This window comes from Nitrosomonas sp., assembly GCF_043753625.1.
Lineage (GTDB): Bacteria > Pseudomonadota > Gammaproteobacteria > Burkholderiales > Nitrosomonadaceae > Nitrosomonas.
In genome coordinates this window covers 1-57671 of sequence record NZ_JAYUWI010000023.1, presented here as the reverse complement: position 1 = coordinate 57671, position 57671 = coordinate 1, and the positions used below count along the sequence as shown (strand labels likewise).

Sequence of the window (57671 nt, the reverse complement as noted above, 5' to 3'; positions counted from 1 at the left end):
AATTTCGTCACAACACTTTGTTGCTCACAAAAAATGTTTCCTTACATATCAATTATATGCTGCGTCACCATTTTTTGCTCGCGCCTCGTTTTATTTAGAACTTTGAATTTTTAGAAGTGCCCTAAACGCTATTATATGCAGGGATTTTTTAGATGCCGCAAAGATCTTCGTGTTTCGTTGCCGAATCACGAAGATTTGGGATTACGATATTTTTGAAGCGGCAATCGTTGCAGGACTTACACCCAGTTTAAGTGCAATTTCATTGGCAATTTTTGCACCTAACCAAACACCACCAGTTTTACCTAACTCACTGGGGGACGAAGGAACACCAAATTCATCGCCCGTATTTGCTAAATTACGTTTCGTAATGCCATCGAACTCCCAGTGAACGCCTAAGTACACACGACTTACCGAGTTGTCAATGATTGCCTGCCACAGGCTATCATAACCAAGTGTTATGTGTTCACGCGGCTGCAGCGTTATGGGATCTTTGTTGCGACCGTCAAATTCATCCGATACGAAATCAAAGCGTACATCGTCAACTCCATTGCCACTTGGATCAAATGTTGCGACCCCTTTTTCTACCAGAAAGAGCCGCAATAGCTGAAACGCTGCGGCACCAAACGTTGCATGCCCAGAAGGATATGCCGGAAAATTTGGAGTTAAAGAGTATCCAGTTCCATTTGTGTCAGGACGGCCGAGCGGCTCCCAGTCCGGATCTGCAACACCATTCCCAGGTACTGCATTACGAATTCCTACAATTGGGCGCCACATCATATGTGTTGGTGCATATTTGTAGTGCCATGCATCTATTCCCGCATCAGCCATAGCGATGGCAATGCCTGCTATGATCGCCAACTCATCTTCAGAGTTTAACGAGCCGGGATTCTTAGCTTCAATCGCGTCTAATACCGTCAATACAACCTGAAGATATAGACGAGGTGGCGTGCCAAGCTCCATTGGGCCATCATAGCCCCATGCGATACCAGTAATTTCTTCCGGGAGAGTGCGAGTGCCGGGCATCCAGTTAGAGCCACCTTTATCGACAACTTTCGCGAAATCGGCCGCGTAATGCGCAGTAGGGTTCACTGTTGCCGCGGATACACGTCCCGGGGGAGGTGGAAAACCAGTAACCCTCGTGGCAAGTAGGGGCGTCGCCATTCCCCAGTGTCCGCCTGCATAGCCTTGCATAGATTCTTTTGGCGGTAACATATGGGAGTATGCGGCTCCAGTAGAAGTGTATTGACCAGCCGCAGCATTAACCGGATCGTTCATCCCGCTTTGATGAACTAACGTGCCAAAATCGCGCCCCGCCCGTTCAGCAAGACTGCCAGCCGAACCCAATCCAAAGTAATCGAGCCAACGGAGCCAAGCTGGTTCCAGAAGATGTGCTTGGTTCGGATATCGCAATCTGAGAACTTGTGCGCATGCGGCCGCACCTGCAGTATCCGCATCTGCTGGATTGATAGCCAGTAGAGTTGCAGGAGCGGGAATACTTAGCAACACTGGGCGGCTGAAAACATATGCTCTGGCATCGTTGAGTGCCGCCAACGCCATACCAATCGCCCGAGCGGATAAAAACGGACCTCTTTGATCCCCAGGACTTAGTGCCGATGTATGGTCTCGGCGTATACATTCCATACTCATATCGCACCAGAAGCGTAATTTACCTGTAGCAGTAGTCATTTTAAGGTACCTCCAGAAAAAATTATTAGAATTCTTCGATCACATGGATACACAAAAATGAGTATCTTCCATATGTTATGTTGTAAAGATTCTTACAATTTTATTTAAACATACTCCGACCAAACTACCTTGTGACTTTTGTCACTCTACCCATAGTTTTTCAACGGCCTGCTAGAAATAACTTACCAGAAAGGCGCAACCAAAAGTCATGATCTAGAACATGGGTTTATTGATCGTTGAATTAAAGCGCTGTATCCCGGAAAGAATTTCTGACTTTGCTGATTCAACGCCATCCCATCCCTGGATTTTTACCCATTTGCCTTCTTCCAAATCTTTATAGTGCGCGAAAAAATGAGCAATTTGAGATCGAACTAATTCTGGTAAATCTTCGCTGGAGTTGATGTCTTGATAAAGATTACATAATTTATTGATTGGCACGGCTAGCAATTTAGCATCCTCTCCGGCCTCATCGGACATCCGGAGCATCCCGAGCGGCCGGCAGCGTACGACAACACCGGTGATCAGCGGTACGGGCGATATCACCAAAACATCCACAGGGTCGCCATCGTCGGATAAAGTGTGCGGAATATACCCATAGTTGCAGGGATAATGCATACAAGTTGACATGAATCGATCAACAAACATTGCACCTGTTTCTTTATCGACCTCATATTTGATGGGGTCAGCATTCATTGGAATTTCAATGATGACATTGAAGTCATTGGGAATGTCAGATCCCGAACCAACACGATCAAGATTCATGTTACCTCCTTAAAATTAGCATTAAAGTATAGTGATAAGTATCAACTCTGTGCTGCTTTCGGAAGAAGTCCGATTTATTTGAATTCCAGATACATTATCCTAGAAGCTGCAGCATCGCGCGTATTTTATTTTTCCACAAAATAATCTGCCAGTAATTCTTTGGCCCAATCGGGTAGGGCATGTTGCAGAACATTAATCTGATCGCTACGGATAACAGCAACTTGCTGAAAAGGATCATCTGCGCGTGAATTATCCAGAATATAAACCCGATCGCATAACGGCAGTGTTTGTTTGATAAGTTTTAGCACTCTTGGAATCCGGTTAACCACTTTTTCATCCGGAACATAATGCCCGCCTTCGCTAACGCGTTGCGCTACGCGTGCCTGATTGAGTGAAACATCACTCAAGTGGATAAACACCAAAATGATTTCATAGCCGAGCGTTTTTGCTTGTGCGACAAAATCTATTTTTGAGGGATGCGAGAACACGGTTTCAAAACAAAAGCTGCGTCCTTCCCGCAATAATTGTGATCGCATCTGTCCCACCAAAATTGCCGCATCATAACTATGCGATTCCGGGGCATGCGGATAAAGCAGTTTGGCCACGATATCGGCATTAACAAACGGCATGCCCATTGGTGCCAGCCGCGTGCGATAGAAAGTGCTTTTACCCGCACCATTTCCACCGGACAGTACCCAAAGTTGTTTTTTTGTACTCAAGCTGCTGTTTCATTTATTTCGATAAATACACCACCCTGAAATTTTCCAGTTTTAATTGCGCTATCCGGATTAATTTGCTCCAGATAACCGGGGTGCGTTACTGAGGCTTGATACTTTAACGGGCTGCTTGTCACCGTTTGCGGGAGTATTCCGCTCGCACGCTCAGCTTCCAGCGACTGAAATACTTCGCCGGGATCAATCGGTTCACTATGAACGGGTTCAATCCTGATTTTCGCCAACCCTGCTGAAATCGACAGCAGGTCGTCCGGGTCCAATAGCTTGGACACATTGCACCCAATTTCCGCCCAATATTCAATTTGCTCAGCCGTGCTACGATGAAACCGTTCTCCCGTCAGTGCTGCGGCCTGCATCAAATCTTCCTGCAAGCGGATCGGAGAAGCTGACTTTGCCATGGTTTTACCTCATTGAGGAATAGTAATCGTCGTATTGTAGCAGTCTGCTACAAAATTCGCCATGATCGCTCAGTGAGAAATTCTCCAGCAATAATGAATCTTGGCATCGCGGGCGAAATCCTCCGGTATCATTTTTGCGCTGATGTCTTCAATCACCCAATCACTGAGCGCCTCCTTGTCCATTTTGAAACGGCGGAAATTGGTCGAGAAATACAAGTTTCCGCCCGGTGCCAGCAAGGTGGCGGCGTTGCGGATTAATTGCACGTGATCTTTCTGGATGTCGAAAGCTTCGTCCATTTTCTTGGAGTTCGAGAAAGTAGGCGGGTCGAGGAAGATCAAATCGAACTGCGGCTTGGGTTTTGCACCGGCTTGCTCGACCAGCCATTGCGCACAATTGGCGCGCACCAGCTTGTGATCGCCGCGGATGTCATTGAGGACGAAATTTCGTCTGGCCCAATCCAAATACGTGTTGGACATATCCACTGTGACGCTCGCCGTTGCACCGCCGATCGCCGCATGTACCGTGGCGCTTCCGGTGTAGGCGAATAAATTCAGGAAGCGCTTGCCTTTGACTTGCTGCTGGATCAGCAAACGCAACGGCCGGTGATCGAGAAACAGGCCAGTGTCCAGATAGTCTTCGAAATTTACCCAGAACTTGCAGCCGCCTTCTTCCACGACATGAAAGCGGCGGGAATCGCCTTGTTTCTCGTATTGGTCGGTGCTTTTCTGCTTGCGGCGTATTTTTAGAAAAACTTGATCGGGAGAAATTTCCAGCACTTTGGGTATCTCCGCCATGATTCCGGCCAGGCGCAGATTGGCCTTGGCGGGATCGATCGTTTTTGGCGACTCGTATTCCTGCACGTTGACCCAGGTTTGCTCGCCTTGATACACATCCACGGCCACCGCATATTCGGGCAGGTCGGCGTCGTACAGGCGGTAGCAATGAATCTGATTTTGTTTGGCCCACTTGGTCAGTTTTTTTAGATTCTTGCGCAAGCGGTTGGCGAACATTTCCGCTTGGCTGTCAACTTGCCCGGATTGCGCGCGGCGGCTGATGTGTTCGATGCGCTCCTGTTGCGATTTGGCTTTTGGCTCAAAGAAAGCTTTTTCCTCGATGGTGAAGCGCAATAATTTGCACTCCAATGCGCCATTGAACAGAGTGATCGGCTTTTGCGAACGGATGCCCAATCGGAAACCCAGTTCCGGATTGCCGATGATCATCGCCGCCTGCCAACCGGCGAAACGCTGTTTCAATACTTCACCAAACTGACGGTAGAGTAATGCGGCTTGCTCTTCATCGCCAAGCCGCTCGCCATACGGCGGATTGCAGACAATCAGCCCTTTTGCCCAGCTTCCCGCTGCGGAAGCATCGGCAATGTCACGTTTCTCGATGTGGATTTTGCCTGACAGCCCGGCGTTTTCGACATGCTGCAACGCGGCGGCGACAGTACGGCGATCCTGGTCGAAACCGACGATCACCGGCAATTTACTCAAGCCAATCTCGCGGCGCTGCTGCGCATCGCCCCAAACGCTTTGCCAGAGCGCGGCGTCGTGCTGTTTCCAGCCGAGAAAACCGAAATAATCGCGCTGCAATCCCGGCGCGATATCCCCGGCGATCAGCGCGCCTTCCACCAGCAGCGTACCGGAGCCGCACATCGGATCGAGCAGCGAGCCGCCTTGCGCGGCAATTTCCGGCCAACCGGCACGCAGTAAAATGGCCGCTGCCAAATTCTCCTTGATCGGCGCGTCAATGCTGATTTCCCGGTAACCACGCTTATGCGAACTCTCGCCGGATAAATCCAGGCTCAACTGCGCGGTGTCGTTGTGCAGGTAGACGTTGACGCGGATGCTGGGGCGCTCGGTATCGACATTGGGGCGGCTGCCAAACTTGGCGCGCATTTGATCGACGATGGCATCTTTTACTTTGAGCGCGCCGAAATGCGTGTTGTTGATCGCTGGATTATTTTTGCTGTTAAACGATACCGCCAGGCTGTCGTCAGCGTTCAGATGCTCAGACCAATCGATGCATTGAATGCCATCATAGAGATCTTGCTGGGATTTAACCTCGAAGCTGCTGAGCAATAATAGAATGCGGCTGGTAGTGCGCAACCATAAGCAGGCATGATACGCCATCGCCAGATCGCCTTGAAAAGCCACCCCGGCCATTTTTTGCTGCACGTTTTGCCCGCCGAGCGCTTGGATTTCATTGGCGAGTATGCCTTCCATCGCTTTCGGCGTGGTGGCGAAGAGTTGGTATTGCGTCATGATTCGCGGCCGTGGTTTGAATAACGGCGTAGGATACTCGAATGTGCTGCCACCGCGCTGGCTTTTTTGAATCGGATGGCTCAGGGAGTTACGGTGATTTGCTCTCGGGCATATTCCACCACTTGGCCATTGCGGATCTTGCAGGTTTTGCGCAACTCAACCTGACCGTCCACCTTGACCTTACCCTTGGCGATCACCACCTTGGCCGCGCCGCCGCTCCCGCACAGGCCGGTGATCTTCAGCAGATCATTCAATGCGATCGTGTCGTGGCCTTTAAGACTGAATTCACTCATGATTTACCTTGTTTCAATTGGATGTAGAGGGCTTCGACTTTCTCTCTGGCCCAGGGCGTCTTGCGCAGAAATTTTAAACTGGACTTGATGCTGGGATCTTGCTTGAAGCAATTGATAGCTACCCTTTTGGCTAATCCCTCCCAGCCATACTGCGCATGCAGCTCGGTCAACAGCGCTTCCAAGGTAACGCCTTGCAAGGGGTTTTTGGTTTGCGGGTGCTTGTTACTTTCGGGGCCGGGCATAGTTGCAGAGTGAATTGTTAACTGGGTTGTATTATACGTGGTGCATCCGCTCGGGTATGAAGCATTTGTTTCAATCCTCGCCCGACCGTGAGGCCGGGCGCTACCGCATAGCTCAAACCCTGCGTGAATACGATAGGCAACATCGCGTAGAAACAATCCAGCGCGTTGCTGGCGTTCATCCTCAATATAAAGACCCAAATCACCACTGCCGCTGTTCATGGCAGCCTGCACATTGCGCGATGAGACCACTGCTCCTACCTCGTTACGCCGCAAAGTAATCCATTTAATCGGCTTCAGCACCTCGATTTTGGTCACTTGCCAGCGAATAGCAGGTTTCCACAGGATAGCTTCGAACACGGCGCGGGCAGCAGATGGTGTTATTACGTCATAGCTGACACGTTCCACTTTCATTTCTGGACGAGTGAAGCAGGCGAAATCGCCGGTAACTTCCAAGCAGAATGTCTTCATTTTTTTCTTCCCTAACTCCAAACATTTCAGTTTAGTCGTTCCCGTGAAAACGAGAACCCAGTCAATTAAAGTGCTGGATTCCCGCCTTCGCGGGAATGACGGAGTTTCACAGCTTTCCTTTATACAATCAGTTCATCTGGGGCTATGTTGCTATCAATCACTACACCCAGCGATTTATCGTAAAGCTTGTTGCCCACTTGTACAAGAATGCCCGGAAGTTTCTTACATTCCTGGACATCTCCCTGATTCTCGAGTTGAGCAGATATACGCTTGGGTATATTTACCGAGTAACGTTGCAGCTCACGCATCAATTGGCGATGCGGACCTTCTATTTCCAATCTATCAAGCAATTCATGGCTGTCACCATAGCGCACCAATATGGTCTGATAAGCACTGTCATCTATCAATCTGAATTTTTCAGCGACAGTACGAAATTGAATCTGGCATTCGTGAGCGTCTTGCGTGAGTAATTCGTGAATGCCGTGCTTATCAAGCGAGGGTGCGCGTACATAGAGATGCTCGAAAAACTGCTTGGCAAGATCACGTCCTAATATATTACTTGTATTTTTCGACAGTAGACTCACTGAGATTTGTGCTGCTTGCCGCAACAAGCCGGGTGGTGCTAGTTTCGGTGGCACAAAAACTACGACTCGCCCCAAGTTATCTTGTTTGCCTTCGCGATTGCAACGTCCCGCTGCCTGAGCAATCGAATCCAATCCGGCCAGCGCGCGATATACCACTGAAAAATCCACATCTACACCGGCTTCCACCAGTTGGGTACTAATGACGCGGACGGGTTCGTTACGCTTTAAACGTGCCTTGATATCGGCAATCACTTCGCTGCGATGCTCGCCGCACATTAGTGCGGAAAGGTGCAATGTATCTTTTCCTTCCTCATTGGATGTCATTAGGCGATGCAGTTCGCGTGCGTCGTCCCGGCGGCTGACGATACATAATACAGATGGATACTGAAGCAGTTCTGCCGCGACACTTTCCCAATCGCGGGGTGTTTGTAAGTCGTTAGGTATACTGACTTCGACACGCTTCAGTTTTTGATACAGAGAATCTGGATCATCCATGATTTCGCGCACATTATCCAATCCGCGAAATGGATTGTTGCCAAAAGATTGGAACGAGCCAAGCGCAGGCTGGGTAGCGGTGGAAAGCACGAATGTCACTCCATAATGATTTGCTAATTGATTCATTACATCGACAATCGGTTGTAAAAACTCCGGCGGTAGTAACTGTGCTTCATCCAACACCACTACACTGTTGACGATATTATGTAGCTTGCGGCAACGACTGGTACGAGCAGCAAACAGGGATTCAAAAAACTGCACGTTGGTGGTAACGATGATGGGTGCATCCCAGTTCTCGGTTGCCAGACGGGAACGTGCATCTTCTTTGTTTGGATCAAGATTAGCATGATGCTCAACCACATTGTCGTCGAATATCTCGCGGAATATACCCGCTGTTTGTTCGATGATGCTGGTGTAGGGAATAACGTATATGATGCGTTGTTTTTTGTGTTGCACAGCATGCCGTAAAGCGAAAGCCATGCCAGACAAAGTTTTGCCGCCTCCAGTAGGTACGGTGAGCGAGAACAATCCGGGATCCAGCGCAGATTTTTCACTGCACTGGCGCAGAATATCGGCACGGATGACGTTGACTGGCGTAGCGGCTACGGCTACGGATTTTTTTGCCATGTATCGATCGAAGTCAGTCAGCAAACTGGTCAAATCACGATAACCACTACGGGTAGCTACTTTATCGCCATCCATGAAAGCTTCGGTATCCAAAAAATCCGCATCCACCAGGCAGGAGAACAACATGCGTAACCATAGATGCAATCCATCCGCTCCACCGCGCGGTTTGGTGGAAGGACTCGCTTGTGTCAGAATTTCCTGCGGAATGACTTGTGTTGGTATGCGATCAAGTAGGTAATTCTGTTCTGCTCCCAATCGAATCGAAAGGGCCTTACCTCCTGTTTCTGCCGAATACCAGTCAGCCAATCCGGCATGATGTCCGGCAATCAGGTATGCAAGAATGCGCCCATGCACACCGAGGTGCCGAATTGCATGAATGGCTCCGGCTGTAGAGTGATCCACTCTTCCTGGAGCCCCTTCAATATGGGCCTCAGCATCGTAACCACTGGCTTTTTTGATGTATTCCTGAAATTCAGCACTATACTTGCCTAAATCGTGCCAAAGACCGGCTATCCTTGCCCAGTCTGCGCTATCGAATGTTTCTGCAGCTTCTCCTGCGCGCCTGGCTACTTCATTTAAGTGCTCATTCAGCGCATGTTCCTCCCAGTTACCGTTTTTATCCTGACGAACGTGAGCAAGAATAGTAGTTTTGTTATCTTTCGTTTCCATATTCACAACAATTCCTTCATTTCGCACAACATCAGTAACAAACGCCAAAGCCGCAGGCATATCCATTTTGATAAAAACATGGGCCTTCCTACAACACTACCCGTTTACGCCCGCCATTGCACTTCCACCATGATTCGATCCCAAGGATTATTACTTTTTTTCAGCCCCACAATCAAAGCCGATAATTTTTCTCCACGATCCAGCAGTTGCGAAACAGCGGCATTGTCCATCCGGGGAATATAGCCGAGCTGATGGCCTTGCCAGTCTATGCGGACTGCGCGGTCATCGTAGGGATTGCCGGGTTCGCGCACGAGCGTGACAAACTGACCGGCATCCAGTTGCGGCCAAAGCGTTTCGCCCTGGTAATGCTGGAATCTGGACCCGGTGAGATTTGCAAGGTTTTCCATCTCACCGGGTCCGGCTTGGTATGTGCAATTGCGGGCAGGGAGAATCCGCTGAGCAATGCTGTGAGTGATTTCAGGAATACGCGTCGTGACATCATGCCTCCTTATAGAAACAATTTACAGGGCATCTCTAAAAATCCAAATTTCGTCACAACACTTTGTTGCTCGAAAGAAATGTTTCCTTACATATCATACCTATGCTGTGTAACCATTTTTTTCTCGTGCCTCGTTTTGATATGAATAACTACATCGCTTCTTCGAAAAATCCCTTGTGAAACCAATATTATGCGTGATCATCGTGTGAATTCATGCAATATCCGGGCTAAATTTTTACAATTAGTTTTTCTGTGATCAATCAGTTGCCTGCAACCCTAACCGCTTGCGCAGTTCGGCGAAGATGGATGGGTCAACCGGTGGATTGGAATTTAAACTTCTCAGTTCAAAATCCCGGACTAGCGCCTCGACCATTTCCCGGCCATTCTTGGTTTTTATGGCTTGTAAAGGCGTCTTGCCACCCAGGATGGGAAGTTTTTCTTTCGGCCATTGGTGGTAATGCTCCCGTATGAATTCCATGACCTGTTCCTGCATTTCCGGGCTGTTGTTCAGTTCTTCCAGTTCCTCCCTGTGCTGCCGGGAACGCGCCGTTTCGCCTTCATTCTCTGCCTGTGCGAGCATGGACTGTGGCGATTCGATCACACTGGTTTTGTAGCGCGCTTCCGGATGTAATTTTTTGATTAGTTGTTGGAATTTATGCGCGCGTTCTTCTGAATTGACTTCAACCGTAAGCTGATGATTTTTGATTTTGATTTGACCTAGTACCGTATTGTCCCAGGATTTGTGCCTTGCATTGCTCTTTTTCAACCACGGAAACTCGATGCTATAGAGTTCACCGTTCGCGTCAAACCTGGCATCTTCCAGCAATTCGTCTTCCGTGCTGTTGGTGCAGAGTGGTTTAAGCGCCGCGAAAGTTGCCTGCGGGGATGGAATGTCATAAATGAGTTTTTGAAATACCATTGGGTCGCCGTCGGTATTGCTTAATTCCGGCATGGGTGGGTTATGCAGCTCGTCGTAGACTTCGTGATAAATCGCGAGCATTTCAAATTCATATTCATTGAGCAATGCTTGTGTTGGCGGATTTTCCAGCTCATAGATCTCCTGCCGCAGCTCAAGGATGGAAAATTTCTCGATGGGCGGGAGAAAAGTCGGTGCGCTGGCTTCCAGTATCGCGACATGATCCACTTTTACCAGTTTGCCAAATACAATCTGTCCGGCTTGCGCGTGTACCGAACCGGAATGTTCGGTGACATAACATTCTGTATCCGTCAAAATATCGCGCAAAACAAACCCATCACCAGGACGCACGGAGACGATATCGTAGAAACTGAATGGCGCCACACAGCATTGCTCGATATAGCGTTTTAATAGCGGTTCGAGTTGCTTGGCATATTTATCAAGAAACGCTTGGCCCGTTGTGCGTTCATCCTGATCATTTTCATCAATGCCGGAGAATTCAGGATGCCAGTTATAGAAGAACCAGGGCATGAATAACTGCATGTGCGGTGTATGCGGATCAAATTCCTCCTCGCTCCATAAAGTGAAATCCTCCCAGGCTTCCAACACGGCTTCCGGTCCGAAATGTTTCGCAGAGAATTTGAGTAATTTCTCAGGCAATCCTTTAATTACATGGCGTAGTTGATGCCACAAGAAATCTTCAGCTTGTGGCACTTCTTGTGCCTGTAAACAACACTGTTTGTATTTTTTCCCGCTGCCACAAAGGCAGGGATCGTTGCGCCCAGGTTTCATTTTTTCCTCTTTAAAGAATCTCTAATCAACTGTCATTTTGAGCATAGCGAGAAATCTATTGTATTACCAAGATTACTCATGTTGCTCGGAATGATTAAAATGAGTTACTCAGAGTTTTCTGAGGGGGAATTTCTTTGCGAGGGATCTCTTTTGAATGCTGGCGCCAGTTTGTGCGGGTCGACTTCGTTCCGCTGATTTTTGGCGGCGGATGCCCACCAGGTAAGTTGCGTGAAGGTTCTGGAAAAATAGCTCATCCATTTTTCCGCATCGATCTGTTCGAGAGAATTTCCGTCTTCCGCGAGCACTTCATGCGCTTTGGGAATATGAATCATCGCTGAAACCGGCAAGCAACCCAGCTCCGATAGAAAAGACCGCATGCCTACCGCTGCTCTGACACCACCCCATTGCCCCGCCGAGTAAGTGACAATCGCGCTGGGTTTATACGAAAACAACGAGCTGCCGAAGTGGTTGAGCAAATGCGCCAAAGCCGGGCTCACTGAATGATTGTATTCGGGACTCACCATGACATAACCATCCGCTGCTGCGATCTTTTCCGCTAAGGATTGGAGCTGAGCGGGCGCTTTGCCTTGCGCGTAAGCAAAATGCGGTTTGAATATGGGTTCAAGATCGAAATCCAGCGGATCAATCAGTTCTGCTGAAACGTCGTCTTGATGCATTTGCGCCAAACAGGCTCTTGCGACTCTAAGGCCCAGCCGGGGAGGGTTGGAGGGTGAGCTGTCCCGCACTGTTCCAAGGAAGATTAGGAATTTCATCGATATTCTATGAAAAATTGGAATAACACCCTAGTTAACGGGTGGCAATGCGAAGCATTGATGTCCCTGTTGAACACCGAGTTAAGTGCCTCGCTCCCACATTGGCTTGAGTTCTTTGCCCATAACCAAGGTGTGAAGATTGCACATAGCCTCGTGAATCTTAGCAGTGGCTTCGAGTATGTCTTGAACTCGAACAACTTCGACTTTTGTTTTAAGTGAACCTCGGGCAGAGGCAAAGCCAATTGTTACTTCGCCTTTCTCTGGGTTCATGACCAAGCCATTGTGTGCATACTTGTTTCTCGCTTTCTGTGCGGTCTCGATACTCGCAATAACCTTCTTGTACCCGGCTAGCGCCGGGTTGCTTGGCAGAAGCTGCTCACACAACGAATTGATGATATCTATGCGCTGCTGAAAGTTTGAATGTGCGACAAGGATTACAGCTCGATAGTCAAGTGCCCCCTTGTAGCCAGCCAGCTTGCTGATCGCGATGTTCACTGCCGACTCAAGCGCCCCCCATACGCATGTCATTCGCCCTAACTCCAGCATGAAAGGGTTTGGGGAAGGCCAGTCATCGGCAAAATCGTGTCGATTTTTCATAGTTTGCGGCGTCCCGTCTCGAACGACGGGTTAGGTATTCTCACTTGGTATTGCGCCTGTAGTTTTAAGAGTGAATTCGGGTACGCGGGTGTCGTTCCATTTACGCATTAAGTGGCCACAAACTGCGCAATTAAAAAAGTCACTGTCTTTTGCAGGTAGTCGATAAATTTTCATGGAATAAACAGAACCGCAATTTTCGCATGTTGCATCAGCATCTTTCCCACTCATCCAAGTTTGAATCATTACTTTTTCCTCAAGAAATGAAAGTAATTTTAAATGCCTAACGTGATGTATACGACACGATTTGTCCAATAATACTTAGCAGGTACCGTGCGGTCATGGTTAATAATCGATATCTTGTTGTTAAAACTTATTAAAGTTTATCGTAATCAGACAAATTGTTTCAGCAAATACGTCATCACTGCCAGCTTACAGCAAAAAGATAGTAGCCAGACTCAGAAAAATAAAGAATCCGCCACTATCTGTGACCGCAGTAATCATCACGCTGGAGCCGATGGCTGGGTCGCGGCCGAATTTGCGTAGGGTCAGCGGGATCAGCACACCGAGCAGCGCTGCCAGCAGCAGATTCAGCACCAGCGCCAAGGTCATGACCAGACCGAGTTCGGCGTTCTGGTAAATGGCGAAGGTAAACAGGCCGACGATGGTTCCCCAGAGCAGGCCGTTGACGATACTGACGCCGACTTCTTTGGTGATTAATTTCCAGGCGCTGCTGGTGCTGATTTGATCCAGCGCTAGCGCGCGCACGATCATGGTGATGGTTTGATTGCCTGAGTTGCCGCCAATGCCGGCGATAATCGGCATCAGCGCGGCGAGTGCGACCAGTTTCTCGATGGAGTCTTCAAACAGGCCGATGACGCGGGAAGCGATGAAAGCGGTGACCAGGTTGACGGCCAGCCAGACCCAGCGGTTTTTAACGCTCTTTAAGATCGGCGCAAAAAGATCTTCCTCTTCGCTCAAACCGGCCAGGTTCAATGCCTCGTTTTCGGCTTTGTCGCGGATGAAATCGATGACGGTGTTGACGGTGACGCGGCCCAGCAGTTTTTCGTTTTCATCCACCACGGAAGCGGAAACCAGATCGTAACGCTCGAACGCATTGGCGGCTTGTTGCGCGACATCATCCGGTTGCAATTTGATTATTTCGTTGGTCATGACATCGGCAACCAAGGTATCCGGATCGCTGACCAGCAAGCGGTTAATCAGTAATACGCCTTTTAACTGTTCATCTCTGTCGACCACGAAGAGTTGGTCGGTATGATCCGGCATTTCGTCCCACATGCGTAAATAACGCAAAACCACTTCCAGCCGGATATCTTCACGAATCGTGATGACATCGAAATCCATTAAGGCACCGACGGAATCCTCCGGGTACGACATGGCGGAACGCAGTTGTTCGCGCTCTTCCACGGGGAGCGAGCGGAAAACATCATCCATCACTTCCTGCGGCAAATCGGGCGCAAGATCGGCGATCTCGTCGGCATCCAGATATTCCGTCGCCGCGACCAATTCCTGATTGTGCATGTCGGTGATCAGTGTGGCACGCACGGCATCGGAAGTTTCCAGCAAGACTTCTCCGTCCCGGTCCGATTTGACCATGCTCCAGATTAACAACCGGTCTTCCAGCGGCAGCGCTTCGAGGATCAGCGCGATGTCAGCGGGATGGAGCTGATCCAAAAAGGCCTGCAACTCGGACAGATTTTGTTTTTGTACCGTGGATTCAGCCAGCGATTCTTCCGGCGCATCCTGCAAATTCACCAATCCTTCGACCAGTTTGTATTTGCGCAGCAGGTAAGTTGCCTGTTGTTGGGGGGTTGGTGAATTTTCCGGGTCGTTGGTGTCGTTTTCGGTCATAACGGATTGTCGCTTGCAAGGCAGTTTGTATTAGTGAGTAAGTCCAGCGCGTTTATACGCTGAACAGTTTGCAGTTTGATGACCGGAAAGTATAACCCTCAGTACGATACCAATACCATTAAATTATCCGATGAATGGAGAAATCATTTAGGGAGTGTCTGAATAACTGTCATTTCGAGCATAGCGAGAAATCTATACTGTAAATTCCCAAAGATTCCTCACTACGTTCGGAATGACAAAGGCGGGTTATTCAGAGACTGCTTCAAGTAGTTTGATGGAATTTCTACAGAATTGCTTTTAATTGGAGAAGCATCTGCCCGTGCAAAATATATTCAGATGTGAGATTTCAGCATGGCAATCACCGGTTTTGTCTGGGGCCGGATGCCGCGCCATAAAAAGAAAGATTCTGCCGCTTGTTCCACCAGCATGCCGATACCGTCGGCTATCTGGTGCGTGCCATTTTGTTGTGCGAATTTGAGAAAGCGCGTGGGCTCCTGGCGATACATCATATCGTAGGCGAGGATAGCCTGCGCAAAAACACCGGCGGGTAATTCGGGTAGCGCATCGTGCAGGCTGGCGGAAGTGGCATTGATGATGATGTCAAAGTGCCCATCGGCAAAATGCATAAAATCGACCGCGACGCTATTGCCATAAGCACTAAACTGTTCCTGCAGTGCCGCTGCTTTTGCGGGAGTGCGGTTAGCAATTGCCAGCAGCGAGGGGTTTTGTTGCAGCAGCGGCAGGATGACGCCCCGTGCGGCGCCGCCAGCACCTAGCAGTAATATACGTTTTTCTGCGATGGGAATTCCCAGATTGCATTCGATGTCACGGACTAATCCCGCGCCATCGGTGTTATCACCGAGAATTTTATCGTTTTCGAATTTAAGTGTATTGACCGCCTGCGCGATGGTTGCCCGTTCCGTTAAACGGGTGGCCAGCCGGTAAGCTTCGAGCTTGAATGGCACAGTAACATTCATGCCTTTGCCGCCGTGCTGGCGGAAGTTTTCTACAGTTGCCTCGAAACCATCCAGTGGCGCCAGCAGTGCGTCATACTGCATGGATTGTTCTGTTTGTTGCGCAAAGGTTTTGTGGATCAGGGGTGATTTGCTATGTGAAATGGGGTTGCCAATCACGGCATAAGAATCGAGCATGGACGGAGAAGTACTTGGTTAAGTTGGAATTAAGAACCGTTTCCGGTTGCCCATGAATAACTATTGACTCAGCAGCATATCCGAAGCGGCAAAGACCCAGGTGCGGGTAATATGCAGGATATCCGTATCCTGACTGATATCCGGTGGAAAAGGGGAAAATCCATTTTGTCCGGCAAGTTTTACAATATTGATGGCGGCATCATCCAGGATTTTCTCTCCGGATGAGCGATTGATTTCAATCGACTCCACGCTGCCATCCGACCGGATACTGACGGTAAGCTGTAAGTTGCCATAGAGTTTATCTTTTCTGGCGGCTTCGGGGTAATTCAAATTGCCGATGCGCTCGACTTTCATGCGCCAATCCTCGACATAGCGTGCAAATCGGTATTCTTTGGTGCGCGCGCCGACAAATTTGCGTTTCGGGCGCTTTTGATAGCTATCATGATCTTGATCAATTTGCGCTCGGAGACGGACGATATCAAGACTACGGAGCAATAACTCAGCCGGATCTGTTGTGACTTGTTTGCTTTCGGCTTCGTTCTTGTGTTCGCTGGGTTGTTCGATTTGCGGGATATCGCTGACCGCAGCCATCAGCTTCTTGGCTTCCTGTTCCAGTTGCTTAACTTTTTGTTGCGCTACGTTGTTATTGGTCACTGGCTTGCTTTTAGGCAGTACCGGAAAGGGTGTTTTTGCCCGTCGATCGGCGTCCGTATTGCCACCACCGTCCAGATTATCTTGCGCAAGCAATTCGGTTTCTTTCGGTTTGGTCAGTGTCTTGTTGTTAACCAGAACAACTTCCAGGGATGACGCAATTTTGTCGAATTTCGGTTGCGGGAACTGAAAAGTCACTCCCAAAAGAATGATGACATGCAGTAACATGGAAGCAACCATCGCTGCAACCATGCGATTGGTTGGGGAAGATAGATAACCGCCCAGCGTTGCTGGTATGGTTTTGTGTATTTGAATAGTAACAGCCAAAGGGTTAAACCTTGAAAATTAAGTCCGACAGACTCCTAGCTCATGCAATTATATTATTTTAGGAAACAGATTCATCATAAATTTGGAGAATAGCTTATGCATCCTGTTTTTGCAGGAATTCTGCGTGCAAGTTACGCTCAAGCAGATCTACCTCAGATAATTTAAGTTTGACGTAAGTATTAGGCGCCATTTCAGGTAGCGAAGGTACTCGTGTGACGAATGGAATATGATCAAATTTCACTAAATTTTCTTTAATGACCTGTGCGTTAATGATTTGAATTTTTTCCTGTAGTAACCAGCGTAAACACCAATAACGTTCCATCGCACGCTGGAATTCGCTATAAATCCCATAGGCTGTTTCAAAGTCTCGCATCGCGATTAAAAGACTAGTGCTCTCTTTGGTATAGTGTGGTGGCTTAGCGCGCAGCATGGCAATGAGTTGCCGCTGATTAATCAGATCAACATAACGTCGCATGGGGGAGCTGCTCCATGCGTATTGCGAGACACCTAGTCCTTGGTGAGGGGCTGGAGATGTGCTCATCTTGACCTTGCCATTGGCTTGACTGCGGAAGATGCCGGTAATGCCCGCGTCGGTCAATTGTTTTCCCCACTCCGTATTGACATAAATCATCAGCTCAGACACGACTTTATCAATGGGTGATCCGCGCCGGCGTTCGCTGATTGTGATGTGGTCATTGTTGATTTCAAAACTATAATCAATTTTGTCATTATTCGTATCACTTGCTTTGCCGCGTTGATTTTCCATCTTGCAGGAAAATTTCCACAGCAGGCTCAATTCCTTGCTAAAGGTGTGTTCAAAATCGCCTTTGCTTAATGTGGCTTCATTGAAATACGGTTCGAGTGAATTGTGACGTAAATTTGCTGCAATTTTTATTTTCTCAATCCGGCTTTCTGTGCTTTTGACGGTAAAATCATCCGATACATCAAGATATAAGGAAAGCACAGGGCACAACCGGTTTTCTGCTAATGTGAAGTGATTGATGGTGACATCCGGCAGCATGGTGATTTTGTTTCCGGGCAGATAAACCGTCGATAGGCGCGATGAAGCGGCTTTATCGAGTGTTGACTCGGGAACGATTCCCAGCGCTGGCGCCGCAATATGGATACCGATGCGGAAACTGCCAAATGCTAAGGGTGTGACAGAAAAAGCATCATCAATTTCTGTTGTTGAGGCATCGTCGATACTGAATGCAGTCACATCTGCGATGGGTAAATCGGAAAAATCGTTAGATGCTTGATGCGACTCGAGTTCACCAAAGTCGATGCCTTCAGGAAAATATTCCCAGATAAATTGATTGAAATGGTAATCGTGTGAGGATGGAATGGCGCCACACTTTTCCATCAATTTCACAACGGTGAGTTTTTTTTCTGTACAGACTGTTTCGAGTGCTTTCCACTCAACCGAGTTTTTATCGGGTTTGTAGAGTAAATTAGGTGTACGCGGTTTAAATTCCTCTGGTAGCAAAAACTGATTTAATTGTTCCACATAACAGGCTTGCTGCGCTGCTTGCAGGCGTTTTTTTTCCTGACCAGCTAAAGCCGCTTTAAGTGCATCCGGTGGCGCAGCTTTGTAGCGTCCATGCCCTTTTTTATAGAAATACATCGGCGCGTTCTGCAGCAGGAGCAAAGTGGCAGCAGCTTCAATCGGGCTGGGTGTATGGCCAAAGTAATCGGCTGCCAGGGTATCGCTGGAAAACTCTGTATCCTGTGTGCAGCATTCCCAGAGAAAATCCGGATCCAATTCATCGGCTATTTTTTGCACATGATTCATGAATTCGGATAACGGCGGCGCATCAAATCGAAATAGCACTGACGTTGCTTTAATCTTTGAACGTTTGCCATGCACAGCCTCTATTTGTAACGAGGTATTGTTGTCAGCCAGTATCGTGCCTACCTTAAAGGTTCCAGTTTCTTCGTAAAAAACATTCATAAGATTGCTTTTATCATTACGGTAGGGCAATTAGAGCAGGACTGTATCGGGAGAGATTGAGCCATCATCGGAAAATTAAAGGTTTTGACATACAATTCATAAAAGTTTTTTGTAATGTATAAACCTGATCAACAATTCTGCATTATATACGAGACGCTTGCTAAAGATAAAAAGCAGTAGACAATTGTTGCCAAAAATAGTGCCAGCTTATTTCAAGGAACCGGCTGGAACTGCTGACAGGACTTCAGAGTGCTGCGGTTATTTAAAAAGAGGAAGTGATGAGATTTAATCGTTTTTGTGTTTTTTTATAAATGATTGGATAGTGTTTTTTAGCTCGGAATCAGGCAGTGTGGTGGCTAATTGACTTAAACAATCTTTTCCGGTCTGACTCAATTTTAATTTTTCCTTGGTATATCCTTTATCTGCGAGTGTTTCGGTGTTTTTCCCAAAGTTATGTGCTTGCACCAAAATTTGAATTGAAGTAACTTCCCATCCTAGTTCCTGTAGCTTGAGCAACATCGAAGGTGAAATTTGCTTTAGTTTTGAAGCAATAGCACCATTTTCAGCCATTATTGTCAGCTTGCCATTCGATGTTCGACTCAGGGTGCAATGCTGCGCTAGTTGCACGGGAACAAGTTTGGAGAAGATTAATTGATCTGCATATAATCGATGAGCTAAAGAGAATAAGTTTTCATATTCAGGTGTCTTGCCCAGAAGATTAAGATAAGAATTAACTTTATAAGAGGTCATGTGGTTATTTAAAAAATATCCAATGAATAAAAAATATGAATATTATTTTTATTTCTGATAAATCAGAACGAGCGAGAAAGATAACATTAACTAGGCTACACATTACATTATTAATAAGTGCTTTTCTATTTGTTATCGTAACTTTAGCACTGAGTTTAAACTTTGTTTCACTGCGCTACGCTGATCGGATCGATACGCCAGTTTTAAGAGCGGTATTAGTCAATCCTCAAGAGGAAAGACATCAAAAAATTCAAACCCATTTGCAAGATAATTTAAATATAATGGCCATTAAGTTGGGCCAAATGCAGGCGCAATTATTAAGTTTAGACGCACTGGGTGAGCGTTTGGCAGAATCTTCCGGTATCAAGTCGCGAGATTTCTTATTTAATGCAGTGCCGGGGCAAGGTGGCGCACGGACTGATCATTCGTCTGAAGAATTAACGTTTACTGAATTTAATCATAAGCTCCAGGAATTATCGGATATGTTGGATGAAAGGACAGATAAACTGGGTGCATTAGACTCTTTATTGCGGCATGACCGATTAACAAAATATGTTCTGCCCTCTGAAATGCCAGTTGAAACAGATTGGTATTCTTCTGGCTATGGATACCGAATTGATCCATTTACGGGAAAGAGAGCGTTTCACGAAGGCGTGGATTTTTCTGCTGAGATAGGCACGCCGATAAAAGCAGCAGCCGGTGGCGTGGTGGTCTTTTCAGATCGACATCCGGAATATGGTAATATGATTGAGATTGATCATGGAGATAATTTGGTGAGTCGTTATGCACACGCGTCGAAACGTTTGGTAGAACTGGGACAAGTCGTATTGCAGGGGCAGAAGATAGCTGAAGTGGGCAATACCGGGCGCTCTACAGGCGCGCATCTGCATTTCGAGATTAGACATAGAGACAAACCGCTTAATCCATCCAAGTTTCTGAAAAAAAATAGCTAAACCGAATTTAAGGAAATGCTGATTATTCGTGCATGAATCTTTATTGTTGAGTAATCTTCAGTTCATCGTTGCACATCTTAAATATTGAGTAGCCTTCGGCGGTGAGTTTCTTTTTATGCCAAGAGATTTTAGTTCACCCTATAAATGTTTTAAATTTAGTTGATAATTCATTAAAGTATTTCTGTGGGTGAGGTAAAATCTCACCCTTTGTTTTTTAAACTAATTGTTTAAATAGAATTTCTAGAGACATTATGCTAAGTAATCTACTTAAGAAGATTTTTGGTAGTCGTAATGACCGGATGGTTAAGCAATATTTTCAAGCCGTGCGTATTATTAACGAGCTGGAATCAGCCATCGCGGGTTTATCGGATACTGAATTACGTACAAAAACAGATGAATTCAAGAAACGCATTCATAATGGGGAATCTTTGGATGTGTTATTACCAGAAGCATTTGCCGTGGTGCGTGAAGTTGGTAAGCGGGTTCTGGAAATGCGCCATTTTGATGTGCAGCTCATTGGCGGCATGGTATTGCATGAGGGCAAGATTTCTGAGATGCGTACTGGTGAGGGTAAAACCCTCATGGCAACTTTACCCGCATATCTGAATGCGCTGGCGGGTAAGGGTGTGCATATCGTCACTGTGAATGATTATTTGGCAAAGCGTGATGCGGATTGGATGGGGAAGATCTATCAGTTTCTCGGAATGAGCGTGGGTGTGATTTATGCACAAATGCCGCATAGTGATAAGCAGGCTGCTTATGCTGCAGATATTACTTATGGCACTAACAACGAATATGGCTTTGATTATTTGCGTGACAATATGGTGACGCATGAGTATGAGCGTGTGCAACGTTTGCTCAATTTTGCAATTGTGGATGAAGTGGATTCCATCTTGATTGATGAAGCGCGCACGCCATTAATTATTTCGGGGCAGGCAGAAGGCGATACAGAAATATATGTGCGTATTAATGTCCTGATTCCTAAGCTGACGCGCCAGGAAACAGAAGAAAGTCCAGGCGATTATAGTGTGGATGAAAAAACTCACCAGGTTACGCTTAGCGAAGCTGGTTTTGAACATTCCGAGCGACTGCTGGCAACAGCTGGTTTACTAAAGTCAGGCAGCAGTCTTTATGATCCAGCTAATATCAATTTAATTCATCATCTGAATGCGGGCTTACGTGCACATAACTTATATTTTCTCGATCAAAATTATGTCGTGCAGAATGGTGAAGTAATTATCGTCGATGAGTTTACTGGACGTCTGATGGCTGGTCGCCGCTGGTCTGATGGGTTGCATCAGGCTGTGGAAGCGAAAGAAGGTGTTGCAATTCAGAAAGAGAATCAGACGCTGGCTTCAATAACTTTCCAGAATTATTTTCGCATGTATCAGAAATTATCCGGTATGACCGGTACTGCCGATACCGAGGCTGCTGAGTTCCAGCAAATCTATGGGTTGGAGACGGTTATCATTCCGACGCATCGTCCGATGATTCGTGATGATCGTATGGATCAGGTATTTCGTACAACAAAAGAAAAAAATGAAGCAATTATTCAAGGAATCAAGGAATGTTATGAGCATGGACAACCAGTTCTGGTGGGTACAACATCCATTGAGAATAATGAGTTGTTGTCCAAGCTACTGGAACGGGAAAAACTGCCGCATCAGGTTTTGAATGCCAAACAGCATGCGAGTGAAGCAGGTATTGTTGTGCAAGCTGGTCGGCCTAAAATGATTACCATAGCAACGAATATGGCAGGTCGTGGTACGGATATTGTGTTGGGTGGTAATCCGGAGCCGGAAATAGAACGGATACGGCATGATGAGAAATTAAGTGAAGAGGAAAAAGAAAAATATATCAATGAAGCTTATGCGAGGTGGAAGGTAGCTCATGAAGATGTTTTGAGTAAAGGTGGTTTGCACATTATTGGTACTGAGCGACATGAGTCTCGCCGCGTGGATAATCAGTTGCGTGGGCGTTCAGGCAGGCAAGGGGATCCAGGGTCCAGTCGTTTTTATCTTTCGCTTGAGGATCCTTTGCTACGTATATTTGCGTCAGATCGTGTTGCCAACATCATGACACGTCTCAAAATGCCCGAGGGAGAAGCTATTGAACATCCGTGGGTTACTCGTGCTATTGAAAATGCTCAGCGTAAAGTAGAAGCGAGAAATTTTGATATGCGCAAACAACTACTGGAGTTCGATGATGTGGCTAATGATCAGCGTAATGTGATTTATCAACAGCGCAATGGATTATTAGAAGAAGATCATGGTATATCAGAAACAATCACGGCAATACGTGAGAATGTTTTAAGTAATTTGTTCAGCTTATATATTTCCCCCCAAAGTGTTGAAGAGCAATGGGATGTGCTGGGTTTGGAAAAAGCGCTTGCAGCGGAATATCAGTTACATTTTCCTTTGCAGGAATGGCTCGAGAAAGAGCCAGAGTTACATGAAGAAAATTTGTATGAGCGTATTGTTGAGCTTGCTAATGAGCAATATCAAGCAAAAGTGGAAACGGTGGGTGCTGAGCCAATGCACCATTATGAGCGTGCTGTAATGTTGCAAAGTTTGGATTCGCATTGGCGGGAACATCTGGCGGCATTGGATCATTTGCGCCAAGGTATACACTTGCGTGGTTATGCGCAGAAGAATCCAAAGCAAGAATATAAACGTGAAGCTTTTGAGCTTTTTACCAATATGCTCGAAGAGATCAAGCACGAGGTTTCGAAAATACTTTTAACTGTGCAAATTAAGAATGAGCAGCAGGTAGAAGCCGTGTCGGAATCGCTAAGATCACCAGAAAATATACAATTTCATCATGATTCCTATGAGGAATCCCTGGTCGAGGAAACTGAGTACGAGAGAGCTCAAGATGAGAAAGTGCAACCTTTTGTACGCCAAAACGAAAAAGTTGGCCGCAACCAATTGTGTCCTTGTGGTTCCGGTAAAAAATATAAGCAGTGCCATGGAAAGGTTAAATAATTACTCAATAAAGCAATCTGTTATGTGTGTGTTTTGTTGGTCCTGCTCCATTGAAATACTTTTAAGTCCTCTATAATCCTTAATATGGTTATGGTATACTGCGCGCTTTTGTAGTTTATAGTTTGTAAATTTGCTCGTGAAAGTGGTGGGAAGTAGGTAAATTTTCCTTTTTATCGATAGCCTTACATGAAAATATAACTGATGGAATAGTCGAATATGGCTGATAGTTTTAGCATCCCTGATCAAATGAGCGGCAGAAGAAAATTCTTGGTCGCAGTAACATCCGTAGCAGGCGGTATTGCGGGAGTTGCAATTGCAACCCCCTTTGTGATGAGTATGATGCCTAGTGAAAGGGCTAAAGCGGCTGGGGCGCCAGTAGAGGTTGATATATCAAAGCTTGAGCCTGGCATGCTTCTGATGGTCGAATGGCGCGGAAAAGTCGTATGGGTTTTAAACCGTACTCCGGAAATGCTTGAGACGCTTGTGAAAGTAGAAGATGAGCTAGCCGACCCGAATTCAGAAAAACCGCAGCAACCGGAATATGCTCAAAATCGTACGCGATCAATCAAACCGGAAATTCTCGTTACTGAAGGTGTGTGCACACACTTAGGGTGTTCTCCTGTATTTAGGAAGGAGATTGCTCCTGCGGATTTGGGTCCAGATTGGTTAGGCGGATTTTTCTGTCCTTGTCATGGATCAAAATTTGATTTGGCTGGCCGCGTGTATAAAAGTGTACCGGCTCCAACTAATATGGTTGTTCCTCCTCATGTATATTTGAGCGATAGCCGTCTTTTAATTGGAGCTACAAGCGAGGGATCTGTGTAAATGAATAAGATAATTGAATGGATCGATAAACGATTTCCATTAACGTCAAATTGGAAAGCACATCTTTCCGAATATTATGCCCCTAAGAACTTTAATTTCTGGTATTTTTTTGGCTCATTAGCCTTGTTGGTTCTGGTTAACCAGATACTTACCGGAATTTTCCTCACTATGAATTATAAGCCGGATGCCGGTATGGCATTTGCTTCTGTTGAATATATCATGCGTGATGTGGATTATGGTTGGTTAATTCGCTATATGCATTCAACAGGTGCTTCCATGTTTTTTGTCGTGGTTTATCTGCATATGTTTCGCGGAATGATGTACGGTTCTTACCAGAAACCACGGGAGCTCTTGTGGCTAGTTGGTATGGCAATATTCCTTGTGTTGATGAGTTTAGCTTTTACTGGATATATCTTACCTTGGGGACAAATGTCTTACTGGGGTGCACAAGTGATTGTGAGTATGTTTGGAGCAATTCCAACTATTGGAGAATCTCTCCAGCAATGGGTGCTGGGTGATTTTACACTTTCGGATGTTGCGCTGAATCGTTTCTTTGCGTATCACGTTGTAACATTGCCTTTGATAATGTTAGTTCTAGTGTTCGCACATATTCTAGCGTTGCATGAAGTTGGATCAAATAATCCAGATGGCATTGAAATAAAAGCAAATAAAAACCCAAAAACGGGTGTTCCTGTCGATGGAATACCATTTCATCCTTATTACTCTGTAAAGGATATAGTCGGTGTTGTGGTGTTTTTAATGGTATTTTGTGGAATTGTCTTCTTTGCTCCGGAAATGGGCGGGTATTTCTTAGAATACAATAATTTTATACCTGCAAACACATTGCAAACGCCAGATCATATAGCGCCGGTATGGTATTTTACACCTTATTACTCCATGCTTAGGGCAGTGACTGTCAATTTTCTATGGGTAGATGCAAAGTTGTGGGGTGTGATATTGATGGCTGCTTCTGTGGTTATCTTTGCTTTCTTACCTTGGCTAGATAGAAGTCCAGTTAAATCGATACGCTATAAAGGTAAATATTTCAAGACAGCCTTAACGCTTTTTGTGATTAGCTTTTTCGTATTGGGTTGGCTCGGAACAAAATCTCCGACTCCTTTATATACTTTATTAGCGCAAATCTTTACAGTCATCTATTTTGCTTTCTTTATTTTAATGCCGTGGTATAGCAAGATAGATAAAACGAAACCTGAGCCCAAAAGAGTAAAAGAGTAAAAAAAATGAAGAAAATAACAATTGTTATATTTATCTTATACATGGCTCCATTTAGTGGATTGTTCGCTGCTGAGTCTGGTATGGTGTTAGATAGTGCTCCAGTCAGTACAACGGACAATGATTCGTTACAACGTGGTGCAGAGAGTTTTGTTAACTATTGCCTAACTTGTCATGGCGCAAGCTATATGCGCTATAACCGTCACCGTGATATTGGATTCACTAATGAAGAAATACTTGCCAAGCTGGTATTTACAGGTCAGAAAGTCGGCGGTCTGATGGAATCTGCAATGCGGAAGAAAGAAGGTGAGGTATGGTTTGGTGTTGCGCCACCTGACTTATCAGTAATAGCTCGCTCGCGAGGAGCAGATTGGTTATATACTTATCTACGGGCTTTTTATCGTGACGACTCCACTGCGACTGGATGGAACAATCTTGTTTTTGATCGTGCAGCGATGCCGCATATTTTTTATCAATTGCAGGGTGAGCAGAAATTGATTGTTAAAACAAGTGATAAAGGTGAGCAAAAAGCCCTGGTACTTGATAAACAAGGTGAAATGACTAAGGCAGAGTTTGATAGCTTTGTCGGTGATTTGGTTAACTATCTGGTTTATTTAGGTGAGCCTCACGCAAATGCCCGTAAGGAATTAGGGCTGACAGTCATGGCTTTTCTTTTAGGTATGCTGATTTTATCCTATGCGCTAAAAAGAGAGTATTGGAAAGATATTCATTGACATCAAACTTGCTGAATATATTGTAACGAAGTCTGGGAATAGAAGTTATGATGACACTATATTCAACAATTACATGCCCATACAGCCATCGTTGCCGGATTGTTCTGCACGAGAAGGATATGGATTTTCAGGTAATTGACGTCGATCCAAATAATAAATCAGAAGACTTAGCTGTAATGAGTCCCTATGGAAAAGCGCCGGTACTTGTGGAACGCGATCTTGTGTTATATGAATCAAATATCATTAATGAATATATCGATGATCGTTTTCCACACCCGCAATTAATGCCAGCAGATCCCGTAATGCGAGCTCGTGCACGCTTATTATTGTTCCGTTTTGAACAAGAATTATTTTGTTATATCGATACGTTTGATGGTTCAGATCAAAAAGCAATTGATAAAGCTCGTACTGTGATAGCAGATAATCTGACGATTATATCTCCAATCTTTGAAAAACAGAGATTTATGCTTGGTGATGAATTTTCAATGCTTGATGTTGCGATAGCGCCTCTGCTATGGCGACTGGAACATTTTGGAATTCGCCTCCCTAAACAAGCGGCACCGTTACTAAAGTATTCGGAAAGATTGTTTAGTCGGCCGTTGTTTATTGACGCCTTATCAGCTTCAGAAAAGATAATGCGGAAATGAGCACTAATTCAACGAAACCCTATTTAATTCGCTCAATTTATGATTGGTGCATTGACAGTAGTTTTACACCATATGTATCTGTAAAAACCTATCTGGATTTAGATATTCCAATAGAGTATATAAATAATGGCGAGATAGTTTTTAATATAAGTGCAAAGGCCGTGCATGAGCTTATAATTAATAATGATTCTATTAGCTTTATTGCACGATTCAATGGTGTATCAAGAAAGCTGGAAATACCGCTTGCCGCGGTTAAGGGAATTTTTGCGAAAGAAGTAAATCAAGGAATAGCATTCTCCTCTGATAATAAAGAAGTGGAGAATCAAAGAACGCCAGATAACGAACAACAGAATAGTACGATCCAAAATTCTTTAACTTATCAAACAAAAAAATCACTCAGATCCAATCTTCGCATAATCAAATGACTTTAGCATTTGGTTTGGTCATATTAAGTTGCCGACATAGCTCAGATGGTAGAGCAGCTGATTTGTAATCAGAAGGTCCCGAGTTCGATTCTTGGTGTCGGCACCATAAAAACAATAAGTTAGCAAAAGAATATCCTAGTAGTATCAAATATTGGGGCAGCAGTGGGGCACTTATAAATAACAAAGTGCAATACTGGTGCCCAATTTTTATTTTTATCTTTCTTGCGAAACCCACCACAAAAACCACAAAAGTACCCTATTTTATTTTTAACTGACCCATAAATGCCCCGTTAATGAAATAATCAAAATTAACTTGATGTATATCAAGAATGTATATCTAATATTCTTATGAATGTATATCAGATGTTGTAATTTATTGCCCTATGTTGTAATCTACTTACAGTGATTAATCACTTGAAGAGGAAAATATGGCAAATATTGAAAAACGTGTTTCCAATGATGGGAAAAACAGTTATCGGGTAAAAATAAGATTAAAAGGATTTCCTTCCCAATCTGCGACATTTGAGCGCCTGACCGATGCCAAGAAATGGGCGCAGCAAACAGAATCAGCTATTCGTGAAGGCCGTCACTTCAAAACAACGGAAGCTAAACGCCATACCCTGGCCGATTTGATAGATCGATATTGCCGGGACGTATTGCCAGCCAAAAAGAGTGCAAAAGACCAAGCGCAACAATTAACATGGTGGAAAGCTGAAATAGGAAGCTATGCCCTTGCTGATGTAACACCCTCACTATTGGCAGAATGCAGAGATAAACTAGGCCGTGAAATCACTGTACGCAATAAACCCCGCTCACCTGCAAGCGTAGTGCGATATATAGCCGCACTATCTCATGCTTTCACTATCGCTGTAAAAGAATGGGGCTGGTTAGAAGATAGCCCAATGCGTAAAGTAACTAAGCCAAAAGAATCACGCGGGCGCGTTCGTTTCTTGTCCGATGAAGAACGTATACGCTTATTAAAAGTCTGCAAAGAATCAAGCAACCCTTATTTATATACCGTTGTTGTGTTGGCATTGTCTACCGGAATGCGTCAAGGCGAAATCATGGGCTTGACTTGGGACGTAGTAGATTTAAACCAAGGCCGCGCAATACTACATGAAACCAAAAACGGCGAACGCCGCGCCGTGGCGATTACTGGCCATGCTTTAGAACTACTAAAAGAACTTTCCAAAGTACGCCGGATTGATAGCAATTTACTTTTTCCAGCTAAGGAAAACGCACCACAAAAGCCACAGAAGCCTATGGATTTACGCACGCCATGGGAGACCGCGGTTAAAAAAGCAGAGCTTCAAGATTTCAAATTCCATGATTTACGTCATAGTGCTGCAAGCTACTTGGCTATGAATGGCGCAAGCCTAGCCGAAATTGCCGAAGTGCTGGGGCATAAGACTTTGCAAATGGTGAAGCGTTACGCGCACCTAAGCGAAGGGCATACCGCCCGCGTTGTTCAATCCATGAATGATAAGATTTTTGGGGGCGCGTAATATGCTATTAGCTTGGAATACATTAACCGAGAGTGTGAATTATCTTTCGAGCAATACTGGTAGAAAATGGAATGAGCGCGAAGTAATACAAGCTAGTCTGGATTTTGGAATATTCCTGCATGCGCAAATAAATACAGATCGGGATGATGTGCCGAAATGGATGAAAGAAAATGAAATAGTCGAGCTTCCATTTAATATTGATCTTTTACGTTTCTTGGGTGGCGAAGGATTGATACAAATTGTACGGTATAAGGATAATTTGTATAAATTTGAACCAGGTATTAAAGCCGAACTTGAGAATCTAAGGATGTCTAAAAACGCATTATGTGAATTATTAGAGAGATTTGAAGCAAAGAACAAGGAGCATAATTCTTTAAAGCTTGAAGAATTAGTGGTAGCAAATATTAATACACGAGAATCAAAGCAATTAGAGCCAGAAATACATACCTTGTTTGATCCAATGCACAAAAAAGCAATAACACTTCTGTTTGATAGAGTTACTGAATTAAGGTGGAAGGAATTCTTTAATAGAGCTAAACGCAACGGATTGAAGGACATTCGAGAAACTAATGGCAAGTACAATCCGGCAAAAATTGCAGAATGGCTTGTCAATAAAGGGGCTTACACGAAGGAACAAGTTGATCGTAAATTAGCAAACAATCTGCCAGAGCGCAGTAAGGATAAAAAATATCTTATAACAGGAGATTTTGATTAATTCCGCCATTTCTTCACCATGATTTATGACTTAGTCTTACTTAACAACTCAGCATGGGCTTCTTTATTTTGTTCCAGCAATACTTCGTTTAAGGTGTGCATCATCAATACCGGATCATCCTGTGACAGAACAATGCCGTGCTCTGTCGCTATTCTTTCAATGAGTGCATCTAATTTGTCATTGCTCATGTTAAAACCGCAGCTACATTTTCAATGTTGGCGAAGAGCTGCCTGCGGATAATCGTTAATCGTTGACGTACCATCACCGGCAAAACACTATTTTTAAGCGCTTCATCAAAGGTAAATTTTGATTGCAGGATTTCACTTAAATCCTTGCCAAAAGTCTCAGGCTTGTAGTGTGGAATTCGGATAATGGCGGATACTCGCGCTTTGTTATCCACATAAGCTTTCATTTCCTCAAACTGTTTGCTATTCATGCTGATTTCTCCCCAGTAGGGATTTAACCAGACAACAAACAGTGCTTCTTTCGGAAACTGTTTAATCAGATGTACAAAACCGTTCAATGTGTCCAACAAAGCCTGACTGCCGGTGATGACAGTATGCACAACCAGTTCATGCTCCATATCCAGGAGCAAGGCGGGTATCTGATTGCTGATGAGATATGTGACATCGGCACAAAGGTGCTGGCACCGAGAAGAGAAATTACGAAAGTATGGTTGCCATGGCTTGTGGATATTTGTGGTTATCCATGTGAAATGTCAACAGGCCCTAGAGTTTTGCGCGACATCGTCGGCAAAACTCTAGCAAGAGGATACTGTTCTTGAATGAAACTAATCGAAGTGGTGCACAACTTAAAACCCAAGGCTCGCAAGCAAGTCATCAACCTGGTCTTGGTCGCATACAACATCGGTTCTTTTCTCTGGGTTAGTGACCGGTCCATTGAGAAGTCCTTCATCTACAGCAATGTTTTTCTTGGAGGGCACATTTGCAAGTAATAAATCAAGGAGATCCTTCTCTAGACTCTGTACCATGTGCGTAACCTTTTTGATTACCTGGCCTGTCAGATCTTGAAAGTCTTGTGCCATCATGATTTCTAGCAATTGCGTATTCGTTGCATTTGTTTGTTCCGGAACCTTATCGAGGTACTGAAGTGTATCGATTAGTAATGTTTTGAATTTTTCTGTATCCGGATTAGATTGATGCATCTCAAGAGCTTGTTTCCATTGTTCAGATAAATTAATTGCACCTGCAGAGAGTTTTTCTTGGATCGGCATTGCAATCTCGGTAGCATTAAGCGTGCGCTCAGCCGCTTGTTCAGTTTTGGTGGCAATATAGGATAGCTTATCTTGTGCTTCGGGTGCTTCAGCTGCAAACAATTCCAGGCGTTTGTCATACCCCAGTTCACGTAAACTGTCGTGTAAATTTCGGGTCATTTGCCCGATCTGATCAATAACTTTCTTATCAGTTGTTATTAATTTATTTTCATCAATCGCTTGCATAGAGGGTGTGGGTGATGTATCAGCTAATTGTATAGATTTTTTAGATTTTGAATTGATTGTTTCTGGAGAAGTATCATCAGCTTTTGTTTTCATAAAACGTTTTGTATTCATCTTGGATTCGGTAGTTTGTAATGAGAAGAGATCATGTACATTTAAACAGATGCTTTACTTTCCATATTCTGGATAATTTTATTTAATTTCTCTTCAAGTGTCGCTGCGGTGAAAGGCTTTACGATATAGCCACTTGCTCCAGCTTGAGCTGCAGCTACGATATTCTCTCTTTTTGCTTCGGCAGTTACCATGAGTACGGGAATCTTTTTCAATGCTTCATTGGCGCGTATATTCTGAAGCATGGTTAATCCGTCCATATTGGGCATATTCCAATCCGATACAATAAAGTCAAAATTACCATCTTGCAGCTTACGAAGTGCAACTGCGCCATCTTCAGCTTCATCGACATTGACAAAACCAAGTTCTTTTAGAAGGTTGCGAACGATTCTACGCATAGTAGAGAAATCATCCACTACCAAGATTTTCATATTTTTGTCAGCCATTCTTTTCTCCGTATAAACTATATTTTTTTGTATTACCAGGATTGCTTTAATTTATGATTTGATAATCAATTTTCTTGTATGGTTTTTATCTTGCTGTTGTTTTTACGACAGACGATCATGAAAGTTTAGATTTAATCTTGAAAATATTTCAATAATATGAGGCATGTAACTTTGCGATTAAGTTAATATTTTTTATTGCGATTGGTCTTTCCTGTGTTACGGGAAGTTAGAATTTATTAAGAAAATTTTATAAATATTGATTTAATATTTATAAAGAAATTTATCCCATCTTTAATACTCATCAAAAAACGTTCTTATGGGTTATCGTACTTTGAATCTCTGAAGTGGTACCGCAAAACTGGGCCGGTTGTTAATGAATCGCCCCGGATTTTCCGGAGACATATTTTCTTGAGTCAAGCTGCACCAGCTGACTCTCCCTGTTGGCGATATTACGCCTTTTCAAATTCTGCCGGTGGGACATATCCGATTGCATCCAGCAGTCTTCGATTGTTGAACCAATCCACCCATTCCAATGTAGCAAATTCCACTTCTTCGATACTGCGCCAAGGACCGCGATGCCGTATGACTTCGGTCTTGTACAAACCATTGATGGTCTCGGCCATGGCATTGTCATATGGTATTTTTCCGCACAGTTCGCAACATCGCAATGGAATGACTTTCCAAAGTACCGTAGTTTCAGCCGGAGCTCAGGAGCAACCTGATAAGAATGCATGGTATGTTGGCGCAGGCTTTGACTTTAATCTAACCAAAGATGCTTGGGGGCTTGCGCCAAAGACCAATGTTTTTGCTGAATTAATGTTCGAATACAAACAATTCGGCTCTCACGTGCAAGGCAATGCACTTGCCAATGTGCCCACGCAATTGGTTGGTGGTGCATTAAATCCTCAGAATATAATAGTAAGCCAGTTATCTATCTCAGCAGCGCCGAAAATCAAATTCATGGAAGGCTCTCGCCTCAGACCTTGGGTTATCCCAGGGGTGGTATTTGGTGGTGGTGTCGATTATAGAATATGGAAAGACTTTTATGTAGGTCTTGATGCACGTTACCATGTGACTGGTGGAAAGAAAGACGGTGTTAATGTTGACGGTCTGACAGCCGGTGGCTATGTTGGTATAGGATTCTAAGATTCTGAATATAAGCTTGATCCTGCCATTGAGTCGTCGCTCCTGAACGAGGTATTTTTTCAACTACAAGTTCGTGGACTTGGCGTGTTGATAACTATCAGTTGATAGGGATTGCATTCAAAACGAGCAAAGGAACCACCAGTGGTGTAGGTTAATTGTATGACTTGCACCACATCACGTCACAAAGAAAGAGTATTCAAGGCATTGTCTTAATCTCTGCCATCATGATACGCATAAATCATGATGGCAATTTATTGCCTAGAAACGCGGATAATTTAATTGCTACAATTGCTGCTTTCACAAAGAGATGATTATCGCTTGACGAAGGTAATATGTCTGACTACTATAAAGAAGAGGACAACAGATGATATTACTGTTTTCTTTGCATTTCTTTAACTATTTTAAGGGCTTATTTTATGTTACAGTTTAAAAAAACGTTATTAGGTGGTATTGCACCAGTACTGTTATCCATTGTTCTGGCAAGCCCCGTAATTGCTTCCGACGCACATCATGCACATGGCAAAGATCATAATTTTGGCCATTTCACTAAAGACAATTTGTTGCTTACTCCAAAAGATTACCGCGAATGGATTTTTGTAGGAGCACCCGTTACACCAAAAGATATGAATGATGGAAAACCTGCATTTCCTGAGTTTCATAATGTGTACATCGATCCAACGAGTTGGAATCATTGGAAAAAAACAGGTGAATTCCGTGATGGGACTGTTATCGTTAAAGAATTAACTAGCGTGGGTTCAAAAGAAGCCGCCAGTGGGAATGGATATTTCCCAGGTGAATTTAACGGGATTGCTGCGATGGTGAAAGATTCCAAACGTTTTACTGATAAGCCTGGAAATTGGGCATTTTTTGGTTTTGAATCTTATGATGCTAAACAAGGCATACTCCAAGCTGATGACGCATGCGCAGCTTGTCACAAAGCAAATGCTGCGCAAGATATGGTCTTTACCCAATATTACCCAGTGTTACGTGCTGCTAAACCAAGTAAAAAATAGATGGTTAATGGCTTAATTTGCCAGTAGTAAGCTTTCTGAAATCGGGCAATTTGGCGTACTAATTATCAATCTGAGTGCGCCGAATTGCTTGCCGCACACACAAAGAGTTTTTGTCGCTATTGACTCAGAAAATTTCCTTTGCAGCCTCCTGTCCCAAATATCAACAAAATTTACTTCAAGTTTATTTCGAACTTTCTTTCAGAAGTTATTCTTCCATTCACGTAATACTGTGAAAACCTCTGTAGGGTCTGGAAGTGATTTTCCAGAATAATTTTGTGCGCTATTAATAATCTCCTGTTGCTCACAACGTATAAAAGGATTAATCTTTCTTTCTAGAGTAAGCGTTGTAGGGATGGTTGGAACGTTACGGCTGCGTAATTCCAGTGCCGAAATTTCAAAATCGATGAGCCTTGCATTCTCCGGGTCGACAGTTCTTGCAAACTGAATATTTCCTAAAGTGTATTCATGGGTACAGAAAATTAATGTATCGCTAGGTAGTTGAGAGAGTTTTTGTAACGATTGATACATTTGGTGTGCTGTTCCTTCAAATACTCGTCCACAGCCACAAGCAAAAAGTGTATCACCGCAAAATACCATATTGAATGGATTGGACCCATAATAGGCGACATGTCCATGAGTGTGTCCGGGGGTGTCTAATACCGCGAGATTAAGCGACATTTCTTTTAGATTGACTTGATCTCCCTCACGTAAGGGGTGTGATACTGTTGCAATTGATTCATTGTGAGGTCCGTATACGGGAACATCGAATGATTGAAGCAACTCAGCATTACCCCCGGTATGATCATGATGATGGTGGGTAATTAGAATTGCACTTAATTGCAATTTTTTAGACTGAAGATACTCAATAACAGGAGATGCGATACCGGGATCAATCACAGCAGCATGAGTCTGATTGTGAATTACCCAGATATAATTATCGCTAAAAGCGTGAATCGGATGAACGTTCAGCATGCAATTTCCATGTGTTATATTTTATGAAGTTGATGTGCCTATTGCTTCGGAGCGAATTATTCATAATTCTGTGTGTTTTCTATATACATACAGAACAAGTGGTTACCTGCAAAAAGATTCATGGATAAATCGTTCCTGATCTATAAGCGATTGAGAAAGTAAGCTATAAATTCAGGTGAGAATAATTAGATAATGATATCTGAGCAAAATGTTCAACAATGGTTTGATTCATCTCTCGGTCAATATTTGATAGAACACGAGCAACGTTATTTTGATCAAGTGGTTGTAAATATTTTTGGCTATAATGCTGTGCAGATAGGCTGGCCTCAATTTAATTTTTTACGTCTGAATAGAATGCCTTTGCATTTCTCTGTGGGACTTGAGAGTCAGGTTTCCTTGCGTGCTGCTGCTGATTATCTTCCGATTCAAAGTAATAGTATGGATCTTGTGATTTTGCCACATATTCTTGAGTTTAATACCAATCCCCATCAAATTCTACGTGAAGTACACCGAATATTAATTCCTGAGGGCCATATTGTTATATCAGGTTTTAATCCCTTAAGCTTATGGGGAGCCTGTCATTATTTAAAATCAACACGTCATGAGTTTCCCTGGAATGGAAGTTTTATTGGGTTATCAAGACTTAAGGATTGGTTGAAATTACTTGATTTCGAGATGGCGAGTGGCCGATTAAGTTGTTACGCACCGCCATTTAAGCAAGAAAGATGGCGCCGGAGATTTGGTTTTATGGAAGCAGCAGGGGATCGCTGGTGGCCAATCTCAGGGGGGGTGTATTTCTTGCATGCGATTAAGCATATGCACGGTATGCGGATTATCAAACCTGGCTGGAAAAATTGTCTTGATGCCAAGAAAAGAATGGTCCCGGCTACCCAAAAAATTAAAGAAATCTCTAACGATGAGCGACCACCAAACAACCTGAATCAGATCGATGATTTAAATCAGCGATAAGATGATGATGGCAGATTCAAAAGTTGTTGAGATTTATACGGATGGTGCGTGCAAAGGAAATCCTGGCGTTGGAGGCTGGGGAGCTTTGCTGAGATACGCCGGTCATGAACGTGAAATTTTTGGTGGAGAAAGATTAACTACCAATAATCGTATGGAATTGCTCGCTGCGATACGCGCTTTAGAATCTTTAAAACGCCCTTGTAAAGTACATTTGCATACGGATTCGCAATATGTTCAGAAAGGCATCAGTCAATGGTTGGATTCGTGGAAAATGCGGAGCTGGCGTACATTGGGTAGAAAGCCTGTTAAAAATGAGGATCTTTGGAGATTGCTTGATTCCTTAGCGCAACAACATGAGATAGAGTGGTGTTGGGTGCGCGGTCACTCGGGTCATGTTGACAATGAGCGAGCTGATCAACTGGCTAACCGTGGAGTCGAAATGATTGCTTCCGAAAAATTACAGACTAGTTAGAGACTTTAATATGCGTCAAATTGTGTTGGATACCGAAACAACGGGGTTGGAACATAAACTTGGGCATCGTATTGTAGAAATAGCGGCAGTTGAGTTATGTAACAGGCAATTCACTGGTAATCATTTTCACCATTACCTTAATCCCGAACGGGCGAGTGATGAAGGAGCCTTGCAAGTACATGGTCTAACGACAGAATTTCTTAAAGATAAGCCGAGATTCCATGAAATATCCAAAGAATTATTGAATTTTATTAGTGATGCCGAGCTTATTATCCATAATGCACCCTTCGATGTCGGGTTTCTCAATCATGAATTAGGTTTGGTCAATTTAGAAAAACTGGATAACTACTGTTTTTCGATAACCGATACATTGAAATTAGCGAAGGAATTTCATCCCGGTAAACGGAATAACCTAGATGCATTGTGTGAACGTTACAATATAGACAATTCAAAACGCACGCTGCATGGTGCATTGCTGGATGCAGAATTATTAGCTGAAGTTTATCTGGCTATGACGCGCGGGCAAGAAAGTTTACTTATCGAATTGGAATATGTTGAACCGATTCAGCTGGCTCTGAGCAAATTGGAAAATGTCAACATAAGAATCATTGAAGCAACGGCTGAGGAATACGTACAACACCTGATGATATTAGAAAATATTTCTCGTGAGAGTAATGATAATTGTTTGTGGAGTAGATCTGAAACAGAAAATCCTATTGATGCTAAGTCAAAGTATGGAGGAAATTAAAATTTTACTTTCAATTCAACAATTGATTGCTACAAAACCAAAATAAACTAGCCGATTCAGATCACCCATCAATCAATACTTGAATAATGCAGATTGTATTTTGATTTGAATACTGCATAATTACCATATCTAATTCTGAATAATATGGGACAAAGCATTGAAATTACATCCTGCAAGTTTTGCTCATCAATATATTTTCACCGGCTATGGGGACGGATACATTTCGATTAATCAGATTCGTTACGAAAAGAACCTGATCGTTATGCCCGACCGCTTAATCGAAGACTGGTCAGCATTGGCAGTTTCACAACTGGAAGTTCGGCATTTCGAAATGCTGATACCCTATAAGCCAGAGATTATAATTCTCGGCACAGGCATTACACATAAATTCCCTAGTCAATCCGTTTTAAGCCAGTTAACCAAAATGGGAATTGGAATCGAAGTAATGGATACAAAAGCCTGCTGCCGTACTTATAATATTCTGGTTGAAGAAGGACGGCGTATTGCTGCAGCGTTGTTGATCTAGTTCTCTAGCAATATAAAAGAAACTCAGGCTTTATTTCGTTGTATTGTCTAAACTAAACAGATCCGTCGTAAATAATGCAATAATTCGCTTCAATTAAATTACAAATTTAAAAAAAGAAATGGCCATGACAATTATGATTGTGATAAATTCATGGTTGGAAAGTCAGGTATAGTAGAATTGGCTTCCTTCATAATATTAATATAGGAGTTAAAAATGAATAAATTTCTTATCGCTGCAATCGGTTTAGTCTTTTTATTGGGTTCTTCTGCCACTATGGCCAGTGGAAACAAAGAATCCGCACTGCCTCCAATGGCTGCACAGGATATTTTGAATCAAATGGCATGTGACGGAAAAAAAGCCGGCGATAAAATCAAAGATCGTGTTGACGGTGAAATGGTTACTTGCCCAGCTAAGATTAAACAACCTAATTTTGGCAAATAATAGTAATTACACGCAAGTGGATTGATAGGTCAAGTGAGGTAGGTTAAGGCTATTTTCTTCTTCCGCTCAAAGTTGGTTTTAATGAATTGAGTAGTAGAAGTAAATATTTCGATGCTATCGGCTTGGCCTATTTTTCTGCTGTGAACCCAAAGAATAAATCTAAAGAATGGAGCGCTTGCTCCATTTTTCTTGAGAAATAAGCTGAATGATTCTCTAGCCTTTAGAATGTTAAAAACCTTTTCATAGCGTCATCTCCCTCACGCCGGCATAGTATTTTCTGTTTTGAATGCTGTAGCAATCTTTATGTTGCATCACCGCAACCGGCAGGAAATAATAAATTACCATTTATTATTAGTATATTACTTATAGTCTCCTGATACTAAATCTTAGAAAGACTCTTTAACTTTATACAAATAAAGAATTATTATTTAGCTATATAAAAATAGTTACAAAGATATAGTACAATACGCACCAAATAATATTCAGGTATGCAATCTGTTTCTTTTGAATTATTTTTAATTTAAAAAATTAAATACCGGCAAGTTAAGATTATTTATTTGAAATACTAAAAATAATCACACATAGATTAAATACTCTTAACTGACACTTTCCTCGCTCATAACGAAAATATTTAAGTAGATTAAAAATGATTTGCAATTTCGGTCAATTGGAGAGAAGAAAGAATGAAACAGGTATTTTTATTATTTTGCGTCATATTTTTTTTTACCAGTAACACCCAAGCACAGAAAAACAACCTAGATATTAAGTCTCAAGCTGCGCTGGTTTTTAATGCTCAAAATGAGCATGTCATTTATGATAAGAATGCAGACAAGGTAATGCCTATTGCTTCTATCACTAAACTAATGACCGCCATGGTCACACTTGATGCGCGTTTGTCCCCGAATGAGAAAATCACGATTACGAATGCAGATGTCGACAAACTGAAGCACTCATCTTCTCGATTGCCCGTTGGCAGCAGCTATCCTCGCAATGAATTATTACGTTTAGCACTGATGTCATCGGAAAATCGCGCCGCAGCAGCGCTGGCTCGTACCTATCCCGGTGGCGCGAAAGCGTTCGTACATGCCATGAATCTAAAGGCTAAGAAAATTGGCATGACCAACAGTCGCTTTGTCGACTCTACCGGTTTGAATAGCAGCAATGTAGCGACAGCACGTGACCTAGCAAAACTGGTTTCCGCCTCAAATAATTATGCCGCTATCCGTGAATTTTCAACTACATCACAGCATTCTGTATCGCCAGGCAATAAGCGTGCTCATTTACAGTATGTCAATTCCAATAGTCTGGTACGCAATCAAGGTTGGGATATCGGTGTTTCTAAAACCGGCTATCTCAGTGATGCGGGCCGCTGTTTGGTGATGCAAGCAAAAATTTCAGGCCAACCCGTTGTGATTGTTCTGCTGAACTCCTGGGGCAAAAACACCCGTATTGGCGACGCAAATCGCGTAAAAAAATGGATAGAGAGTAACCAGGGCCGCAGACAAGTATAACAATGCCAGATTCTAGGTCAGGTTATAAACTTCGCTGTACTTGCGCTTGAGATAATCAACGAAATAATCCGGATTCAAAGCTTCACCGGTAACGCGCTGAACAAGTTCTTGTGGCGAGTACAGTCTGCCCTGACTGTGAATCTTCTCATTGAGCCAGCTCTTAATCGGTACAAAATTACCTTTAGCAATATTTCGCTCAATATCGGATTGTTCGCGCAGTAGCGTTTGGTAAAACTGACACGCATACATCGCACCCAGTGTATACGAAGGAAAATACCCAAACGCTCCCCCGCTCCAATGTGAATCCTGCAATACGCCGAGCGCATCGGTAGGCGGCTGAATTCCCAGATACTTCTGCATCAGTTTATTCCAGATGTGCGGCAAATCATCAACCTGTATCGAACCATCAAACAGCCCTTTCTCGATTTCATAGCGCAAAATAATATGCAACGGATAAGTTACCTCATCCGCCTCTACCCGGATAAAATCCGGCTTACACGTATTAATCGCCCGATAAAACGAATCGACGGTAGCTGATTTCAGGTTATCCGGAAATGCCGCACGGATCGTCTCGAAATAATGCAGGCAAAACGGTTTACTCTGCGCGATCATGCGTTCCCAGAATAACGACTGGGATTCATGGATTCCCATCGTCAAGGATTCCGAAGCCGGCAAATCGCCCAGCTCATGCGGGCGGCCTTGCTCGTAGAGCGCATGGCCGGTTTCATGGATCACCGCATACAGCGATTCGACAAAATTACTGTCCTTGTAACGCGTCGTAATGCGCACATCGGTCGGATGACTACCGCCGCAAAAGGGATGCACCGACACATCCATACGGCCTTGCTCGAAATTAAAGCCAATATCCTGACTGATTTTGCGCGCCAAAGCTTCCTGCTTATCCAGCGCAAACCTACCCTGCAAAAAAGCAGTATCCGGCTGATAAGAATGTGCTTGAATGGCGTGAATCAGCGGGATCAATTCCTGCTTCAAGCGCTCGAATATCGGCGTGATCATGTCCATTGTCGTGCCGCGCTCAAACAGATCAATGTTCGCATCATAGGGTTTCAAATCCGGCGACACACACTGCGCCCATTCTTGCTTAAGCTCCAAAAAACGTTTCAGCACCGGCGCAAAATCAGAAAATTTATTCTCCTGGCGTGCCATCACCCAAATGCCATGCCCGCGCGAGCTTAACTCCGCCAGCTCCTGCACCAGCCGCTTCGATACTTTGGTTTCTAACTCATAACTATGCAGCGCTTCACGGATATTGCAGCGCTCCAGCTCACTCAAAGCATTAAAATCCTTTTCCTTTAATTCGCTCAGACACTCCCCCAGCGCAGGATCAGTCATGCGCTCATGAATAACGCCAGCCAATGCCGCAATCTGCTTGGCACGCGCCTCACCGGCACCTGCCGGCATCATCACTTCCTGATCCCATCCCAACGTACTCATCACACCGCTTAAATGGGTGATTTCTTCCAATTTCTGGACTAAATTTTGATAATGCTGATTCATAATCATCCCGTTATTTAATCGAAACAAAGCCCTGCTCACGATCCGCCTGATTCTAGGGGATAGCGCTAAAATCACAAGCCCAGTATCATACCAACTTTAACACCAACCATTCACACTGCCATGCTCTGGATAAAATCACTGCACATCATTTTTATGGTCACTTGGTTCGCGGGGCTATTCTACCTGCCGCGTCTGTTTGTCTATCACGCCCAATGCGACGATCAACCCGGCAAGGAGCGCTTCAAAATCATGGAGCGCAAACTCTATTATGGCATCATGACCCCAGGCGCGGTGCTAACGGTGGTTTTCGGCGTGTGGCTGTGGCTGGGTTACGGTTTTTCTGGAAGTTGGTTACATGCCAAACTGGCTTTGGTTTTGATATTGATTTACTACCATTATTATTGTGGAAAATTTGTTAAAGCATTCAAAAACGACGCCAATCAGCATGGCCATGTATTTTACCGCTGGTTTAATGAATTTCCGGTGCTGGTTTTGTTTGCGGTTGTGATATTGGTGGTAGTTAAACCGGATTTGGTTGCGGTGGTTTCTGAGTTAATTGAATAGTGGCATAAGCTAGCCTTTAGCCAATACTCGCCTCCATTGTTGGTAAATCTAATGAAACGATGGTATGAATAAAATTTTTACTTCTAAATCACATTCCACTCAGAATTGATGGTGGATGGCGCACGCTTATCCACCCTACCGCGCTGCATTCATACCTGGATTACAAAAGCCCAAACCAATATGAAGCAGAAGCAGCAAAATCAATAAAAGCAGCTTAACTGGGGTGTCCGGTTTTACTTGACCAGGTCAGCCTTCGTCGGCGGAGACAGCCGAGTTGCTAAATATATGTATTCAGCAATAGACAACTGGCTATAGTCCCCATCGTGATACCCTAATTTCTTGGCTTCCTCTGAGAGCTTGAGCAGAAACTCGTTGTATGCATCCCAGATACGATTATGGGATGCCAAGCCAAAAACGCCATTCTCAGCAAACCAAGACCGAACGGCGCGCACCAGTGAGAGCGGCTCATTCTCATGCGCCTTGATGTCATTCCCAGCTATGTCGGAGAGGACTTTCTGGTAACGGTGGCGCTCCTTCTCAAGGACCAAGCAGATCTTAGTCTTGAGATCGTCCGGACCGTGCTCGCGGCACCCGATATCTATGCCAAGTTCAAATGGCATATTGAATCGAGGCAATGCACCTTCAGCAAGCGGCTCAATGCGGGAGATGTCATGAATGCTGTACTTGCATTGGCCAATGATTCCGGAAATTTTCTTGATCCTTACCTCTCCGCTGTCAGACCGCTCCGTGGCGATTCTAGGCCTGAATCCGCACTGTATCACCGTGAATATCAAGACACGAAGCAACGGCAAGTAGTCCTCGTCAAAAGGGCAGTTAATGAAGACGCATTTGTCAAAGTCAGTCGTCGGAAGCGGCATGAGACTCCTCCGACTTGATGACTTCTCGTGATGCTATCGTCCCATCCTCTCGGTGGATCACCAATTCCGATAGCCGGTGCTTGCCGGCGATTCTTCTAGCTGCGGCAATCGCCTCTTCCTGGGTCTTATGAACGCTTGTGGCGCGCGAAGCCCCGGCACGCTTAACAGACCATCCCGACTCGCGCATGATGACATGGTAGTTCTCATGCTCCTGCGTCTTTGAAGGCCGCGGAAGAGATTGCAGGCGCTCCTCTACCAGAGCCGCAACGTCGTCGGCGTTTGTCTCTGACCAGTTAAGGGAGGCGAGGTTGCCGAGAAGGCCGGTGCTTGCTGCGCCGACGATGATGGGGAGTATGGCAAAGGAGTCTCGCAATCGAGAGTGCGCCACGAGATTGCGAAGCTCGGATGACGCCCACTGGCTGTGCGTGTAGCTTTCTGAGACTATGACGATGCAGAGCTTAGATTCCTCGTATATTTTGGTTAGGTAATCGTAGAGATTGCGTCCCCACAGCTCTGACTGCGCGTACTCATCAAAGAAGACATGGATCCCTCTCTTCCGGAGGGATTCGGCGATCTGACGCGCAATCGGTCTGTCTTCGCCCGAGAAGGAAATCGCAACGTCGTAGAAATGAGGCATCTTCAGGGGTCCCTATTAGGTTTTGTTGGCATAACTAAAATTAGCCAGACAGCAAAAAAACTCAAATGCCTGCATCTATCTATTTGTGATTAGATTATTCATTTTATATCAATACACTACTATTAATACCGTCATTATCAACCCCTATTATTTCACGGATGACAATCATTCAATGATACTCGCATGAAATGCGGATCACTCTCTGTGGTTTCCGTATTTTTTAAACTAACCATCTAATCATCGATAACCACTTGCCCCGGAAACAGCACATCCGTAAATCCAAACAAACGAAAATCCTTAATCCGCATCGGATACAAAATCCCCTGCAAATGGTCGCATTCGTGCTGCACCACGCGCGCATAAAAACCGCTGACGGTGCGATCTATCGCCGCGCCATATTGATCCACACCTTGGTAGCGCAGTTGCGCGTAGCGCGGCACCATGCCGCGCATGCCGGGTACGCTGAGGCAACCTTCCCAGCCGTCTTCTTGCTCATCGGATAACGGCATCAACTGCGGATTAAGCAGAACCGTAAACGGAACTTCGTCGGCATCGGGATAGCGTTGGTTCTTTTCAAACCCAAAAATCACCACCTGCAAGCTCACGCCGATCTGCGGCGCAGCCAATCCTGCGCCGTTCAAATGCGCCATCGTGTCCTGCATGTCCTGAATCAGTGCGTGCAGTTCAGGGGTATCAAATTGATCGATGGGTTTGGCCACTTCGAGCAATATGGGCTCGCCCATTTTTAGTACCGGTTTAATCGCCATGACAACTCACCACATGTTCCAATATGTTTCTGACACCCACCATCGCTTGTTCCAACACGGCATAGATCTCCGTAAGCGGGATTGCATTGACGTTAGTGCCGCGTCCGGCGGCATAATTCGCCACCACGGCAATGGTAGCGTAATTCAATCCCAGTTCCCGTGCCAGCGCAGTTTCCGGCATGCCGGTCATGCCGACCATATCCGCTCCATCGCGTTCCAAGCGGTTGATTTCGGCTGCCGTTTCAAGCCGAGGTCCCTGTGTCGCTGCATAAACTCCTCCATCAATAATTGTTTCATTGGCATTACTCGCCGCTTTTAGCAGCAATGCCCGGGTTTTCTGGCAATACGGCAGGGTAAAGTCAATATGGGTCACGCGTTGATCCGTTCTATCAAAATAGGTAAATTTACGCCCATGGGTATAATCAATGATCTGATCCGGAACCACCAACCGGCCCGGCGTCAAATCGGCGCGGATGCCGCCCACCGAGGCCACAGCGATGACATGTGACGGTTTCAATGAGTGCAACGCCCATAGATTCGCACGATAATTGACCGCATGCGGCGGTATCGTGTGGCCATGCCCATGCCGCGCCAGAAAAACGATGTCCTCATTTTTCATCTTACCAAACGTCAATGGCCCCGAAGGTTCGCCATACGGTGTGCGTATGATTTGCCGGTGCGATATTTCGAGGCAGGATAATTGCGTCATTCCGCTGCCGCCAATAATTGCAAACATGATTCTCCCGTTTCAAACTTTTACTGCATAGATCGCAGGCAAATTCCGCCACGCGCCGTGAATATCCATGCCAAAGCCGAACACATAACGATCCGGCACCGTCAATCCGACAAAATCGGCTTTAAATGGTTTGAGTTTGCCCGTTTCTTTTTCTGTCAGTACCGCACTATAAAATGCCTTAGCACCATTTTCCAACACTTTGTCACGAATTGCGGCCAGCGTAATCCCTTCGTCGAGAATGTCATCCAGCACCAAAACCACTCGATTTTTCATCGTTTCCGTAGGTTCGGCCAACCAGTGAATTTCCCCGCCACGCATTTTTTTGTTATAGCGTGTCAGGTGCAAATAATCAAAATCCAGCGGAAATCGAAGTTGCGGCAGCAATTGTCCGGTAAACACCACAGCCCCGCCCATCACGCATAAGACCAAAGGCTGTTGCTGCGATAAAGTTTGCGTGATCGCTTCGGCCAGGTGGTGCACCGTTTGCGATACCACTTGCTCCGAGTAAATCAATTCAGCAGTATGCAGAATCTGTTGCGTTTGTTGGTAGGTCAGCATAAAAATTCCAAATGTTATTGCAGTAATTCCAGCAGTCCTGCTTCGTCGAGCACCGGAATGCCGAGACTCAACGCCTTATCATGTTTACTACCCGGATCGGCACCCACGACGACATAATCCGTTTTTTTGGAAACACTGCCGCTCACTTTACCGCCTAGCGCTTCAATTTTTTCTTTGGCTTCTTCGCGGCTCATTGTCGGCAATGTTCCGGTCAGCACAAAGGTTTTTCCACTCAGTGGCGCCGCCGCTTGGATTAATTCGGATTTTCCTTCGTGCTCGTCCCAGTGCACACCGCTGGCACGAAGCTGTTCAATCACTTCACAGTTATGTGCTTCAGCAAAAAAATCCACAAGGCTTTGCGCCACCACCGGGCCAATATCCGGAATTTGCTGTAAGCGCTCAGTATCCGCTTCTATCAACCGGTCCAGACTGCCCAAATGCGCGGCTAGATCCTTGGCAGTCGCTTCCCCGACATTGCGGATACCCAGCGCATAAATAAATCTCGCTAACGTAGTGTGTTTGCTTTTTTCAATCGCCTGCAAAATGTTATTCGCCGACTTATCCGCCATGCGTTCCAGATTCGCCAGCGCCGTTATCCCCAACTTATACAGATCCGCCGGTGTGCGCACGATGGCATTGTCCACCATTTGATCGACCAGCTTATCTCCCAACCCTTCAATATCCAACGCGCGGCGCGAAGCAAAATGCAAAATGGCCTGTTTGCGCTGCGCCGGGCAAAATAATCCGCCGGTACAGCGCGATGCTGCCTCATCCGGAAGCCGCACAGCCTTGGCGCCGCACACCGGACAATGCACCGGCATGTTGAACATTTGCGAATCAACCGGGCGTTTTTCCAGAATCACCGATACGATTTCCGGAATCACATCGCCAGCGCGGCGCACGATGACGGCATCTCCAATGCGCACATCCTTGCGTTCGATTTCATCCGCATTATGCAATGTCGCATTAGTCACCGTCACCCCACCGACAAATACCGGCTTTAAGCGCGCAACCGGCGTCAACGCGCCGGTTCTGCCGACCTGCACATCAATAGCCAGCAATTCTGTGACCGCTTCCTGTGCGGGAAACTTATGCGCAATCGCAAACCGTGGCGCGCGCGATACAAAACCCAGCTTCTCCTGCTGCGATAGAGAATTGACTTTATACACCACACCGTCGATCGCATACGGCAGATTCTCGCGCTGCGCACCAATCGCTTGATAATAATCCAGCAATCCCGGCAATCCCGTGACTACCTGGCATTCTTTGGCCACCGGAAAATGCAAACTGGAGAGATAGTTCAGTATGTTGCTGTGCGTATCGCGCGGCATGTGCGCATCTTCATATTGCCCAACGCCATAAGAAAAAAATGTAAGGCGCCGGGTCGTGGTGATAGCAGGATCGAGTTGACGCAGCGATCCTGCCGCCGCATTACGCGGATTGGCAAATTCCTTTTCACCTTTGGTCAACTGCCGTTGATTCAGTGCCAAAAAATCTGCTTTCAGCATCAGCACTTCGCCTCGTACTTCCAGCAGCGGCGGAGGACTCTTGACCGGCAGTGATAATGGAATCGATTTGATCGTCTTCAAATTCAGCGTAATGTCTTCACCGGTATTACCATCGCCGCGCGTCGCACCGGTTTTAAAAATACCATTTTCATAGCATAAGCTGACTGCCAATCCGTCAAATTTTGGCTCTACCGTATATTCCACATGATCAACCGATAATCCTTCGCAGATTCGCCGGTTAAATGCTTCGACTTCTGTATCGTCAAACGCATTATTCAATGACAGCATCGGGATACGATGCGTGATCTGCGAAAAGGCCTTGAGCGGCGCGGCACCAACGCGTTGCGTCGGGGAATCGGCGGTGATCAATTGCGGATAATCTTGTTCGACTTGCTGTAATTCGCGTAACAACTTATCGTATTCCGCATCGGGAATACTCGGATTATCCAGCACAAAATACCGGTAGTTATGTAATTCGATTTCAGCACGCAAATCCTGCACATGCTGGTTTATTTTCTCAATTTGGTCATTCATAGCTAACAAGTATAGCGAATACCGGTAAGACGCGGTTTCAGTTATTTCTGAAAAATCCTTTATACTGCGCATTCAATCAGAAAACCAAACTTTCGACATCATGATGTCTTGAAAAACGCGATATGGAAAATAATAAATTAAAAATACGCATTCAAATCCAGCAACAACCACCGCAAACCATTGATGAAATTTATCCTGACCTGCCCGAACCTGAAGTCACTTATGAAGAGGTGTTGGATTGGAGAAAAATTTCAATCGCGGCGTTGATACTTTTACCCATATTGATTCTGATCGGTTATCTCCTATTCGCTGATAAAGACAATGAAAAATCGCGGAATGAGCCACCCCCGATAGATTCAATTATTTCTGTGCCTGAAAACACAACTTCTCTGGATAAAACCGAACCGCCAACCGGTTCAAGCGATAAAGCATCAGAAACGCTTCCCGATCAATTGATAATCCAGTCGAATACGCAGGTTGATCCGGTTGGCTCTAGAGAGACTGCGGTTGCAAGCAAAGCGATTGCCACACCCATCAAAAAACCGGAGTCGGCAGCAGTCATTAATCAACCGGCTATAACCGGGATAAAAATACCTAAGACTGCACGACAGCCGAAACCCCAAAAAATATCGGACCACCCGGAGGTTGTCAGAGCACAATTAAGCCATGCCATAGAAGAACGGGAACCAGTTGATTCTATTGATGCGATACAATTACGCCCCGGAGAATCCAAATCCATTCATTTCTATCTGCATTTAAAGAATCTGCAGGGCAAGAATATCCGCATCAACTGGTATAACGACGACAAACTGGATTCCCAATTGGCGTTGCAAGTGCATAATAACAATTGGCGCACGCATGCCAGCAAACAACTGGATCATCGACGATTGGGTCCATGGCGCGTTGAATTAATCGATGCATCCGGAAATCTTCTGGCGATGAAGAATTTTACCGTCACCCAACACTGAAGCCCGTTCACACTATCGATACTGAATTTGAGGATTCACTATGAAATACTGCAGTAATTGTAGCGCCACCGTGGAATTGTTGATACCCGAAGGCGATTCTTTGCCGCGTTATGTCTGCACTACCTGTAACATTATTCATTATCAGAATCCCAAAATGGTTGTCGGGTGTATTCCGGAATGGGAAGATAAAATTTTATTGTGCCGCCGTGCCATTGAACCGCGCCAGGGCTGGTGGACTTTACCGGCTGGCTTCATGGAAAATAACGAGACATTGGAACAAGCTGCCGCGCGTGAAACTTTGGAAGAAGCCAATGCCAGAGTAGAAATCGGCGATCTGTACGCGGTTTACAGCCTCCCTTACATTAGTCAGGTTTATGTGTTATTTCGCGCACGACTGCTGGATCTTGATTTCAAACCCGGTATTGAAAGTCTGGAAGTCAAGCTATTAGCCGAGAATGAAATTCCTTGGGAAGAAATGGCTTTTCGTGTTATCCATGATCCCTTAAAGCAATACTTTAAGGAACGAAAACTGGGAAAATTGGGGTTTCATAGGGGTGTCATTGACCGGCCTCACAGCAACCCCTGAGTAATATTATTGTTTTTTCTCCTAAAAATCGAAGGTTTTAGATTCTCTAATGGCAGGATATAATGTTTATTTTTTGCAGATTCCTATGAAGCATCTATTCGTATTATTACTAATGTGCCTCGCTGTCTCGTCAGTATCTGCCCAACAACAAGACATCTCCATAGCGGCAAAAGCTTACATGCTCTCAGATTTTCAAACCGGGCAAGCATTGGCTGGTCAGAATGTACATGATCGTATAGAACCCGCATCTCTGACAAAACTGATGACTGCTTACGTGGTTTTTTCCGCTCTCAAACAGAATCAATTATCGTTGAATCAAAATATTCCCGTGTCTGAAAGCGCCTGGAAAATGATCGGTTCGCGCATGTTTATCGAGCCCACTAAACAAGTTACGGTCGATGAACTACTCCGGGGAATGATTGTTCAATCGGGAAATGATGCTTGTATTGCTCTGGCAGAAGCGGTTGCAGGCTCGGAAGCCAACTTCTCAAACTTGATGAATAAAGAAGCCGGACGTTTGGGAATGAAAAATACGCATTTTACGAACTCGACCGGATTACCCGATCCCAATCTCTATACAACGGCGCACGATTTGACTTTATTGGCAGCCGCTATCATCCGTGATTTTCCCGAGTTTTATCCGCTTTATTCACAAAAAGAATACACGTATAACAATATCACTCAGCCAAACAGAAATCGTCTTCTATGGCTAGATCCGCATGTAGACGGCATGAAAACCGGATGGACCAAAACTGCCGGTTATTGTCTGATTACATCGGCGATACGGGATAAACGCCGGCTCATATCGGTGGTAATCGGCGCCCAATCAGCCAATGCGCGCAGCATGGAAAGTCAGCGGTTACTCAATTATGGCTTCCAATTCTATGACACCCTGCATTTATACAAAAAAAACGACTCGCTCACCACCATCCATTTATGGAAAGGCACTCAGAATGAACTGAAAGCCGGATTTGATCGGGATGTTTATTTTACGTTGCCCAAAGGCCAGGCTGACAAACTGAAAGCTACCATGGAATATAAACAACCCCTGATAGCTCCGGTTCAACTGGGACAAGAGGTCGGTACGGTAAAATTCACGCTGGATGACAAAACTGTAGAAACTTACCCATTGGTTGCTTTGGAAAAAGTTGAAACAACCAATATCTTCGGTCGTGCGTGGGATAGTGTAAAATTGCTTTTTAACTAATCCTGCCTCAACACATCGCAAAAGGTTCACATGATATATCTGAACGGTAAGTTTATGCTCATTGAGGAAGCTTGTGTTCCTGTTTTGGATCGCGGTTTTATATTTGGTGATGGCATCTATGAAGTAATTCCGGTTTATTCCCGCAAACCATTCCGTCTCGCTGAACATCTCAACCGGCTGCAACATAGCCTGGATGGCATTCGTTTAAAAAATCCATTCAGTGATACGGACTGGAAAAATCTGCTGGAACAAGTCATCGCAAAAAATGAAGGCGAAGATCAATATCTTTATCTGCACATCACGCGGGGTGTAGCCAAACGGGATCATGCTTTTCCTGCTAACGTTCCGCCTACCATTTTTGTCATGAGCAATCCGCTGCTGCCACCGCCCGCAGAACTGCTGGTCAGTGGCGCATCCGCCATCACCGCCATTGATAATCGCTGGATACGCTGCGATGTCAAAGCGATTTCATTGCTACCCAATGTACTGCTGCGTCAATTGGCTGTGGATGTGCATGCGATTGAAACCATCCTGATCAGAGACGGGTTCCTGACCGAAGGGGCCGCCAGTAATATTTTTGTTGTTAAAGACAAAGTGCTGCTGGCACCTCCGAAGAGCCATTTGATGTTACCCGGAATCACTTATGACGTAATTCTTGAATTGGCGGCAGCAAACCAAATCGCACATGAAGTCCGTGAAATTTCAGAAATAGAAGTACGTAAGGCTGATGAGATCTTACTGACATCATCCACAAAAGAAATTATGCCGATCACATCACTGGACAACAATTCAGTGGGGAATGGAAAACCGGGAGCGATGTTTGCCCAATTGCACGCACTCTATCAACAGTATAAAGCGACGCACATGCGCGGCAATGTCTCCGTTGGTACAAGAGATTTGTAAAAAGCACACCTGAAATATTCAAGCAGTAGCCGTTGCGCACATGACAGAACAGCTTTCTTTAATCGAATATCCCTGTGACTTTCCCATCAAAATCATGGGTAAAGCACAGCAGGATTTTACGCAAGTAGCGTTGGCGATTGTCAAATACCATGCGCCTGATTTTGATACCACAACCATGGCCGTCAGAGCCAGCAAGAGCGGCACGTATTTAAGCATTACTTGCACCATTCACGCCACTTCCCGATCGCAACTGGATGCGCTGTATCAAGCATTATCGGAGCACCCCATGGTAGCCGTGGTACTGTGAATGATCATGCCGCAACAGCATTTTCACCGGTTTCTGAGCGACAGCGTTTTATCGTCAGAAAAATGGGCCTATCCGATTACCAGACGACTTGGCAGGCAATGAAAGATTTTACCAATGCCCGGACTGAACAAACCTGCGATGAAATCTGGTTATTACAACACCCGGCCGTTTTCACGCAAGGCATTGCTGGAAAACCCGAGCACCTGCTGTATAACACTGGAATTGATTTAATCAACACAGATCGCGGCGGTCAAATCACCTATCATGGACCAGGGCAAATCGTCGCTTATTTACTACTGGACATCCGTCGGTTAAAACTTGGTGTGCGTGAATTGGTCAGAAGTATGGAAAATGCCGTGATAGATGTGCTAAAAGACTATCATATAAAAGCGGTTGCGCGAGTTGATGCGCCAGGTGTCTATGTTAATCATGCAAAAATCGCTGCGCTGGGTTTAAAAATAAAGAAAAATTATTGCTACCACGGTATCGCACTCAATGTGGATATGGATTTAACGCCTTTTTCTTACATTAATCCATGCGGTTATCAAGGGCTGCAAGTGACGCAAACCAAAGACCTGGGCATAACCGATGGTTTGGAAATTCTAAGCAATAAGCTGATAAACCGATTACAAGAAAAATTTCTTAAAGGAATAAGTATTTACCACCATGACCACTGATACCCGCCAAAAGGGTGCTGACAAAACGGCACGCAATCCGATTAAAATTACCCCGCAATCCCGCAGTGATCTACTGCGCAAACCCTCCTGGATCCGTGTCCGTTCGTCCAACAGTGAAAACTTCTACGAAGTCAAACGACTGCTACGCGAACATAAATTGCATACAGTCTGTGAGGAAGCTTCTTGTCCGAACATCGGTGAATGTTTTGGCAAAGGCACCGCTACTTTTATGATTCTGGGTGATTTATGCACGCGCCGTTGCCCCTTCTGTGATGTCGCACATGGCAGACCGAAACCACCGGATGTCGATGAACCACTTCATTTGGCGCAATCCATTGCCGCCATGAAATTAAAATATGTCGTGATTACCAGCGTGGATCGTGATGATTTACGGGATGGCGGCGCGCAACACTTTGCCGATTGCATCCGTGAGATACGCACCCATTCGCCAAATACAAAAATAGAAACGCTAGTGCCGGACTTTCGTGGCCGATTGGAAATTGCTCTGGAAAAACTCGCCGCTTGTCCGCCCGATGTTCTCAACCATAATCTCGAAACCGTACCCAGATTGTATAAGCAATGCCGGCCTGGCGCGGATTACGCAAACTCATTGAAGCTCTTGAAAGACTTTAAAGCGGATTTCCCTCATATTCCGACCAAATCAGGTTTGATGCTGGGTTTGGGTGAAACGGATGAAGAAATTATGGATGTATTGCGGGATTTGCGTGAACACAATGTGGAAATGCTGACCATTGGCCAATATTTACAGCCCAGTATCGGTCATCTTCCGGTGATGCGCTATGTCACCCCCGAAGACTTCAAAGTATTCGAGGAAGCGGCGTTTGCAATGGGTTTTAGTCACGCGGCCTGCGGACCAATGGTGCGTTCCAGCTACCATGCCGACCAGCAAGCGCATGAATCCGGCTTATTATAACGATAAGCTGTCGTACGGCACGCTAGATTCAATAAAATTGAATCCACTCACTGATTGACACAATCTGAAAATATTTTAAAATTGCGGCGCGTTCTGTGGCTTACCTTCTGAAGCAGCAGTACATTAGAAATATTCTCGTGTAGTGTTAATCGTGGTTATTGAGTCGAGGTCAGATGGAAAAACTATAGTGATGATCTTTTCGATTGAAAAGATAAAGTTTGTAACAAGATTTAGAAATTTAATTTATTAACAATGGTTCTATAACTTTTTATTGGATTGGTTTTATATATATGAAAAAATTACTTTTTGTTGTTCTGGTTTCTATGATGTTTTCTAATAATCTCTATGCAAAAAAAGCTAAGAGCAGTGGATCAAAAGGCACACTTAGCTCCAAATCTACAGTTGCACCACAAAAGAAAACTGACGCACCGAATCAGGCACCCGCCGCGCAAGCGCCGGCCACCAATTCTAACGCGGCAGCTAGTGCACCAGCTCAGAATCCATCACTCCTTCAATCAGTTATGCCAGCGTTGGTCGGCGGTGCAGTTGGAAGTTATATCGGCAGCAAATTGGCCGATGATGGAGAAACTGAAAAAGCAGTAGCAGAGAAAGCAGAAAAGAAAGACGAACATCCTTTAATAGCAAAATAGAAGAAATATTATTTTTAGCAACTGAATAAATTTCCCGGATCTGTTTTTATAAGAATGCTCGGTTCTTGAGCAATTCCGGCACAGCTTCAGTGCAAAATTTCCTTATTTTGCACTGATTCGTTGGCTGTTAGCAGATCAGCACATACCATTCATCAGTATGTAGACGGATAAGGAACAAGAAACAGAACGCATTGCTCACAGAGTTTATTTCGTTGTCATGCGTTATTAATCTCAAAATCATGCGTTATTTTTACGGTGTTCTTGAGCATAATCGAGGCCGAGCAATACTTTTCTGCGGATAGATTAATAGCGCGCTCGACCTGCTGCGGATTCAAATTATTTCCTGTGATAATGAAATGCAAATGGATATGGGTAAATACTTTAGGATCAACGTCGGCACGCTCGGCTTCAATTTCTACCACACAATCGGTGATATCCTGACGGCTTTTTTTTAGAATCAACACTACGTCAAAAGTGGTGCAACCGCCTAGCCCCATCAGCAGCATTTCCATCGGACGCGGTCCGAGGTTCTGACCGCCCGCATCCGGTGCACCATCCATCAATACCGAATGACCACTGCCTGATTCAGCCAGAAAACTAACATTTCCTTGCCATTTGATACGCGTTTCCATTGCTCCCCCGGTTGTCAGAACAGAAATTCCTGTAAATATTTTTTGATGCTGCAAATAAAAAGCCGACGTTATGACGCGTCGGCTTTTATGTAACCGGAATGACTTATTTCAGGGTCAAAATAAAATCAGCTAGCGTTTTAGCATCATCTGGTTTAACGGCAGCATTTGGTGGCATTGGAATTGGACCCCAAACCCCATTACTTCCTTTTAGTATTTTGTCTGTCAAGTATGCAGAAGCGTCAGCTTGGGCTGCGTATTTTCCAGCGATATCTTTCAAACTTGGGCCAACCAGTTTGGTATCAACATTATGGCAATTCAAACAGCCACTGCTTTTTGCCAGATCTGCATTAGCTTGCGCAACGCTGGCTAACAATAAAGCTGATGCAGCAACTGCTCCTATTAACACTTTTCTCATATTTTTTCCTTATTAAAATTATAAAAGGGTTTTTATTCTACCCTGAACTTCACGGATCTGCAGCAAATCCTGTCAGTTTGTTATTTCAGCATACAGCCTATTGCCGTATAACCACGTACTTACCGAATCAGCTGCAATTTATAATGATACTGCTTTGCTGAGACTTAATGGTAAATTAATTAGTTCCAGCGGAAACGTTGAAATTATCAGCTATGGAAACCGGCATTGTAAGATGCTTTACAGGATTAGCCATAGCCAGAAATCGTGTACTAAACGACATACTAATCCGTTATAGCTCCGGCACTGGCACTAGATACCTGCTTCGCATATTTAGCCAGCACCCCACGCGAATAACGTGGTTGCGGTGGCTGCCATGCCGCGCGCCGCTGCACCAAAACAGCATCCGGCACATTCAATTGTAATAGCCGCTGTTCGGCGTCAATAGTAATCGAATCGCCTTCCTGTACCAGTGCGATAGTACCTCCGGAAAAGGCTTCTGGCGCCACATGCCCGACCACCATCCCATAGGTGCCACCCGAGAAACGCCCATCGGTAATCAGTCCAACAGAATCTCCCAGTCCCTCACCTATCAAGGCCGAAGTCGGTGACAACATTTCCCGCATACCGGGCCCGCCTTTAGGGCCTTCATACCGAATTACCACAACATCGCCGGGCTGGATTTTGCGGGCAAGAATCGCCGCCATGCAAGTCTCTTCCGATTCAAACACGCGTGCAGGTCCGGTAATTTTAGGATTTTTGATTCCGGAAATTTTTGCGACACAACCTTCTGTGGATAAATTGCCTTTCAGAATCGCCAGATGCCCCTGGGCATACATCGGATTGCTCCATTGGCGAATTACATTCTGATCGGCACGCGGCGCATCCGGAATATCTTTCAAGATTTCTGCAATGGTTTGTCCGCTGATGGTGATGCAATCTCCATGCAGCAGACCATGCACCAGCAACATTTTCATCACCTGAGGAATACCGCCTGCGCGGTGCAAATCGGCCGTGACATAACGTCCGGAAGGTTTTAAATCACACAGTACTGGCACTTTGCCGCGTATCCGTTCGAAATCATCAATGTTCCATTCAACTTCAGCCGCATGTGTAATAGCTAGAAAATGTAAAATCGCATTGGTAGATCCGCCCACCGCCATAATCACGGCAATAGCATTCTCAACCGATTTACGGGTAATAATGTCGCGTGGCAAAATCTGTTGTTTGATGGCATTGACCAATACCTCGGCAGATTGCCCGGCACTGACTAGTTTTTCATCGTCCTCGGCGGACATTGTTGATGAATACGGCAAACTCATTCCCATCGCTTCAAAAGCAGATGACATGGTATTAGCAGTGAACATGCCGCCACAAGAACCGGCACCGGGGCAAGCATGGCGCTCAATCTGCAACAATTCCGCGTCATCTATTTTATGCGCACTGTGTTGACCCACCGCTTCAAATGCGCTGACAATGGTCAGGTCCTGACCTTTATAATGACCCGGTTTAATCGTTCCACCATAAACAAAAATTGCCGGTACGTTCATGCGCGCAATAGCGATCATCGCACCTGGCATATTCTTGTCACAGCCGCCAATGGCAATCACACCATCCATGCTTTCCGCCTGTACGCAGGTTTCAATGGAATCGGCAATCACTTCGCGCGAAACCAGAGAGTATTTCATGCCTTCCGTACCCATCGAGATCCCATCCGACACCGTGATGGTGCCGAACATTTGCGGCATGGCACCTGCTTGCCTCAATGCCGATTCCGCTTTTAACGCCAGCTCATTCAAACCTTTGTTACACGGTGTAATGGTGGAATAGCCATTGGCAACCCCCACGATTGGTTTGTTGAAATCCCCATCATTAAAACCAACGGCGCGCAACATAGCGCGGCTGGGTGCGTGTTGAGCGCCTTGGGTGATGACTTGGCTACGTTTATTATCTGGCATGCTTGCTCCTGAATGATATAAAAATACAATTTATGACAAGGCGTACGATTATCACAAACGCACTTGGTATAATGATGCGTATTTTACCGTAAATAAGGCCGAAACTATGCTCGTTAATCCTCAAATTGATCCCGTTGCCATCTCACTGGGACCACTTTCCATCCATTGGTATGGATTGATGTATTTGATCGGCTTTGTGCTGTTCATCCTGTTAGGCCGTTATCGCATTAAACACAATCCGCATTCCGTATTTACCAATGAAATGCTCGATGATGCCCTGTTTTACGGGATGTTGGGCGTGATCCTCGGTGGGCGCCTGGGGCATGTGTTGTTCTATCAATTCGGCTATTACCTGGAGCACCCTCTACAAATTTTTGCTATTTGGGAAGGCGGCATGTCTTTTCATGGCGGGTTTCTTGGCGTTTTAGTCGCTATGATCCTGTTGGCTCGTAAACACAATCTACCATGGCTAGCAATAACCGATTTCGTCATCCCACTGATTCCTCCAGGATTGGGAGCGGGCCGTATCGGCAATTTTATCAACGCCGAATTATGGGGGCGCCCTACCGATATCCCATGGGGGATGGTTTTTCCCTATGTCGACGAACTCCCCCGCCATCCTTCTCAACTCTATCAATTTGCACTCGAAGGTGTAGTACTTTTTATATTCATTTGGATTTATTCTTCCAAACCCCGCGCAGTAGGCGCAGTCACCGGTATGTTCATGATCGGCTACGGTGTTTTACGTTCATTTGCAGAATTCTATCGCGAACCGGAAGATGGCTTTATGGGGGTACTAACACTGGGAATCACGATGGGACAATGGTTGTCCATTCCAATGATTTTGGCGGGAATAACCGTGTTAATTTTATCGATTAATCAAACAGTTATATTGAAAAATAATCTACGAAAACGTAAAAAACGTTAAAAGTGACAGATATCAAAAAATTAACCCCTACTCACAATTATTTATCATTTTTCTACGTTTAATTTCTAACTCTAATTTTCCACTTATTTTTGTTAAGATTTTATATAAAAGACAGTCTCCAACTAATTTAACTCAAACAAATCACATTCATTTAATGGAAACCGTGAGACAAAGAACAGGGTTTTCCCAATATACTCATCACAGAAAGAAGACTAAAATGCAGTGAGGTCGATTTCCAGATTTTCTCGAACCAGCATATTGGTTAAACAACAGATCCAAGGATCACAGCTTGACAGCTAACTTATTCATTCCACCATTCAAGCTTTCTCGCACCCTTGATGTAATCAATAACGAGTGACTACTGACCATAGATTATGTCCTAAGGAAACGCTGAATGACTCATCGCGCAGTAGAGATCAAGCCGAGTGATTATGTAATATTGCGACAATTTGCCCAATTTTGACCTGAATCGCATCAT

General features: G+C 44.9%; 59 protein-coding genes, 1 tRNA gene and 2 pseudogenes. 28 read left to right on the top strand and 34 right to left on the bottom strand.

Annotated features, from left to right (window positions below):
- Positions 1 to 201 precede the first annotated feature (201 nt).
- The 18 genes and pseudogenes from ACH10T_RS02190 to ACH10T_RS02105 all read right to left on the bottom strand — a co-directional run bounded on the left by ACH10T_RS02190 (position 202) and on the right by ACH10T_RS02105 (position 19499).
- Positions 202 to 1686, bottom strand: coding sequence for a vanadium-dependent haloperoxidase (locus tag ACH10T_RS02190; RefSeq protein ID WP_394807698.1), 1485 nt, complete (start codon positions 1684 to 1686; stop codon positions 202 to 204).
- 213 nt (positions 1687 to 1899) lie between these two features.
- Positions 1900 to 2448, bottom strand: coding sequence for an inorganic diphosphatase (gene ppa / locus ACH10T_RS02185; protein WP_394807697.1), 549 nt, complete (start codon positions 2446 to 2448; stop codon positions 1900 to 1902).
- Positions 2449 to 2573: 125 nt separating this feature from the next.
- Positions 2574 to 3167, bottom strand: a complete 594-nt coding sequence (locus tag ACH10T_RS02180) for an AAA family ATPase (protein ID WP_394807696.1) — start codon at positions 3165 to 3167, stop codon at positions 2574 to 2576.
- Complete coding sequence (locus ACH10T_RS02175) at positions 3164 to 3580, bottom strand: hypothetical protein (protein WP_394807695.1); 417 nt, start codon at positions 3578 to 3580, stop codon at positions 3164 to 3166. The genes ACH10T_RS02180 and ACH10T_RS02175 overlap by 4 nt, the downstream gene beginning before the upstream one ends.
- A 69-nt stretch (positions 3581 to 3649) precedes the next feature.
- The gene (gene rlmKL / locus ACH10T_RS02170) at positions 3650 to 5845 is read right to left on the bottom strand and encodes a bifunctional 23S rRNA (guanine(2069)-N(7))-methyltransferase RlmK/23S rRNA (guanine(2445)-N(2))-methyltransferase RlmL (RefSeq protein WP_394807694.1); all 2196 of its coding nucleotides are present in this window, start codon (positions 5843 to 5845) and stop codon (positions 3650 to 3652) included.
- A gap of 80 nt (positions 5846 to 5925) precedes the next feature.
- Positions 5926 to 6138, bottom strand: coding sequence for an RNA-binding S4 domain-containing protein (locus ACH10T_RS02165; protein ID WP_013967076.1), 213 nt, complete (start codon positions 6136 to 6138; stop codon positions 5926 to 5928).
- Entirely contained in the window at positions 6135 to 6380 is a 246-nt protein-coding gene (locus tag ACH10T_RS02160; protein WP_394807700.1) for a VF530 family DNA-binding protein, read from the bottom strand. The genes ACH10T_RS02165 and ACH10T_RS02160 overlap by 4 nt, the downstream gene beginning before the upstream one ends.
- Positions 6381 to 6479: 99 nt before the next feature.
- Positions 6480 to 6848: pseudogene (cas5c, locus tag ACH10T_RS02155) on the bottom strand (type I-C CRISPR-associated protein Cas5c); the annotation flags it as partial.
- A 119-nt stretch (positions 6849 to 6967) separates the two neighbouring features.
- Complete coding sequence (cas3, locus tag ACH10T_RS02150) at positions 6968 to 9289, bottom strand: CRISPR-associated helicase Cas3' (RefSeq protein ID WP_394807693.1); 2322 nt, start codon at positions 9287 to 9289, stop codon at positions 6968 to 6970.
- 38 nt (positions 9290 to 9327) lie between these two features.
- On the bottom strand, positions 9328 to 9630 hold the full coding sequence (locus tag ACH10T_RS02145) for an HIRAN domain-containing protein (RefSeq protein WP_394807692.1): 303 nt from the start codon (positions 9628 to 9630) through the stop codon (positions 9328 to 9330).
- Positions 9631 to 9978: 348 nt separating this feature from the next.
- Entirely contained in the window at positions 9979 to 11430 is a 1452-nt protein-coding gene (locus tag ACH10T_RS02140; RefSeq protein WP_394807691.1) for a YecA family protein, read from the bottom strand.
- Between the two features lie 104 nt (positions 11431 to 11534).
- Positions 11535 to 12203 (bottom strand): NADPH-dependent FMN reductase, encoded by a 669-nt coding sequence (locus tag ACH10T_RS02135; RefSeq protein ID WP_394807690.1) that lies wholly within the window; start codon positions 12201 to 12203, stop codon positions 11535 to 11537.
- Between the two features lie 81 nt (positions 12204 to 12284).
- Positions 12285 to 12800, bottom strand: a complete 516-nt coding sequence (locus ACH10T_RS02130; protein WP_394807689.1) for a hypothetical protein — start codon at positions 12798 to 12800, stop codon at positions 12285 to 12287.
- Positions 12801 to 13229: 429 nt separating this feature from the next.
- Complete coding sequence (gene mgtE / locus ACH10T_RS02125; protein ID WP_394807688.1) at positions 13230 to 14669, bottom strand: magnesium transporter; 1440 nt, start codon at positions 14667 to 14669, stop codon at positions 13230 to 13232.
- Between the two features lie 332 nt (positions 14670 to 15001).
- Positions 15002 to 15820 carry a shikimate dehydrogenase gene (gene aroE / locus ACH10T_RS02120; RefSeq protein WP_394807687.1) on the bottom strand — a complete coding sequence of 273 codons (819 nt, stop codon included), beginning with the start codon at positions 15818 to 15820 and terminating at the stop codon, positions 15002 to 15004.
- Between the two features lie 60 nt (positions 15821 to 15880).
- On the bottom strand, positions 15881 to 16798 hold the full coding sequence (locus tag ACH10T_RS02115; protein WP_394807686.1) for an energy transducer TonB: 918 nt from the start codon (positions 16796 to 16798) through the stop codon (positions 15881 to 15883).
- A gap of 94 nt (positions 16799 to 16892) precedes the next feature.
- On the bottom strand, positions 16893 to 18749 hold the full coding sequence (locus ACH10T_RS02110; protein WP_394807685.1) for a ribonuclease catalytic domain-containing protein: 1857 nt from the start codon (positions 18747 to 18749) through the stop codon (positions 16893 to 16895).
- A gap of 285 nt (positions 18750 to 19034) precedes the next feature.
- On the bottom strand, positions 19035 to 19499 hold the full coding sequence (locus ACH10T_RS02105; protein WP_394807684.1) for a DUF721 domain-containing protein: 465 nt from the start codon (positions 19497 to 19499) through the stop codon (positions 19035 to 19037).
- A gap of 35 nt (positions 19500 to 19534) precedes the next feature.
- Here ACH10T_RS02105 and ACH10T_RS02100 point away from each other — a divergent pair, with 35 nt between their 5' ends.
- The 10 genes from ACH10T_RS02100 (at position 19535) to ACH10T_RS02055 (ending at position 29520) form a co-directional block, all read left to right on the top strand.
- Positions 19535 to 20452: a M23 family metallopeptidase gene (locus ACH10T_RS02100; protein ID WP_394807683.1), complete on the top strand. Its 918-nt coding sequence runs from the start codon at positions 19535 to 19537 to the stop codon at positions 20450 to 20452.
- 251 nt (positions 20453 to 20703) lie between these two features.
- Positions 20704 to 23436 carry a preprotein translocase subunit SecA gene (gene secA, locus ACH10T_RS02095; RefSeq protein WP_394807682.1) on the top strand — a complete coding sequence of 911 codons (2733 nt, stop codon included), beginning with the start codon at positions 20704 to 20706 and terminating at the stop codon, positions 23434 to 23436.
- A gap of 216 nt (positions 23437 to 23652) precedes the next feature.
- Positions 23653 to 24261, top strand: a complete 609-nt coding sequence (gene petA, locus ACH10T_RS02090; protein WP_394807681.1) for a ubiquinol-cytochrome c reductase iron-sulfur subunit — start codon at positions 23653 to 23655, stop codon at positions 24259 to 24261.
- Positions 24262 to 25497: a cytochrome bc complex cytochrome b subunit gene (locus ACH10T_RS02085; RefSeq protein WP_394807680.1), complete on the top strand. Its 1236-nt coding sequence runs from the start codon at positions 24262 to 24264 to the stop codon at positions 25495 to 25497.
- Between the two features lie 5 nt (positions 25498 to 25502).
- Positions 25503 to 26228: a cytochrome c1 gene (locus ACH10T_RS02080; RefSeq protein ID WP_394807679.1), complete on the top strand. Its 726-nt coding sequence runs from the start codon at positions 25503 to 25505 to the stop codon at positions 26226 to 26228.
- A gap of 47 nt (positions 26229 to 26275) precedes the next feature.
- The gene (locus ACH10T_RS02075; RefSeq protein ID WP_394807678.1) at positions 26276 to 26875 is read left to right on the top strand and encodes a glutathione S-transferase N-terminal domain-containing protein; all 600 of its coding nucleotides are present in this window, start codon (positions 26276 to 26278) and stop codon (positions 26873 to 26875) included.
- Entirely contained in the window at positions 26872 to 27300 is a 429-nt protein-coding gene (locus ACH10T_RS02070; protein ID WP_394807677.1) for a ClpXP protease specificity-enhancing factor, read from the top strand. Before ACH10T_RS02075 ends, ACH10T_RS02070 begins: the two co-directional genes overlap by 4 nt.
- Positions 27301 to 27330: 30 nt before the next feature.
- Positions 27331 to 27406 (top strand) — tRNA-Thr (locus tag ACH10T_RS02065).
- Between the two features lie 322 nt (positions 27407 to 27728).
- The gene (locus ACH10T_RS02060; protein ID WP_394807676.1) at positions 27729 to 28805 is read left to right on the top strand and encodes a tyrosine-type recombinase/integrase; all 1077 of its coding nucleotides are present in this window, start codon (positions 27729 to 27731) and stop codon (positions 28803 to 28805) included.
- A complete protein-coding gene (locus ACH10T_RS02055; RefSeq protein WP_394807675.1) occupies positions 28792 to 29520 on the top strand; it encodes a hypothetical protein in 729 nt (242 codons plus the stop codon). Before ACH10T_RS02060 ends, ACH10T_RS02055 begins: the two co-directional genes overlap by 14 nt.
- 23 nt (positions 29521 to 29543) lie before the next feature.
- On the opposite strand, the gene ACH10T_RS02050 is transcribed toward ACH10T_RS02055, so the two are convergent.
- The 5 genes and pseudogenes from ACH10T_RS02050 to ACH10T_RS02030 form a co-directional block, all read right to left on the bottom strand.
- Positions 29544 to 29708: a hypothetical protein gene (locus ACH10T_RS02050; RefSeq protein ID WP_394807674.1), complete on the bottom strand. Its 165-nt coding sequence runs from the start codon at positions 29706 to 29708 to the stop codon at positions 29544 to 29546.
- On the bottom strand, positions 29705 to 30115 hold the full coding sequence (locus tag ACH10T_RS02045) for a hypothetical protein (protein WP_394807673.1): 411 nt from the start codon (positions 30113 to 30115) through the stop codon (positions 29705 to 29707). Before ACH10T_RS02045 ends, ACH10T_RS02050 begins: the two co-directional genes overlap by 4 nt.
- A 216-nt stretch (positions 30116 to 30331) precedes the next feature.
- The gene (gene cheZ / locus ACH10T_RS02040; protein WP_394807672.1) at positions 30332 to 31072 is read right to left on the bottom strand and encodes a protein phosphatase CheZ; all 741 of its coding nucleotides are present in this window, start codon (positions 31070 to 31072) and stop codon (positions 30332 to 30334) included.
- A 59-nt stretch (positions 31073 to 31131) separates the two neighbouring features.
- Positions 31132 to 31533 (bottom strand): chemotaxis response regulator CheY, encoded by a 402-nt coding sequence (gene cheY, locus ACH10T_RS02035; protein ID WP_394807671.1) that lies wholly within the window; start codon positions 31531 to 31533, stop codon positions 31132 to 31134.
- Positions 31534 to 31982: 449 nt separating this feature from the next.
- Positions 31983 to 32168: pseudogene (locus ACH10T_RS02030) on the bottom strand (integrase core domain-containing protein); the annotation flags it as partial.
- Between ACH10T_RS02030 and ACH10T_RS02025 the strand changes: the two are divergent.
- Together ACH10T_RS02025 and ACH10T_RS02020 are read left to right on the top strand one after the other, a co-directional pair.
- Positions 32155 to 32679: a hypothetical protein gene (locus ACH10T_RS02025; protein ID WP_394807701.1), complete on the top strand. Its 525-nt coding sequence runs from the start codon at positions 32155 to 32157 to the stop codon at positions 32677 to 32679. The pseudogene ACH10T_RS02030 and the gene ACH10T_RS02025 overlap by 14 nt on opposite strands.
- A gap of 416 nt (positions 32680 to 33095) precedes the next feature.
- Positions 33096 to 33692 (top strand): cytochrome P460 family protein, encoded by a 597-nt coding sequence (locus ACH10T_RS02020; RefSeq protein WP_394807670.1) that lies wholly within the window; start codon positions 33096 to 33098, stop codon positions 33690 to 33692.
- Between the two features lie 198 nt (positions 33693 to 33890).
- On the opposite strand, the gene gloB is transcribed toward ACH10T_RS02020, so the two are convergent.
- The gene (gloB, locus tag ACH10T_RS02015; protein ID WP_394807669.1) at positions 33891 to 34664 is read right to left on the bottom strand and encodes a hydroxyacylglutathione hydrolase; all 774 of its coding nucleotides are present in this window, start codon (positions 34662 to 34664) and stop codon (positions 33891 to 33893) included.
- 192 nt (positions 34665 to 34856) lie between these two features.
- On the opposite strand from gloB, the gene ACH10T_RS02010 reads away from it, so the two are divergent.
- The 6 genes from ACH10T_RS02010 to pbpG all read left to right on the top strand — a co-directional run bounded on the left by ACH10T_RS02010 (position 34857) and on the right by pbpG (position 39331).
- Positions 34857 to 35633, top strand: coding sequence for a class I SAM-dependent methyltransferase (locus ACH10T_RS02010; RefSeq protein WP_394807668.1), 777 nt, complete (start codon positions 34857 to 34859; stop codon positions 35631 to 35633).
- 7 nt (positions 35634 to 35640) lie between these two features.
- Positions 35641 to 36105: a ribonuclease HI gene (gene rnhA, locus ACH10T_RS02005; protein WP_394807667.1), complete on the top strand. Its 465-nt coding sequence runs from the start codon at positions 35641 to 35643 to the stop codon at positions 36103 to 36105.
- 10 nt (positions 36106 to 36115) lie between these two features.
- Complete coding sequence (gene dnaQ / locus ACH10T_RS02000; protein ID WP_394807699.1) at positions 36116 to 36853, top strand: DNA polymerase III subunit epsilon; 738 nt, start codon at positions 36116 to 36118, stop codon at positions 36851 to 36853.
- 157 nt (positions 36854 to 37010) lie between these two features.
- Positions 37011 to 37379: an Mth938-like domain-containing protein gene (locus ACH10T_RS01995; RefSeq protein WP_394807666.1), complete on the top strand. Its 369-nt coding sequence runs from the start codon at positions 37011 to 37013 to the stop codon at positions 37377 to 37379.
- A gap of 213 nt (positions 37380 to 37592) precedes the next feature.
- On the top strand, positions 37593 to 37820 hold the full coding sequence (locus ACH10T_RS01990) for a hypothetical protein (protein WP_292995997.1): 228 nt from the start codon (positions 37593 to 37595) through the stop codon (positions 37818 to 37820).
- Positions 37821 to 38503: 683 nt separating this feature from the next.
- Positions 38504 to 39331, top strand: coding sequence for a D-alanyl-D-alanine endopeptidase (gene pbpG, locus ACH10T_RS01985; protein ID WP_394807665.1), 828 nt, complete (start codon positions 38504 to 38506; stop codon positions 39329 to 39331).
- Between the two features lie 12 nt (positions 39332 to 39343).
- On the opposite strand, the gene ACH10T_RS01980 is transcribed toward pbpG, so the two are convergent.
- Positions 39344 to 40849 carry a carboxypeptidase M32 gene (locus ACH10T_RS01980; protein ID WP_394807664.1) on the bottom strand — a complete coding sequence of 502 codons (1506 nt, stop codon included), beginning with the start codon at positions 40847 to 40849 and terminating at the stop codon, positions 39344 to 39346.
- A gap of 120 nt (positions 40850 to 40969) precedes the next feature.
- Here ACH10T_RS01980 and hemJ point away from each other — a divergent pair, with 120 nt between their 5' ends.
- Entirely contained in the window at positions 40970 to 41413 is a 444-nt protein-coding gene (gene hemJ, locus ACH10T_RS01975) for a protoporphyrinogen oxidase HemJ (RefSeq protein ID WP_394807663.1), read from the top strand.
- A 233-nt stretch (positions 41414 to 41646) separates the two neighbouring features.
- Here hemJ and ACH10T_RS01970 read toward each other — a convergent pair whose 3' ends face one another.
- The 6 genes from ACH10T_RS01970 to ligA all read right to left on the bottom strand — a co-directional run bounded on the left by ACH10T_RS01970 (position 41647) and on the right by ligA (position 47031).
- Positions 41647 to 42225: a hypothetical protein gene (locus ACH10T_RS01970; RefSeq protein ID WP_394807662.1), complete on the bottom strand. Its 579-nt coding sequence runs from the start codon at positions 42223 to 42225 to the stop codon at positions 41647 to 41649.
- Between the two features lie 46 nt (positions 42226 to 42271).
- Positions 42272 to 42928, bottom strand: coding sequence for a DUF2188 domain-containing protein (locus ACH10T_RS01965; protein WP_394807661.1), 657 nt, complete (start codon positions 42926 to 42928; stop codon positions 42272 to 42274).
- A gap of 233 nt (positions 42929 to 43161) precedes the next feature.
- Positions 43162 to 43695 (bottom strand): peptide deformylase, encoded by a 534-nt coding sequence (def, locus tag ACH10T_RS01960; protein ID WP_394807660.1) that lies wholly within the window; start codon positions 43693 to 43695, stop codon positions 43162 to 43164.
- Positions 43685 to 44431, bottom strand: a complete 747-nt coding sequence (locus ACH10T_RS01955) for an S-methyl-5'-thioinosine phosphorylase (RefSeq protein ID WP_394807659.1) — start codon at positions 44429 to 44431, stop codon at positions 43685 to 43687. Before ACH10T_RS01955 ends, def begins: the two co-directional genes overlap by 11 nt.
- Positions 44432 to 44443: 12 nt before the next feature.
- Complete coding sequence (locus tag ACH10T_RS01950; RefSeq protein WP_394807658.1) at positions 44444 to 44989, bottom strand: hypoxanthine-guanine phosphoribosyltransferase; 546 nt, start codon at positions 44987 to 44989, stop codon at positions 44444 to 44446.
- 14 nt (positions 44990 to 45003) lie between these two features.
- Entirely contained in the window at positions 45004 to 47031 is a 2028-nt protein-coding gene (gene ligA / locus ACH10T_RS01945; RefSeq protein WP_394807657.1) for an NAD-dependent DNA ligase LigA, read from the bottom strand.
- Positions 47032 to 47153: 122 nt separating this feature from the next.
- On the opposite strand from ligA, the gene ACH10T_RS01940 reads away from it, so the two are divergent.
- The 8 genes from ACH10T_RS01940 (at position 47154) to ACH10T_RS01905 (ending at position 53263) form a co-directional block, all read left to right on the top strand.
- Positions 47154 to 47999, top strand: coding sequence for a DUF2914 domain-containing protein (locus ACH10T_RS01940; RefSeq protein ID WP_394807656.1), 846 nt, complete (start codon positions 47154 to 47156; stop codon positions 47997 to 47999).
- Positions 48000 to 48039: 40 nt separating this feature from the next.
- Entirely contained in the window at positions 48040 to 48585 is a 546-nt protein-coding gene (locus ACH10T_RS01935; protein WP_394807655.1) for an NUDIX hydrolase, read from the top strand.
- Between the two features lie 85 nt (positions 48586 to 48670).
- A complete protein-coding gene (locus ACH10T_RS01930; protein WP_394807654.1) occupies positions 48671 to 49792 on the top strand; it encodes a D-alanyl-D-alanine carboxypeptidase family protein in 1122 nt (373 codons plus the stop codon).
- A 30-nt stretch (positions 49793 to 49822) separates the two neighbouring features.
- Positions 49823 to 50695 (top strand): D-amino acid aminotransferase, encoded by an 873-nt coding sequence (locus tag ACH10T_RS01925; RefSeq protein WP_394807653.1) that lies wholly within the window; start codon positions 49823 to 49825, stop codon positions 50693 to 50695.
- Between the two features lie 40 nt (positions 50696 to 50735).
- Entirely contained in the window at positions 50736 to 51002 is a 267-nt protein-coding gene (locus ACH10T_RS01920) for a YbeD family protein (protein WP_394807652.1), read from the top strand.
- Positions 50999 to 51679: a lipoyl(octanoyl) transferase LipB gene (lipB, locus tag ACH10T_RS01915; protein ID WP_394807651.1), complete on the top strand. Its 681-nt coding sequence runs from the start codon at positions 50999 to 51001 to the stop codon at positions 51677 to 51679. The genes ACH10T_RS01920 and lipB overlap by 4 nt, the downstream gene beginning before the upstream one ends.
- The gene (lipA, locus tag ACH10T_RS01910) at positions 51669 to 52613 is read left to right on the top strand and encodes a lipoyl synthase (protein WP_394807650.1); all 945 of its coding nucleotides are present in this window, start codon (positions 51669 to 51671) and stop codon (positions 52611 to 52613) included. The genes lipB and lipA overlap by 11 nt, the downstream gene beginning before the upstream one ends.
- Before the next feature lie 290 nt (positions 52614 to 52903).
- Complete coding sequence (locus ACH10T_RS01905) at positions 52904 to 53263, top strand: hypothetical protein (RefSeq protein WP_394807649.1); 360 nt, start codon at positions 52904 to 52906, stop codon at positions 53261 to 53263.
- A 215-nt stretch (positions 53264 to 53478) separates the two neighbouring features.
- Here the strand turns inward: ACH10T_RS01905 and ACH10T_RS01900 are convergent, their stop codons facing one another.
- The 3 genes from ACH10T_RS01900 to ilvD form a co-directional block, all read right to left on the bottom strand.
- Positions 53479 to 53895 carry an OsmC family protein gene (locus ACH10T_RS01900; protein ID WP_394807648.1) on the bottom strand — a complete coding sequence of 139 codons (417 nt, stop codon included), beginning with the start codon at positions 53893 to 53895 and terminating at the stop codon, positions 53479 to 53481.
- Positions 53896 to 53998: 103 nt separating this feature from the next.
- Entirely contained in the window at positions 53999 to 54310 is a 312-nt protein-coding gene (locus ACH10T_RS01895) for a c-type cytochrome (protein ID WP_394807647.1), read from the bottom strand.
- A 281-nt stretch (positions 54311 to 54591) separates the two neighbouring features.
- Complete coding sequence (ilvD, locus tag ACH10T_RS01890) at positions 54592 to 56265, bottom strand: dihydroxy-acid dehydratase (RefSeq protein WP_394807646.1); 1674 nt, start codon at positions 56263 to 56265, stop codon at positions 54592 to 54594.
- Between the two features lie 106 nt (positions 56266 to 56371).
- Between ilvD and lgt the strand changes: the two genes are divergently transcribed.
- The gene (lgt, locus tag ACH10T_RS01885; RefSeq protein WP_394807645.1) at positions 56372 to 57193 is read left to right on the top strand and encodes a prolipoprotein diacylglyceryl transferase; all 822 of its coding nucleotides are present in this window, start codon (positions 56372 to 56374) and stop codon (positions 57191 to 57193) included.
- Positions 57194 to 57671: the final 478 nt, after the last annotated feature.

Excerpts from the sequence above, each read along its gene's own strand:
- ACH10T_RS02190 (WP_394807698.1), bottom strand. The coding sequence starts at position 1,686 with ATGACTACTGCTACAGGTAAATTACGCTTCTGGTGCGATATGAGTATG.
- ppa (WP_394807697.1), bottom strand. The coding sequence starts at position 2,448 with ATGAATCTTGATCGTGTTGGTTCGGGATCTGACATTCCCAATGACTTC.
- ACH10T_RS02175 (WP_394807695.1), bottom strand. The coding sequence starts at position 3,580 with ATGGCAAAGTCAGCTTCTCCGATCCGCTTGCAGGAAGATTTGATGCAG.
- rlmKL (WP_394807694.1), bottom strand. The coding sequence starts at position 5,845 with ATGACGCAATACCAACTCTTCGCCACCACGCCGAAAGCGATGGAAGGC.
- ACH10T_RS02165 (WP_013967076.1), bottom strand. The coding sequence starts at position 6,138 with ATGAGTGAATTCAGTCTTAAAGGCCACGACACGATCGCATTGAATGAT.
- ACH10T_RS02160 (WP_394807700.1), bottom strand. The coding sequence starts at position 6,380 with ATGCCCGGCCCCGAAAGTAACAAGCACCCGCAAACCAAAAACCCCTTG.
- cas3 (WP_394807693.1), bottom strand. The coding sequence starts at position 9,289 with ATGGATATGCCTGCGGCTTTGGCGTTTGTTACTGATGTTGTGCGAAAT.
- ACH10T_RS02145 (WP_394807692.1), bottom strand. The coding sequence starts at position 9,630 with ATGGAAAACCTTGCAAATCTCACCGGGTCCAGATTCCAGCATTACCAG.
- ACH10T_RS02140 (WP_394807691.1), bottom strand. The coding sequence starts at position 11,430 with ATGAAACCTGGGCGCAACGATCCCTGCCTTTGTGGCAGCGGGAAAAAA.
- ACH10T_RS02135 (WP_394807690.1), bottom strand. The coding sequence starts at position 12,203 with ATGAAATTCCTAATCTTCCTTGGAACAGTGCGGGACAGCTCACCCTCC.
- ACH10T_RS02130 (WP_394807689.1), bottom strand. The coding sequence starts at position 12,800 with ATGAAAAATCGACACGATTTTGCCGATGACTGGCCTTCCCCAAACCCT.
- mgtE (WP_394807688.1), bottom strand. The coding sequence starts at position 14,669 with ATGACCGAAAACGACACCAACGACCCGGAAAATTCACCAACCCCCCAA.
- aroE (WP_394807687.1), bottom strand. The coding sequence starts at position 15,820 with ATGCTCGATTCTTATGCCGTGATTGGCAACCCCATTTCACATAGCAAA.
- ACH10T_RS02110 (WP_394807685.1), bottom strand. The coding sequence starts at position 18,749 with ATGAATGTTTTTTACGAAGAAACTGGAACCTTTAAGGTAGGCACGATA.
- ACH10T_RS02105 (WP_394807684.1), bottom strand. The coding sequence starts at position 19,499 with ATGACCTCTTATAAAGTTAATTCTTATCTTAATCTTCTGGGCAAGACA.
- ACH10T_RS02100 (WP_394807683.1), top strand. The coding sequence starts at position 19,535 with ATGAATATTATTTTTATTTCTGATAAATCAGAACGAGCGAGAAAGATA.
- secA (WP_394807682.1), top strand. The coding sequence starts at position 20,704 with ATGCTAAGTAATCTACTTAAGAAGATTTTTGGTAGTCGTAATGACCGG.
- petA (WP_394807681.1), top strand. The coding sequence starts at position 23,653 with ATGGCTGATAGTTTTAGCATCCCTGATCAAATGAGCGGCAGAAGAAAA.
- ACH10T_RS02085 (WP_394807680.1), top strand. The coding sequence starts at position 24,262 with ATGAATAAGATAATTGAATGGATCGATAAACGATTTCCATTAACGTCA.
- ACH10T_RS02080 (WP_394807679.1), top strand. The coding sequence starts at position 25,503 with ATGAAGAAAATAACAATTGTTATATTTATCTTATACATGGCTCCATTT.
- ACH10T_RS02075 (WP_394807678.1), top strand. The coding sequence starts at position 26,276 with ATGATGACACTATATTCAACAATTACATGCCCATACAGCCATCGTTGC.
- ACH10T_RS02070 (WP_394807677.1), top strand. The coding sequence starts at position 26,872 with ATGAGCACTAATTCAACGAAACCCTATTTAATTCGCTCAATTTATGAT.
- ACH10T_RS02060 (WP_394807676.1), top strand. The coding sequence starts at position 27,729 with ATGGCAAATATTGAAAAACGTGTTTCCAATGATGGGAAAAACAGTTAT.
- ACH10T_RS02050 (WP_394807674.1), bottom strand. The coding sequence starts at position 29,708 with ATGAGCAATGACAAATTAGATGCACTCATTGAAAGAATAGCGACAGAG.
- cheZ (WP_394807672.1), bottom strand. The coding sequence starts at position 31,072 with ATGAAAACAAAAGCTGATGATACTTCTCCAGAAACAATCAATTCAAAA.
- cheY (WP_394807671.1), bottom strand. The coding sequence starts at position 31,533 with ATGGCTGACAAAAATATGAAAATCTTGGTAGTGGATGATTTCTCTACT.
- ACH10T_RS02025 (WP_394807701.1), top strand. The coding sequence starts at position 32,155 with ATGGCATTGTCATATGGTATTTTTCCGCACAGTTCGCAACATCGCAAT.
- ACH10T_RS02020 (WP_394807670.1), top strand. The coding sequence starts at position 33,096 with ATGTTACAGTTTAAAAAAACGTTATTAGGTGGTATTGCACCAGTACTG.
- gloB (WP_394807669.1), bottom strand. The coding sequence starts at position 34,664 with ATGCTGAACGTTCATCCGATTCACGCTTTTAGCGATAATTATATCTGG.
- ACH10T_RS02010 (WP_394807668.1), top strand. The coding sequence starts at position 34,857 with ATGATATCTGAGCAAAATGTTCAACAATGGTTTGATTCATCTCTCGGT.
- rnhA (WP_394807667.1), top strand. The coding sequence starts at position 35,641 with ATGGCAGATTCAAAAGTTGTTGAGATTTATACGGATGGTGCGTGCAAA.
- dnaQ (WP_394807699.1), top strand. The coding sequence starts at position 36,116 with ATGCGTCAAATTGTGTTGGATACCGAAACAACGGGGTTGGAACATAAA.
- ACH10T_RS01990 (WP_292995997.1), top strand. The coding sequence starts at position 37,593 with ATGAATAAATTTCTTATCGCTGCAATCGGTTTAGTCTTTTTATTGGGT.
- pbpG (WP_394807665.1), top strand. The coding sequence starts at position 38,504 with ATGAAACAGGTATTTTTATTATTTTGCGTCATATTTTTTTTTACCAGT.
- ACH10T_RS01980 (WP_394807664.1), bottom strand. The coding sequence starts at position 40,849 with ATGAATCAGCATTATCAAAATTTAGTCCAGAAATTGGAAGAAATCACC.
- hemJ (WP_394807663.1), top strand. The coding sequence starts at position 40,970 with ATGCTCTGGATAAAATCACTGCACATCATTTTTATGGTCACTTGGTTC.
- ACH10T_RS01965 (WP_394807661.1), bottom strand. The coding sequence starts at position 42,928 with ATGCCTCATTTCTACGACGTTGCGATTTCCTTCTCGGGCGAAGACAGA.
- def (WP_394807660.1), bottom strand. The coding sequence starts at position 43,695 with ATGGCGATTAAACCGGTACTAAAAATGGGCGAGCCCATATTGCTCGAA.
- ACH10T_RS01955 (WP_394807659.1), bottom strand. The coding sequence starts at position 44,431 with ATGTTTGCAATTATTGGCGGCAGCGGAATGACGCAATTATCCTGCCTC.
- ACH10T_RS01950 (WP_394807658.1), bottom strand. The coding sequence starts at position 44,989 with ATGCTGACCTACCAACAAACGCAACAGATTCTGCATACTGCTGAATTG.
- ligA (WP_394807657.1), bottom strand. The coding sequence starts at position 47,031 with ATGAATGACCAAATTGAGAAAATAAACCAGCATGTGCAGGATTTGCGT.
- ACH10T_RS01940 (WP_394807656.1), top strand. The coding sequence starts at position 47,154 with ATGGAAAATAATAAATTAAAAATACGCATTCAAATCCAGCAACAACCA.
- ACH10T_RS01935 (WP_394807655.1), top strand. The coding sequence starts at position 48,040 with ATGAAATACTGCAGTAATTGTAGCGCCACCGTGGAATTGTTGATACCC.
- ACH10T_RS01930 (WP_394807654.1), top strand. The coding sequence starts at position 48,671 with ATGAAGCATCTATTCGTATTATTACTAATGTGCCTCGCTGTCTCGTCA.
- ACH10T_RS01925 (WP_394807653.1), top strand. The coding sequence starts at position 49,823 with ATGATATATCTGAACGGTAAGTTTATGCTCATTGAGGAAGCTTGTGTT.
- ACH10T_RS01920 (WP_394807652.1), top strand. The coding sequence starts at position 50,736 with ATGACAGAACAGCTTTCTTTAATCGAATATCCCTGTGACTTTCCCATC.
- lipA (WP_394807650.1), top strand. The coding sequence starts at position 51,669 with ATGACCACTGATACCCGCCAAAAGGGTGCTGACAAAACGGCACGCAAT.
- ACH10T_RS01905 (WP_394807649.1), top strand. The coding sequence starts at position 52,904 with ATGAAAAAATTACTTTTTGTTGTTCTGGTTTCTATGATGTTTTCTAAT.
- ACH10T_RS01900 (WP_394807648.1), bottom strand. The coding sequence starts at position 53,895 with ATGGAAACGCGTATCAAATGGCAAGGAAATGTTAGTTTTCTGGCTGAA.
- ACH10T_RS01895 (WP_394807647.1), bottom strand. The coding sequence starts at position 54,310 with ATGAGAAAAGTGTTAATAGGAGCAGTTGCTGCATCAGCTTTATTGTTA.
- ilvD (WP_394807646.1), bottom strand. The coding sequence starts at position 56,265 with ATGCCAGATAATAAACGTAGCCAAGTCATCACCCAAGGCGCTCAACAC.
- lgt (WP_394807645.1), top strand. The coding sequence starts at position 56,372 with ATGCTCGTTAATCCTCAAATTGATCCCGTTGCCATCTCACTGGGACCA.